Source organism: Catenuloplanes japonicus (assembly GCF_000717135.1).
GTDB classification, from domain to species: Bacteria; Actinomycetota; Actinomycetes; order Mycobacteriales; family Micromonosporaceae; genus Catenuloplanes; species Catenuloplanes japonicus.
This window is the reverse complement of sequence record NZ_JNXY01000016.1, coordinates 57,672-114,560: the sequence shown is the minus strand read 5'-3', so window position 1 is coordinate 114,560 and position 56,889 is coordinate 57,672. Positions and strand designations below refer to the sequence as shown.

Genomic DNA, 56,889 nt, shown 5'->3' with positions numbered 1-56,889 from the left:
TATGCGGACGCGCTCGTGCGGATGGTCTCCTCGCACGCGCATGAGCTGGCCGCCGTGATCGTCGAGCCGGTGGTGCAGGGCGCGGGCGGCATGCGCTTCCACAACCCCGGCTATCTCCGGATTTTGCGGGAGATCACGGCACAGCACGGAATTCTGCTGATTTTTGACGAGATCGCCACCGGGTTCGGGCGTACCGGCGAGTTCTTCGCGGCCGATCACGCGGGCGTCACGCCGGACGTGATGTGCGTGGGCAAGGCGCTGACCGGTGGTTACCTGACGCTGGCGGCCGCGCTGTGCACGACCGAGGTGGCGCGCGTCGTCTCGGACGGTGAGGGCGGCGGCCTGGCGCACGGGCCGACGTTCATGGGCAACCCGCTGGCCTGCGCGGTCGCGAACGCCTCCATCGCGCTGCTGCGCGGCCAGGACTGGTCAGGGGTTGTGTCGGGGCTGGAAAAGGGCCTTCGGGCGGTTCTGGAGCCGCTCAGCGGGTTTGCGGGCGTTCGTGACGTGCGGGTGCTGGGCGGGATCGGCGTGGTGCAGCTGGATCACCCGGTCGACATGCGCGCGGCGACGGACGCGGCGGCGTCCGAGGGCGTGTGGCTGCGCCCGTTCCGCGACCTGATCTACACGATGCCGCCGTACATCACGACGGACGCGCAACTGGTCCGCATCGGACGCGGCATCGCCGCCGCGGCCGCCGCCGGCTGACCGGGCGCCTGCCCGGTCCTCCCCGAGACGTCGACGCTCGTCTGCTTCACAGAAAGTCAAGACCCCCGATCGGGGGTACGACGGCAGAGTTGCCTGTCGGGTATCGGACCAAAAGCTGATTTAGCGGTAGGAACACGACGTGGCCGCCACGCGGCGGCCCGAGAGAGGGGCGTGCCCGATGGAGAGCTTCGGGGCCCGGCTGAACCGGATGACGGCCGCGCGCGGCCCGCTGTGCGTGGGAATTGATCCGCACGCGACTCTGCTGGAGCGATGGGGGCTGACCAACGACATCGAGGGTCTGACGCGGTTCAGCGAGACCGTCGTGGAGGCCCTCGGGGACCGGGTCGCGGTGTTCAAGCCGCAATCGGCCTTTTACGAACAATTCGGATCTAAGGGACTGGCCGTCCTGGAGTCAATTATCCGACAGTTACGGGAGGCCGGATCGCTTGTCCTGCTGGACGTGAAGCGGGGCGACATCGGCTCGACCGTCGCCGCGTACGCGACCGCGTACCTCGATCCATCCAGCCCGCTGTATGTCGACGCGATCACCGCCAGCCCGTTCCTCGGCGTCGGATCGCTGGCTCCGATGTTCGAGCTCGCGACGAAGAATGGCGGCGGCGTTTTTGTTCTCGCGCTCACGTCGAATCCGGAAGGCCGTTCCGTTCAGCACGCGGTCGCCGCGGACGGCCGGACCGTCGCGCAAACCGTGATTGACGAGATTTCGCAGGTCAACGCGGGTGTGGCGCCGATCGGAAGCATGGGTCTCGTCGTGGGCGCCACGGTGGGTGACACCGGACATGATCTTTCTCGGGTGAACGGTCCGCTGCTCGCGCCGGGTCTCGGGGCCCAGGGTGGTACCGCTCGGGACCTACGCACCGTGTTCGGCTCCGCGATCGGCTCGGTGCTTCCGACCTACTCCCGTGAAGTTCTCGGAAAGGGTCCGGAAATTGCCGGGCTGAGGGCCGCCGCGGACCGCGCGCTGGACGACGTCAGGGCGGCATTGTCCGCCGCAAGCTGAGTAATTGCCTAGTCACGCTTAGTCGATCATGGTGTGCCCACGTTGCCGAAAGCCGCTCTGACCGCTAGTTTTCCCGGCGCTGGGAACCACATGCCCCTTTGGTTCCTGGTCACACCACGTTTCACAGAGCGCCGGCAGTGGATGCCGGCGCGTAAGGGACCTGAGGAGAACTGGTGCCGCTCCCGTCACTGAGCCCCGAACAGCGTGCAGCCGCGCTGGAGAAGGCCGCTGAGATCCGCAAGGCTCGTGCCCAGCTCAAGGAGGAGCTCAAGCAGGGTAAGACGACCCTCGCCTCTGTGCTCGACCGTGCTGAGGGCGACGACGTCGTCGGCAAGCTGAAGGTTTCGGCCGTCCTCCAGGCGCTGCCGGGCATCGGCAAGATCCGGGCCACCCAGATCATGGAGAAGCTCAAGATCGCCGAGAGCCGTCGCCTTCGTGGCCTCGGCGAGCAGCAGCGCAAGGCTCTGCTCGCGGAGTTCGCGACCAACTGAACCTCGTCAGAGGTTCGACCCTGACCCTCGTGAGGTGATGAGCCTCCCGAGGGTCGGTCCAAGGACGGAAAACCGCCCCGTGCGGGGCTGCTGGACTCCGGGAATCCGGGGTTCGCTGCAGGCCCGCACGGGGCACCGTGTAGGAATTAGCTTGTGAGCATGAGTGACGACGCCCGCCCGCCAGCACGGCTCACCGTCCTCTCCGGCCCGTCAGGGGTCGGCAAGGACAGCGTGATCGAGCTGATCCGCCTGCGTTCGCCGTGGATCTGGCTGTCCGTTTCGGCCACGACCCGGCGGATGCGTGACTACGAGGTCGAGGGCGAGCACTACTTCTTCGTCGACCGGTCCGAGTTCGAGCGCCTGCGCGCCGGCGACCAGTTGCTGGAGTGGGCCGAGTTCGCCGGCAACCTCTACGGCACGCCCCGCGGCCCGGTCGAGGCCCGGCTGCACGAGGGGGCGCCCGTGCTGCTGAAGATCGACCTTCAGGGCGCCCGGCAGGTCAAGGCCGCGATGCCCGAGGCGCAGCTGGTCTTCCTGGCCCCGCCCTCGGTCGAGGAGCTGCGACGCCGCCTGATCGGCCGCGGCACCGACGACGAGGAGACCATCCGCCGCCGTCTGGCGCACGCGGACGAGGAGCTGGCCGCGCAGTCGCTGTTCGACCACACCATCGTCAACGACTACGTCGAGCGTGCCGCTGACGAGCTGGTAGGGTTGCTCAGTTCGCCGTTATTGACACCGGCGCAGCCGCAGCCTCAAACTTGATCGTTTGTCTCTCGAAGTAGGGGTTTGAACGCATCGTGGGAATCATCGCTGACCCGCAAGGCATCACCAGCCCGCCCATCGACGAGCTGCTGGAGAAGACCACCTCCAAGTACGCGCTCGTGATCTTCGCCGCGAAGCGTGCCCGTCAGGTCAACGCGTACTACAGCCAGCTCGGCGAGGGCCTGCTGGAATACGTCGGCCCGCTGGTCGAGACCACGCCGCAGGAGAAGCCGCTCTCCATCGCCATGCGCGAGATCAACTCCGGCCTGCTCACGGCCGAGCCGACCGACGCGCCGTAGTTCTCCATGAGCCCGCAGGTCGTCCTCGGCGTCGGGGGCGGAATCGCCGCCTACAAGGCGTGTGAGCTCCTGCGGCTGCTCACCGAGTCCGGTCACCGGGTCCGGGTGGTGCCCACCGCCGCCGCGCTGCGGTTCGTGGGCGCCCCGACCTGGGCCGCACTCTCCGGCCAGCCCGTCGCCGACGAGGTCTGGGACGGCGTTCACGAGGTCCCGCACGTGCGGATCGGCAAGTCCGCCGACCTCGTCGTGGTCGCGCCCGCCACCGCCGACCTGCTGGCGCGGGCCGCGCACGGGCTGGCCGACGATCTGCTGACGAACACGCTGCTCACCGCACGCTGTCCGGTGATCTTCGCCCCGGCCATGCACACCGAGATGTGGGAGCACCCGGCCACGGTGGCGAACGTGGCGTTGCTGCGCTCCCGTGGGAATCTCGTCATCGAGCCCGCGTCCGGCCGGCTCACCGGGGCGGACACCGGCAAGGGCCGGCTGCCCGATCCGGCCGCGATCTTCGCGTTCGCCCGGCGGGTGCTCGCGCGCGGCGTACCCACGAATGATCTTGATGGTCGTCATGTCGTCGTCACCGCCGGTGGCACGCGGGAACCGCTCGATCCGGTGCGATTCCTCGGAAACCGGTCGTCCGGCAAGCAGGGCTACGCGTTCGCCACCGCGGCCGCGGCCCGGGGTGCACGGGTGACTCTCGTCTCAGCGAACGTGGCGCTGCCCGACCCGGCCGGCGCCGACGTGATCCGCGTGGGCACCACCGAAGAGCTGCGCAAGGCCGTCGTCGACGCCGCCGACGGCGCGGACGTGGTGGTCATGGCCGCCGCGCCCGCCGACTTCCGGCCCGCCGCCGTGGCCGACCAGAAGATCAAGAAATCGGACGACGGGGCGGCACCCGTCATCGAGCTCCGCACCAATCCGGACATCGCGGCCGAACTCGGCGCGCGCAAAAGGCCGGGTCAGGTGCTGGTCGCGTTCGCCGCGGAGACGCACGACGCGATCGAGAACGCACGCGGCAAACTCGTCCGCAAACGTGCGGACCTGATCGTCGTCAACGAGGTCGGCGTGGACAAGGTCTTCGGCGCCGACTCGAACGCAGCTACGGTTTTAGCAGCTGACGGCACCACGACAGAGTTCGGCGAGCGGCCCAAGGAAGATCTGGCGGACGCTGTGCTCGATCTGGTACTCAGGCAGCTAAGCTCGACCACCGCCTAGGGTTTTCCTTACTACCCCATGGATTCGGTAGACATCTAGGCTGCATTCGGAATTTTCATTCGACTTACCTTGAGGAGCACCGTGGCACGCCGTCTGTTCACCTCCGAATCGGTCACGGAGGGCCACCCAGACAAGATCGCTGACCAGATCAGCGACGGCATTCTGGACGCGCTGCTCGCGCAGGACCCGGCCAGCCGGGTCGCCGTGGAGACGCTCATCACCACCGGCCAGGTTCACGTCGCCGGCGAGGTGACCACGAAGGCGTATGCCGACATCCCCACGATCGTCCGCGAGACGATCCTCGGCATCGGCTACGACTCCTCGAAGAAGGGCTTCGACGGCGCGTCCTGCGGCGTCAGCATCTCGATCGGCGCGCAGTCCCCGGACATCGCGCAGGGCGTCGACACCGCCATCGAGGCCCGCGAGGGCGAGTCCGACCACCTGCTCGACTCGCAGGGCGCCGGCGACCAGGGCATGATGTTCGGCTTCGCCTGCTCGGAGACGCCCGAGCTGATGCCGCTGCCGATCGCGCTGGCCCACCGCCTGGCCCGTCGCCTGTCCCAGGTCCGCAAGGACGGCACCGTGCCGTACCTGCGTCCCGACGGCAAGACCCAGGTCACCATCGAGTACGACGGCCTGCGCCCGGTGCGCCTCGACACCGTCGTGGTCTCCACCCAGCACGCCGCGGACATCTCGCTGGAGTCGCTGCTCACGCCGGACATCCGCGAGCACGTCATCGCGCCGGAGCTCGAGGGCCTCGGCATCGAGACCGAGGGCTACCGCCTGCTGGTGAACCCGACCGGCCGCTTCGAGATCGGCGGCCCGATGGGCGACGCCGGCCTCACCGGTCGCAAGATCATCGTCGACACCTACGGCGGCTACGCCCGCCACGGCGGCGGCGCGTTCTCCGGCAAGGACCCGTCGAAGGTCGACCGCTCCGCCGCGTACGCCACCCGCTGGGTCGCGAAGAACGTCGTCGCCGCGGGCCTGGCCGAGCGCTGCGAGGTCCAGGTCGCCTACGCCATCGGCAAGGCGCACCCGGTCAGCCTGTTCGTCGAGACGTTCGGCACCGAGAACGTGCCGGTCGAGCGCATCGAGAAGGCCATCAACGAGGTCTTCGACCTCCGCCCGGCCGCGATCGTCCGCGACCTCGACCTGAAGCGCCCGATCTACCAGCAGACCGCCGCCTACGGCCACTTCGGCCGCGAGCTGCCGGACCTGCGCTGGGAGTCCACCGACCGCGCCGCCGACCTGAAGTCGGCCGCGGGCGCCTGATCCCGTCTGCGAAGGGCCCGGCAAGCGTGCTTGCCGGGCCCTTTCCATGCGTACGCCAACCGCGGACCGCTAGCGTGACGGCCGTGGATCTGTTCGACCTGACCGGGACGGCCGCCGTCGTCACCGGCTCCAGCCGCGGCATCGGCCTCGCCATTGCCCGCGCCCTGCTCTCGCACGGCGCCCGCGTCCTGATCAACGGATACGACGCGGACGAGACCGAGCGGACGTTCCAGACCCTGCGCGAGCGGTACCCGGACGACCGGGTGGCCCGCCTGCCCGGCGACATCGCCGACCAGCACGTCGCCGGTGATCTCATCACACACGCGCTCGCCGCGTTCGGGCAGCTCGACCATGTGGTCTGCAACGCGGGCATCGACATCATCAAACCCGCGGTCGACTACACCGCCGACGAGTGGGACCGGGTCCTCGCGGTCAACCTGCGCGGCGCCTTCCTGCCCGCCCAGGCCGCGGCCCGGCACTGGATCGCGCAGGGCGGTGCCGGGTCGGTCACCATGACCTCGTCCATCGCGGGGAGCATCGGCATTCCCACGCTCGCGCCGTACGCGGCCAGCAAGGGCGGCATCAACCAACTCGCGCGGACGCTGGCCGCCGAGTGGGCCCCGCACCGGATCCGGGTGAACGCCGTCGCACCCGGCTACGTCGCCAACATCATGGACAGCGTCACCGCCCACGACAACCCCGCCTCCGACCTGCGGATCAACACCTTCACTCCGCTCGGTCGCCGTGCCACCGTCGACGAGATCGCGGCCCCCTACGTCTTCCTGGCCACTCCCGCCGCCTCCTACGTCACCGGCTCGGTCCTGGCCGTCGACGGCGGCTACACCGCAACCTGAGCACCCCTCACACCCGGGCCCGCGCGTCGCCGGCGGCCCCGATCACCACCCAACGCCGTAAACGCGGCCCTCACCGGTGATCGGGGCCGCCCCACGCCGTTGCCGAGCGTTCAGCGCCGGTTTGGCCCGGCCGGCGACGTGCCGGGCGGGAAACGAGTCGAAGTAGGCGCCCCGGCCTGGCTCCCGGCCTCAGCCCGTCTGCCGAACGCTCGTCGCCCGACATTTCGGTAAATAGCCACCGGCAGCCGCTGATCGTCGTGCTCGGCGCGGGCCGATCTCGCCGGCGCGTAGCCGGTGACCTGGTCGCGGCATGGCCGACCGCGCCTCTCCCGCACCCCGAGGAACGCGTCCAATATCCGGGACTCAAGATCCTTACGGCTCTGGTGGCCCTTTCCCGGGCCGCACGAAACCCAGCCACCCGCGGGAATGGGGCTCAGCGCAGCTGAAAGGTGTTCGATCCTGCCCCGAAGCCGGAGCGCTCCCGCCGGAGGCAAGAACCGGCACCAGACCACCCAACGCAACCAATAGACCGAAATTTCGGGCGCGGCAGCGCCCGTGGATTGCCGAGCTTCCGGTGTAAGGACGAGGCCGCCGCGATCGCGATGGCAACTATTTCATGAAATTTCGGGCACGGAGTGCCCGCTACTGCCTTCGGCGTCAGACCAAGGCTGGCCCAGTTGCCTGGGCGACTGTTTCCCAAAATTTCGGGCACAGCGTGCCCGCTCGATCGAAAGGCTCCGGACCCCGAACCGGCCTCGGTAGCCGAGGCGAGCGGAATCCTCGCATCGAAGTCTCAGCTATCGGGGTGGGCCTGGCCCCCATGCTGAAGTCTCAGTTATCGGGGTGGGCCCGGATCCCCGGGCTGAGGTCTTAGCTATCGGGGCGGGCCCGGATCCCCGGGCTGAAGTCTCAGCTATCGGGGCGGGCCATCGGGGACGGCGCGATGCGGCAGAGCACGCGGTAGAGGAAGTGGATCTGCGGCCTGGCCCCCGTGCTGAAGTCTCGGTTATCGGGGTGGGCCTGGCCCCCGTGCTGAAGCCTCAGCTATCGACACGGGCCTGGACCCCCGCGCCGAAGCCATCGACACGAGCCCAGCCCTCGCACCCCAAAACCCCATAAACCGACATCCGCGCCACCCCCTACGCGTCGCGGACCTCCAGGGTCTTGAGGGCGGCGGTGAAGTCCTCCGCGCCGTGGCCGAGCACGACCGTCTCCTCGATGAGGCGGTGCATGGTGTCGGTCATCGGGATGCCGGCGCCGGCCGTCCGGGCCGCGTCGGAGACCAGGCGGATGTTCTTCAGGACGTCTGCGGTGCCGGCCTGGAGGGAGAAGTCGCGTGCGACCAGCTTCGCGGACTTCACCCGGGAGATGCCGCTGGCCATCTGGCTGTTGTCCACGACGGAGCGCAGCGTCTCCAGGTCGAGGCCGTGGCGTGCGGCGAAGTGGAACGACTCGATCAGGCCGGTCACGCTGCTGAGCATGAAGATGTTGGTGGCCAGCTTCATGGTGAGCGCGCCGGGCACCGGGCCGCAGGCGAACGTCTCGCGGCACATCGGCGCCAGCAGTGGGCGCACCGTCTCGACCGCGGCCGGGTCGCCGGCCAGCATGGCGATGAGCTCGCCCTTCTCCGCGGGGACGCGGGAGCCGGAGACCGGCGCCTCCACGTAGGCCCCGCCGCCGGCGTGCACGGCGGCCTCCAGCCGCAGTGAGTCCTCCGGCGCGATGGTGCCCATGTGCACGACGGTGCGGCCGGTGAGTGCGGCGCCGTCGAGCACCTCGTCCGCGGCCGCGGCGTGGGCCAGCATCAGGATGATCACCTCGGCCTCGGCGAAGACCTCGCCGATCGTGGACGCCACCCGCGCGCCGGCCTCGCGCAGCGGCGCGGTGCGCGACACCGTCCGGTTCCACACGACGAGGTCGGCGCCGGCGCGGGCCAGGTTGAGCGCCATGGGCTGGCCGATCGTGCCGAGGCCGATGAAACCAAGGGTTGTCACAGTTGTTCCTCCGGAACCGTCGAAGATGCCCTCAAGACGTCGCGCGACCGGCCGGGTTCGACGTCTATGGCTCACCCCACAAAAATGCAGAACGGGTGGCCGGCGGGGTCCGCATAGACCCGCAGCGGCTCGTCGGGGTCGTCGAGGCGCTCCAGCAGCAGCGTGGCGCCGAGGCCGAGCACGCGCTCGTGCTGGGCGTGCAGCTCCTCGGTGCTGTCGACGGACAGGTCCAGGTGCAGCTGCTGCGGGACGTCGTGACTGCGCGGCCAGGTGGGGCGCGCCAGCTCGGGCACGTGCTGGAACGCGATCTTCGGCGGGCCGCCGGGCTCGCACAGCACCAGCCAGTCGCGGCCGAGCGGGTCGTCGGCGCCGGGCGGGGGCGGCGCGTCGCCGGCGCGATAGTCGAGCGCGAGCAGCTCACGGTAGAACTCGGCGAGGCCGCGCGGATCGGTCGTGTCGAGCACCACCTGGCGCATCTTCGGGACGGTCATGCGGTCCATCCTGACCGAAAACGCCGCCGCCCGTGCGGGGCGGCGGCGCGATCGGTCACGTAGGCCGGCGTCTCTCGATCGGCAGTCGTGAGCGGGTCAGCAGGCCCGCACCGAGCATCGCCACCAGCGGCACAATCAAGATCAACATCAGATTCAGCCATGGTACGGCGAGCGGGTACAGGGTCGGGACGGGCCATTCGACCATCCTGCTCTCGTTCACGGCGGCCAGCGCCGCGAACGCGGACCCGATGCCGGCCGCCACGCCGAGCAGTGACCCGAGCCCGGCGATCACGCCGGACTGACTGAGCGACAGCCACCGGCGCACGCCGGGCGCGGCGCCGATCGCGGCCAGCGTGGTCAGGTCCGCCCGGCCGTCGGCCGCGGCCAGGCCGGTCGCTATCCCGGCCGCACCCAGCGTGATCAGCGCGGACGCGGCGGCCAGGATGAACAGGACCACGTCGTAGCTGCTGTCCGGGCCGGTCTCCACGAACGGGTTCCCGAGCCCGGCCTCGGCCAGGTTCGCGGAGAGCCGGTCGATGGTGGTGATCTCGGGCGTGGCCGGGGTGTGCACGACCAGGCCGCTCGCGGCGATGTTCAGCCCGGCCTGCCGGGCCAGCGCGGGGGAGACCAGGCCGAGGGTGGCGTACCGGCCGGTCTCCAGCAGGTAGCCGGGCGCGGTCATCGTCCGCACGTCGGGCTCGGTGGTCTCGCCGGGACCGGTGCTTTCGCCGCTCGCGGTGCTCCCGGTCTCTCCGGTGCTCCCGGTCTGTCCGGTGGTCTCGCCGCTCCCGGACGGCTGCGGGGCGGCGACGGAGACGTCGAGCGTGACCACGCCGTTGTCGATGAGGAACGGGTCGGTGACGACCACGCCGCCACGGTCCAGCACGGCCACGGCGCGGGCCAGGTCGTCGCCGGACGCGCCGGTCAGCGCGACCAGCGTGTCCCGGTTGCCGACCACGGACATGAACGGCGCGTACGCGTACCCCTGGGTGATGTGTTCCTTGGCGCATCGAGGGTCGGCCAGGAGCGCGTCGATCTCCTTCCGGGAGGTCGGCGGGTTGTCCGTGCCGGGGCAGAGCTGCGCGGGCGGGCGGCGCGGATAGATGCCGCAGCGTCCCGGGTCGGGCCTGTCCGGACAGACCGCCTCCGAGATCTCCGTCATGGTGGCGCCCGGGAACGTGGTGGCGAGCGCGGCCCGCGCCCGGTCCGGCGTCGCCGCGCTGTAGGAGTCGCCGCCGAGGTCGTAGCCGATGCTGACGTACCCGGCCGGCAACGAGGGGGTGTAGCTCTCCCGCTGCTGGGTGGTGACGCTGGCGAAGTAGACGCCGATCGCGACCGTGCCGGCGACCGCGGCCATCACGGCGGAGATCGCGGGCGCGGACGAGGACCGGTTGCGCGCGGTGTCGCGCAGCGCGATGCGGGGTGCCGGGGGCAGTACGCCGCCGGCCCGCGCGATCAGCCCGACCAGCGACGGCGTGCACAGCACCAGGCCGATCTGCGCGACCACCAGGCCGAACATGATCACGTCGGGCCCGATCCGGATCGTGCCCAGCGTCGCGAGCGTGGCGCCGGCCGCGACCAGGATCAGGCCCAGGAACAGCCATCGGCGCTTGGAGCGGACCACGCCGCGGCGGCCGGTCAGCGCGGCCACCACGTTCAGCCGCGCGGACGTGAACGCGGGCACGGCCGCGGCCAGCAGCCCGGTCACCACGGCCAGCAGCACGATGCCGGCCAGCATCGGCGGGTTGAACCGGTAGCCACCGGCCCGCGCGCCGACCAGCATCTCCTCGGCCAGCGGGCGGGCCAGCAGCGCCAGCGGCACGGCCAGCACCAGCCCGATCGCGGCGCCGGCCAGGCCGAGCACCAGACCGTCCGCGAGCACGATGCGCCGCAGGTGGGCGCGCGTGCCGCCGTTCGCGGCGATCAGCGCGAGCGAGCGCTGCCGCCGTCGCGCGCCGACCGCGAACGCGGGGCCGGCCAGCAGCACGATCTCCAGCATGGCCAGGCCGATCACCAGCGGCGCCAGCGACAGGCGGCCGCCGGCGAACGTCTGGTCGTCGTCGAGCCTGATCGGCGTCTCGGACGGGTCGGGCGGGTCGAGCAGCACGGCCCGGGAGGTCACCAGGGCGCCGGACTTGTTGATCTCCTGGACCGCCGCCCAGTCGATCGGCGCCGGCGCGTCGACCAGCCACTCCGCCGCGGTGCCGGCCGGTTCCGCCGTGGCGTCGCGGGGCAGCGTGCCGGGCGCGAAGACCAGCGACTGACCCAGCTCGGCCGGGAACTCGACGGTGCCGACCACGGTCCACGACCGGCTGCCGTCCCGGGTGCGGATGGTGTCGCCCACCCGCTCGCGCGCGGCCTCGGTCATGGCCACCTCGCCGGGCGCGGCGGGCGCCCGGCCGTCCAGCAGCACGGCCCGGCCCCGGTAGATCGGGTCGGCGAGGTCCATCTCGTACGCGGACATGTAGGCCAGGCCCTCGGTCGCGGTCCGGACCTGCAAGCCGCTGGTGTGGACCGGCACCACCCGGCTGCCCTCGGGCGCCACGGACAGCGCCACGGCCTCGGTCATCGGCTCCGCCCAGGCGAACTCCTCGCTCGGCTTCAAGGCGGCCGGCTCCCAGCGGACGCCGTCGGCATCCTGGAGGACCGGCTCGCCCAGGATCGGGCGGATGGACGCGTCGGCGGTGCCGAGCTGCCGGGTGACGGTCTCGGCCGGCGTGAGCGTGAACATGTCGTACGACGCGGCCGCGTACCCGAGTGCGACCACCGGCAACGCGATCATGGCGATGACCAGGGCGGACCGGCCCTTGGCGCGGCGCATCTCGCGGCGGGAGATCCGCAGCGCGGTCAGCCAGGACCTCATGACGTGCGCTCCAGCAGGTCGTCGGCGGAACCGAGCGGGCCGGACGAGTCGATGATGACGCCGTCGCGCAGGAAGATCACCCGGTCCGCCCAGCCCGCGTGCCGGGCCTCGTGCGTGACCAGCAGCCCGGCCGCGCCCGCGTCGACCCGCTCGCGCAGCACGCGCAGCACGGCCTCGCCGGTCTGCGAGTCCAGCGCGCCGGTCGGCTCGTCCGCCAGCACCAGCCGGCGCTCGCCGACCAGCGCACGGGCGATCGCGACGCGCTGCTGCTGCCCGCCGGACATCTCGTCCGGGAAGCGGTGTGCCAGGTCGGCCAGGTCCACCTCGGTGAGCGCGGCCAGTGCGGCACGGCGGGCGGCGCGGATGCTCTTGCCGTCCAGCTCCAGCGGGAGCGCCACGTTCTCCGCCGCGGTGAGGCTGGGGAGCAGGTTGAAGTCCTGGAAGACGTACCCGATGGTGCGGCGGCGCACGGCGGAGAGCCGGCGGTGGCTCAGCGTGCCGAGTGACGCGCCCTCGACCAGCACCTCGCCGCCGGTGGGACGGTCCAGGCCGCCGGCCAGGTTGAGCAGCGTCGACTTGCCGGACCCGGACGGTCCCATGATCGCGACCAGCTCGCCCGGACGCACGGTCAGCGTCACGCCGCGCAGCGCCTGCACCGCGTTCGCGCCGTCGCCGTGGGTGCGGTGGACATCGCGGAGCTCCAGCACGTCCGTCATCTGCGCGCCTCTTTACGTACCGGGTGGGGCTCCGGGGTCTGGGCTTGCTCTGCGGGTCTCGCGGTCCGGGTGCGGCGGAGGATCGTCGCCTCGCAGTGGTCCAGCCAGCGGATCTCCGCCTCGCACTGGAAGATCATCGCGTCCAGCACCAGCAGCCAGGACAGATCGTCCTGTGCCTGTTTGTCCTGGCGGGTCTTGAGCCGCGTGTACTCCTGCAGCGCGCGGACGCCGGCGGTCCGCTGGCTCTGCACGACCGCGGCCACGTCCACGCCGGGCGTGGTCATCGCGAGCGCGAGCTTGATGGCCAGCTCGTCGCGCGGACGGTCGGTGCGCTCGATCGGCGTGGCGAACCAGCGGGCCAGCTCGGCCCGCCCGGTGCCGGTGATCTCGTAGGGTCGCTGGCCCCCGTCGTTCTCCGGGAGCGGAAGCACGAACTCGTCGCGTTCGAGCCGGGACAGCGTGGTGTAGACCTGCCCGATGTTCAGCGACCAGGTGCCGCCCACGCTCTCCTCGAACGCGGCGCGTAACTGGTAGCCGTACATCGGACCGCGCTCCAGGAGCGCGAGCAGGCCGTGGCGAATGGACATACCTACGGAGTATGCATACCGAGTATGTGCCGCGCAAGAAGCCAGGTCAGGGCGTTGCGGGAGATCAGCGCAGTTCGCGTTTGAGTGGCTTTCCCATCGCGTTCAGTGGCAGCGCGTCGGTGAACTCGACGATCCGGGGGTACTTGTAGGAGGCCAGCAGGTCGCGGCTCCAGGCGATGAGGTCACCGGGGGTGAGCGTGGCGCCGGGGCGCAGGACGACGACGGCCTTGACCTCCTCGCCCAGCGCCTCGTCGGGCGCGCCGATGACCGCGGCCAGGGACACGTCGGGGTGGCTCGCCAGCACCTCCTCGACCTCACGGGGGTAGACGCTGTAGCCGCCGCGGATGATCAGGTCCTTCAGGCGGTCGACCACGTAGTACCAGCCGTCGGCGTCGCGGCGGCCCAGATCGCCGGTGTGCAGCCAGCCGCCGCGCAGCACCTCGGCGGTCTCCGCCGGGCGGTTGTGGTAGCCGCGCATGACGTTGTGGCCGCGGACCAGGATCTCGCCGACCCGGTCCGGGCCGACGATCGTCTCGCCGTCCGCGTCGACCAGCTTCACGTCGACACCCCAGATCGGCAGGCCGACCGAACCGGGCCGGGCCGGCGCGCCCGGCTTGCTGAAGCAGATCGTCGGCGAGCTCTCGGTCATGCCGTAGCCCTCCAGGATCGTGACGCCGAAGTGCTTCTCGAACGCCTCGATGACCGCCACCGGCAGCGCCGACGCGGCCGAGATCGCACGCCGGAGATTGGCGCCGATCGTCGCGATGTCGGTGTCGCCGGTCAGCGCGCCGAGCAGCGCCCGGTACACCGTGGGCACGCCGACGAAGTAGGTGATGCGCGTGGTCTCCATGACCCGCAGCGCGGCCCGCGGCTCGAACCGCGGCATCAGGATCAGCGTCGAGACGCCGGCGAACCCGGCGTGCAGGTTCACCGTGGCCGCGAACACGTGCGACAGCGGCAGCACCACCAGGTGCGTGTCGGCGAGCGGCGTGCTGGCCAGCATCCGGTTGGCCGTGGCCGTGTGCATCAGCAGGTTCGAGTGGGTGAGCAGCGCGCCCTTGGCCTGGCCGGTGGTCCCGCTGGTGTAGAGCATCGCCACCGGGTCGGTCTCCTGGCGCAGCACGGTCTCGAAGTCGTCCGAGCGGCCGGCCAGCGCCTCGCCGAGCGTCCGCACGCCGTCGATCGGCGATTCCTGCGCGGGCTCCGCCGTGATGAGGAAGAAGTGCGCGCACTCCGGGGCGTCGGTGAACGCGGCGTAGCCCTCGTCGGCGGAGAAGCTGAAGAACGCCTTGGCGCCGGAGTCGGCCAGGAAGTACTGGATCTCGCGCTGCCGGGAGAGCACGTTCAGCGGTACGACGACCGCGCCGGCCTTGACGATGCCGTAGTAGACGATCGGGAACCACGGCAGGTTCGGGCAGGACAGCGCCACCCGGTCGCCCGGCTCGATGCCGTGCGCGACCAGTAGATCCGCCACCCGCCGGCTCTCCGCGTCGACCTCGGCGTAGGTCCACCGCCGGGTGCCCAGCACCAGCGCGTCGTGGTCCGGATGGTTGCGGGCGCTGTCTTCGAGCAGCATGGCGAGGCTGAGCATGGCGCCGACGGTAGGCCCGCGGTCTTGACAGCGAGTGGACGGCTCCGTCTGGAGGGCATCTCCAGGCCGGAGCGCACCGGAACCGGGCCCGGGAGTGCCGGAAGCGCCGGAACCGGCGCCGGGAGTGCCGGGGCGGGGCGTGAACCACCGGGCGGGTCTTCGGGGACGGGACCGGCCACGGATCCGGCGGCCCGCGGGAGCATGCGGAACGGGACCACGCCGGAAGTGGGTATATAAAGTGATTTAAAGGGCGAAGCCCGATAATTGTCCTTTGTAGGCCTTCGGTATCGGAGGCGCGTACTCGTCGCGTGCGCTGGTGCGGAGGCCGAGGCGGGCCAGGGACTCGGCGAGGGCGACGGCGGCGGCGACGCCGTCGATGACGGGGACGCCGAGTTCGCGGGTGGCGGCGGCGCAGAGGTCGGCCATGCCGGCGCAGCCGAGGACGATCGTGTCGGAGCCGTCGTGGTCGAGCGCGTGCCGGGCCAGGCCGACGACCTCCTTCAACGATGAGGGGGTCAGGTCGAGGACCGGGATGTCGGTGGCGTGCACGCCGCGGCAGGCGCCGGGCGGGCAGTAGCGGGCGGCGAGGTCCCAGGCGCGCCCGCGGGTGCGGGACAGCGTGGTGACCACGCTGAAGCCGCGTCCGAGCAGCATGGCCGCGTGCATGGCGGCCTCGGCGATGCCGATCACCGGGCCGGTGGCCAGCTCGCGCGCGGCGTCCAGGCCGGGGTCGCCGAAGCAGGCGATCACGTAGGCGTCGGCGGGCGGCGTGGACGTGATCGCGTGCAGGATGCCGGGGACGGCGAGCGCCTCGTCGTAATGGCTCTCGATCGAGGCCGGGCCCATGACCGGGGTGACCGCCTCGATGAGCGTGCCCGAGCCGGCGGCGGCTCGGGCACTCGTCTCGATCGTGGCGGTCATCGCGTCCGTGGTGTTGGGGTTGATGACCTGGATGAGCACGCTGGTCAGACCCCCGCGCCGCTGAGCTGCCGCACCCGGAACACCGGCGCCAGCAGCAGGTAGGAGGCGAGGCCGAGGCCCATGCCGATGAACCAGGAGTACTGGGCGACGTCGCTCGCCTTGAGCAGCACCGGGATGACCGCGATGACCGCGCCGATCGCGGTGGCCAGGATCGCGGCGATGTTGTAGCCGCCGGTGTAGTGGTAGCGGCCGTCCGGGGAGAGCGTGAACATGTCGTCCACGTCGACCTTCCGGTTGCGGATCAGGTAGTAGTCCGCGATCAGCACGCCGAACAGCGGTCCGATGAACGCGCCCAGCACCTCGAGCGTGTAGTGGATCACGTCGGGGTTGTTGTAGAGGTTCCACGGCGTGATCAGCACCGAGCCGACCGCCGCGATCATGCCGCCGGCGCGCCAGGAGATGCGCTGCGGGCTGACGTTGGAGAAGTCGAACGCGGGCGAGATGAAGTTCGCGACGATGTTGATGCCGATCGTGGCGATCGTGAACGTGAGCGCGCCGAGCACGATCGCGAAGGTGCTGTCGATTCTGGCCACGGTCGCCACCGGGTCGGTGATCAGCTCGCCGAAGACCGGGATGGTCAGCGACGCCGTGACGACCGTGAGCAGCGAGAACACCAGGAAGTTGACCGGCAGGCCGAGCAGGTTGCCGGTCTTGACCGCCTGGAACGACTTGCCGTACCGCGAGAAATCGCCGAAATTCAGCATCGGTCCGGAGAAGTAGGAGACGACCAGCGCGATCGCGCCGAGCATGATCGGCAGCGCGTCCCAGCCGTGGTACTCCACGTCGCCGAGCGTCAGGTTGATCGCGCTCCAGCCGGCCTCGTGGATCAGGTAGCCGGTGAGCGCGAACATGACCACGTAGACGGCCGGACCGCAGAAGTCGATGAACCGCCGGATCGTCTCCATGCCGGTCCAGAACACCGCGGCCTGCAGCACCCAGAGCAGCGCGTACGTGCACCAGCCGAGCAGCGGCAGGCCCAGGAAGCCGTATTGGTTCACGTCCGCGTAGGGGGCCAGGCCCGGCCACAGCTTCAGCACCACGACGTCGAGCGCGGCGCTGGCCAGATAGGTCTGGATGCCGTACCAGGCGACCGCGATCAGGCCTCGGATGATCGCCGGCACGTTCGCGCCGAGCACGCCGAAGACACTGCGACAGATGACGGGGTACGGCACGCCGGTGACCTGCGACGGCCGGGCCACCAGGTTGCAGAAGAAGTAGACGATCGTGATGCCGACCAGCAGCGACACCAGCACCTGCCAGGACGACAGGCCCAGCGCGAACAGGCTGCCCGCGGTGACGTACCCGCCGACGCTGTGCACGTCGGACATCCAGAACGCGAAGATGTTGTACGCGCCCCACTTCTGTTCCTTCAGGGGCGCGAGATCCTCGTTCGTCAGCGCGGGGTCGTAGCCCGGCTTGATGAGGCCGCTGCCGACCGGCATGCCGGCCGCCTCGACGAGATCCTGCGGTGGGTGCAATGTGTCGGCCATGGATGCGCTCCTCAGGTCATACGCCTGGTCATCGGGTCCTCGCGGCCCGTGGAGCACACGCTATGAACGTTTGGTTTCGCAGCGATGAGCGGGAATATATATCTTCCGGCGGCGCATGGTGCCTAGGCGCTTCCGCCGGCCAGGCTAGGCATCGGGGACCGACGCGGTGGTGACCGGTTCCCGGCACGCTGACCGGATGAAGAAGATCGTTATCGCCGCGCTCGGAGTCGCCGTCCTCGTCGCTGTTCCGGCGCCGGCACAGGCCTCGGAGCCCGCCTTCCAGAAGTGCGGACGGGTGACCGTCGACCGGGATGCGCCGGTGATCGGCCGGGCCAGCAGGTTCGTCAGCGCGCCGGTGCCGACGGTCTGGCGGATGCACACGGACATCGACCGGTGGGACACCTGGATCCCCGAGATCACGCCGGCCGTGACGAAGACGCCGGGACCGCTGCGCCGTGGCTCCGTCTTCGAGTGGAATCCGCAGGGCATGCACGTCACGTCCACGGTCCTGACGGTCGAGCAGCGGCGGTGCACGGCCTGGGGCGCGCCGGTCGGCGGCATCGACGGCGTGCACCTGTTCACCTTCCGGAAGGTGCGGGGCGGCGTGCTCGTCACGACGGAGGAGTCCTGGTCGGGTGCGGTCGTCGAGGCCGACGTCCCCGGCTTCCAGGCTCTTCTCGACACCGGGCTCCAGGACTGGGTCCAGCGGATCGAGGACGTGGCCGAGAGCCGCTGAGCACCCGTGTGGTGACCGGCGCAGGGGCCGGTCACCACACGGGCGAAGGTCAGCTCAGGTGGAAGCGGGCGTCCGTGGCCAGCGTGGCCAGGGCCTCGGCGGTGAGCGGGAGCGTGGTGAGCGGGGTGGCGCCGCTGCCGCCGGCCTGGGTGGCGGTGCGGTCCTGGGCGATGATGACGACGGTGCCGTCCGGGTGGCGGTAGGCGGCCCACTGATCGGCGCGGGCTTCCTGCGCGAAGGTCTCGGTGCCGGTCGGGGTGACCACCGCGACCTGCTTGCCGTCCACCGTGGTCACCTGGCAGGTCTCGGCGACGCCGCCGAACCGGGCGATGGCGAGCGTGCACAGGTCGTCCGGCAGGCCGTTGCCGGGCGTGTGGACCTCGGCCTCGATCCGTCCGGTACGCCCGTCCTTGGTGATCGGGATGCTGGTGGAGTACTGCCAGGTGGAGCCGGCCTCCTTGCCCTGGCCCTCGGCCGTGGCCTGGTGGTACTGCTCACCGGCGGTGAAGCCGTCCGGGATCACGGCGAGGAGTTCGTCGCGGACCTTGACGCCCTGCTCGAACCGGTGGCCGGAGCGGGAGGTGGCGTCCGTCTGGGGCTTACCGTCGCCGTCCAGCGGCCAGACCGGCTCGGTGCCGGTCGGGGCCGGCGATCCGTTGCCCGGTGCGGGCTCGCCTGCGGGGATCCCCGGCTGCGGTTGCCTGCTCGGTGCGGCGGCGACTGGCGCGAGCGGGTCCGTGCCGGGCCCCGCGGCCTGGGTGGAGCCTTGGAACAGCGCGGTGCCGGGGCCGAGCCCCCAGCCGACCGTGACGGCCAGCGCGGCGGCGGTCCCGGCCGTGGCCACGGCGAACCGCTGACGCACGGCACGGCGGCCGGCGGCGAGCGCGGTGGAGGACTCCATGGGCGGTGGTGCGTCGAGCGTCATCGTGCTGCGCAGAGCGTCGCGAAGGGTGTTCTCGTCCACGAAGATCTCCTATCCGGTGGTGACGGGGCGGGTGAGCAGGGTCCGGAGCGTGTCCAGGCCGCGGGAGGCCTGGCTCTTCACGGTCCCGGGTGAGCAGCGCAGGATCGACGCGGTCTCCTCGACGGACAGGTCCTCCCAGTAGCGGAGGATCAGCACCGCGCGTTGCCGCCGGGGCACGTCCGCCAGGGCCTGGAGCAGCATCAGCCGGTCGTCGGGCGTCGCCGCCGTGTGGTCCGGCCGGTCGAACGGGACCGGTGCGGTCCGCTCCCGCCGCCACCAGCCGCGGCGCCCGTCGTCGATGTAGGTGCGGATGAGCACCTGGCGGACGTACGGGTCCAGCGCCTCGTACCGGGACACGCGGTGCCAGTGCCGGTACAGCTTGGTGAAGGCGGTCTGCACCAGGTCCTCGGCCCGGTGCCAGTCGCCGCAGAGCAGGAACGCCGTCCCGCGCATGGCGTCCGACCGGGCGGCGAAGTACTCGGTGAACGCCTCGTCGCGATCACTCATGCCGCCTCCGCGCTTCGCTTTCCCAGCGACATGAGTTCAGGCGCTGAGCCCTTGATTCGCTCGCAAGCTCGCTCATACCTACCCCCTTCCGTTCTGTCGGCGATAATCACGAGACCGGATCGCCGGAAGGTTGCACGCTCAGGATGCCAGGGCCTCGGTCGGCGGGAGGTTCGCGGCGCGTACCGCGGGATAGACGCCGGCGGCCACGCCGACCAGCACCGCGCCGCCGAGACCGCCGGCCGCTGCCCAGACCGGGATGACCACGGGCCAGGACTGCCAGGTGGCGTACGCGAGCACGGCCAGCACGCCGAGCGCGGTCCCGGTGAGGCCGCCGAGCCCGGACAGGACCACGGACTCGGCCAGGAACTGGAGGCGAATCTGGCCGCGATGGGCGCCGAGCGCGCGGCGCAGGCCGATCTCGGAGCGGCGCTCCAGCACCGAGATGACCATGGTGTTGGCCACGCCGACGCCGCCGACCAGCAGCGACACCGCGGCCAGGCCGAGCACCAGCGAGCCGAACGCGCTCTGCGTGGCCCGCCGGGCGGCCAGCGCGTCGGACGGGCGGCTGACCATCACCATGCCGGGCAGCTGCGGGTTCGCGGTGGCGGGCAGGATCGCGCGCACGTCCTCGAGTGCGGCGTCGTCCGCGCGGACGTAGAGCACGGTCGGGTGCCCGTCGAAGCCGAGCGTGTCCCGGGCCGCGTCCCAGCCGATCAGCACGGACTGGTCCAGGTCGGCCGCGAGCGGGACCGGGGCCAGGATGCCGGAGACGCTGAACCAGCGGTTGCCGACGCTGATCTGCGGCGGTGGCGCGCCGGTCCTGATCGGGCCGACGCCGAGCCGGTGCGCGGCCTCCGCGCCGAGCACCGCGACCGGGAACCGGGACGTGACCTCGGTCAGGAACGTGCCGGAGACCAGCCGGGCCCCGACCGCGGGCAGCAGGTCGGTGCGTGCGGCCAGCACGGTCAGCCCGCAGCCGTCGTGGACGGAGACCAGGTCGGAGCGGCGCGCGACCGAGTGGACGTTCGCGACCGCGCTGGCCACCTCGACCGGCGCGATCCGGGCGACCATGTCCATCGACTCGGCCGGCAGCGGCACCGGTTTGTCGCCCTTGGACACCGGCTGGACGCGCAGCAGGTTGGTGCCGAGCGCGGCCAGCTCCGCGTCGAGCGCGCGCCCGCTGGACGCGGGGATGCCGGTGACGACCAGCATGGTGGCGATGCCGATGGCGATGCCGAGCGCGGAGAGCGCGGCGCGGGCCTTGCGGATGCGCGGCCCGAGCAGCCCGAGCCGCACCACGTCGCCGGGGGAGAGCCTCACGGCGTGGTCACCACCGTGGTGCCGGTGTCCACGCCGGCGCCGCTGACCTCGACCAGGCCGCCGGCGAACACGCCGGTGGTGACCGCGATCAGCGTGCCGTCCGGCGTCTGCAGCGCGTAGCCGCCCTCACGCAGCGCGACCAGCGCACCGACCGGCACGGCCAGCACCTGCTCACGCGCGGCCATGGTGAAGCGCACCTGGACCGGCGCGGCGTCGAAGGGCGGGGGCTCGTCCGGCGTCACCGTGACGGTGATCTTCGGGGGCTCGGTCGAGTCCGGGGCCTGCAGCACCGTACGGCTGATGTCGGTGACCGTGCCCTTGACCTCGCGCCCGTCCGGGAGCGCGATCGTCACGGCCTCTTTCAGGCTCACGCTGCCCGCCTCGGCCGCGCTCATCGGGAGCGTGACGACCTTGGTGGTGGAGGTGACCTCGACGACCGGGCCGCTCGCGGGCGCGCCCGGTTCCGCGGCCAGGTTGCTGACCCGGCCGGGGCCGCCGACCACGATCACCTGACCGGGCTTGAGCGTGCCGGGCTCGGCCAGGCCGCGCTTCTGCTGCCAGCGTTTCAGCGCGTTCATCAGCGGTTTGTCGCTGAGCGACTCGTCGGCCGCCCAGGTCTCGTAGCCGAGCGCGTCGAGGTTGCGACGCAGCTGGAACACGTCGCTGCCCTGGATGCCGGGCTTGTCGATCGGCCGGAAGAACGGCGTGTCGCCGTAGAACACCACCACCGGCTTGTCGTCGACCCGGTACAGCTCCGTGCCGCGGGCCACCTCCGTGCCGATCTGCGGCAGCTTGGTGATCACGCCCTCGCCGGTGCCCTTCAGCACGCGGGCGGTGCCGAAGCCGATGGTGCCGGCGTAGAGCCGCTTGTCGACCAGGTCCGTCCGGACGACCGCGACCGTGGTCAGCGACGGCATCACGAGCGGGGCCTCGGCCGGGGGCCGGTCCCGCAGCGCCACGAAGACGCCGCCGCCGGCCAGCACGGTCAGCAGCGCCAGCACCGCGAGCCGCTCAGCCACCGAACGCCTCGATCATGCACGCGCTCTCCAGCTCCTCGATGTTCTCCGGGACGACCGTGTCCGCGGTGTCCCAGGTCCAGCTGCCCGGCTCGGTGGAGTGCACCATCACGCCCTTGCCCCGCAGGCAGCGCACGTTGTCCTCCCACTGCGCCGCGAAGTCCGGGTTGTAGTTCGGGTCGAGTTCCCTCGGGCCCCACGGGCGCCGGTTCTTGCAGGCGTCGTAGGCGGCCCTGGTGGCCGGGTCCTCCTCGTCGAAACCGGCGCCGGCCGGGGCGGCCACGGTGTCGTTCTGCCGCTGCACGGCGCCGTTCTTGATCAGGCAGTCGTGGTACCGCTCCCAGAGCGCTTCCTTCTCAGCTTCGGTCGAGTCGAGCCGGATCTCGACGCTCTTGTCCTCGGTCACCGGTGCGCCGGCGACGGTGGTCGGTGCGGGCGTGCCGGTGCTGAGCGTGGGTACCTGCGGCGCGGCCGTGGGGGACGCGCCGCAGGCGCTCGCCAGCAGCAGCACGCCGGTCACGACGCCGAGTCGAATCGTTCGCATGGCGCGGACTCTCCCGGCGGATTGTCAGGAACCTGTGGTCATCCGGTAGTGCTTCGGTCCGGAGCCTGTGAGCGGGCCGCCCGCGCGCCTAGACTCGCCGCCGTGTGCGCATATGTGCTGGTGGCGGAGGACGACCCGAAGCAGGCCGAGCTGGTCCGCCGCTACCTGGAGCACGAGGGGCACGCGGTCGTGGTGGTCGGTGACGGCCGGGCCGCGCTGGATCAGGCCCGGCAGAACCCGCCGGACCTGCTGGTCCTGGACGTGATGATGCCGCGCGTCGACGGCCTGGACGTGTGCCGGATCCTGCGCCGCGAGTCCGAGGTCCCGATGCTGATGCTGACCGCGCGCAGCACCGAGGACGACCTGCTGCTCGGCCTGGACCTGGGCGCGGACGACTACATGACGAAGCCGTACAGCCCGCGGGAGCTGGCGGCCCGGGTCCGCACGTTGCTGAGGCGCTCCCGGCCCCCGCAGCGGCGCGCCGATCCGGGGCTGAGGATCGGAAACCTGCACGTCGATCCGGTACGCCACGAGGTGCGCGCGGACAACGCCCTGATCGCCTGCACGCCGGGCGAGTTCGCGCTGCTGGAGACGATGGCGCGCGAGCCCGGCCGGGTCTTCACGCGCGACCAGCTGCTGCGGCACCTGCACGGCTTCGACTCCTACGTCACCGCGCGCACGGTCGACGTGCACGTGATGAACCTCCGCCGCAAGATCGAGCCGGATCCGCGGCACCCGGTCCGGCTGCTCACGGTCTACGGCGTCGGCTACAAGCTGGCCGATGCGTAGCCTGCTCATCCGGCTGCTGGCCGTGACCGTGAGCGTCTCCGTGCTGTCCGTCGTCGCGACCGCGTACCTGGCGGTGCGCGCCACCACGCGCGCGATCGCGCAGGAGCAGGGCCAGGCGCGGACCGAGGACGCGGAGATCTACGACGCGCTCGCCGGGTACGCGGCCACCCATCCGGACTGGAACGACGCCGGGCCGCTGGTCCGCGAGCTGGCGGAGCGCACCGGGCACCGGATCGCCGTGACGGACCGGGACCGGGTGCCGCTGGCCGAGTCCGCGGCCGGGCTGCTTCCGGAGCGTGCGTCCGCGACCGTGGACCCGCTCACGCTGGACGGGAACCTGGCCCGTGAGCTGCCGGAGGACCGGATCGACCCGCGCGCGATCGGCCCGTTCCGGATCACGGACGTGGAGCACACGCGTCTCACCAGCCTCGCCCGGACCGTGGTGGAGTGCCTGGCGGAGCCGTACCCGCAGGACGCGGTGGCGGTGCCGATGCCGGCGGTGGCGGAGGAGCCACGGCAGGTGCAGGGCCCGATCGAGGCGCGGATCGTGGACGGGCCGACCGGGCGCCCGGTCGTGGAGATCGTCCGCGGTGACCTCGGCGCGGACACGATGTGCCGCACCTACCGCGCCGACCTGGCCGCACCGGTCGCGTCCGAGACCGCGGCGCTGAGCACGCTCGGCGACCTGACCAACGCCTGCCTGGACCGGCAGGGCCTGCCGCACGTGCGGCTCGCGCCGGACCGGACCTGGCAGCCCCGGGAGAACGACGCCGCGACCGGCATCTGCCTGGCCGGCGCGCGCCGGGAGCAGCTGGCCGCGCACGTGGCGCCGGCCGTGCTGCTGTTCGTCACCACGCCGGGCGACCCGGCACCGGGCCGGGTCGGGCTCGACCTGTCGCCGGCGAACCGGGCCCGGATCATCGGCGTCACCGCGCTGGTCCTGCTGGTCACGATCGGCGTGACCGTGCTGGCCGGGCTGCGGCTGGTCCGGCCGCTGCACGCGCTCACCGCGGCGGCCGGGCGGATGCGCGACGGCGACGCCGGGACGCGGGTACGCGTCCGCGGCCGCGACGAGATCGCCCGGCTGGGCGCCGCCTTCAACGCGATGTCGGAACAACGACAGCGGGTGGAGGAGCTGCGCAAGGCCATGGTCGGCGACATCGCGCACGAGATGCGGACGCCGGTGACGAACATCCGCGGCTGGCTGGAGGCGGTCGAGGACGGCGTCGTGCCGCTGGACGCGGAGCTGGTGACGTCGCTGCTGGAGGAGGCGGTGCTGCTGCAGCACGTCATCGCGGATCTGCAGGACCTGTCCGCGGCCGACGCCGGTGAGCTGCGCCTGCACCCGCGGCCGGTGGACGCGGCGGAGCTGCTGCGCGGCGTCGCGGACGCGTTCGGCGCGGCCGCGGAGCGGGCCGGCGTGACGTTGAGCGTGCACGCGGAGCCGATCACCGTGAGTGCGGACCCGATCCGGCTCCGGCAGGCGGTCGGCAACCTGGTCTCGAACGCGATCCGGCACACGCCGTCCGGTGGCACGGTCACCGTGACCGCGCGGACCGACGTCACGGAGCTGGCCGTGGACGTGGCCGACACCGGGCCCGGGATCGCGGCCGAGCAGCGCGACCTCGTGTTCGAGCGATTCTGGCGGGCGGACGGGTCGCGCAGCCGGCAGACCGGTGGCAGCGGATTGGGGCTGTCGATCGTCCGGAAGCTCGCGGAGGCGCACGGCGGATCGGTGTCCGTCGACAGCCCGCCCGGCTCCGGCGCCACGTTCACACTGCGTATACCGCTGCGCTGACGCGCTAGAGTTTCCCTCGCATTACCCGAGCATTGCGGCTAATTGGGACAGAGAGGCACTCGGGTCTATCGGAGAGATCACCGGGAGATCTTGCGTACAATCCGCCTCTGCGGATCGATCACCCGCTTCGACAAGGTCGGCCCGCCGGATTTCGCCCGTAACGTCCCGGCTCAGGGTCTTTGATCCTGCGCCGGACCCCTTACCTTCGCGGTTTTGCCGCCGACCGTAGGGGCGACCGGAAGTCGAGCACCACCACAGATCGGGAGGACACGCTGGTGACCAGTGACCGCCTGCCGGTGGCCGTGTCGCCCTACGGTCCGTACCCCGATCTTGCTCTCCGCGTTCATGACCTGACTATCCGCGGTCACCACACCGAGGGTCTCGCCGCCGCCGACGAGGGCGAGGCGGTGCTGCTGCTCCTCGGCGACCAGCGCACCTGGCGCGTGGCCCGGCTCGGCCGGATGTACGCGCTGGCCGCGCTCGGCCGGCACGACGAGGCGCTGACCATCGGCGAGGCGCTGATCGCGGACGCCTACTACGGTGGCCCGCGCGCCACCGACGCCAAGATCATGGCGGACACCGCGCGGGCCCACCTCAGCCTCGCCCACGTGGACGAGGGCCTGCACTGGATCGCGCGCGCGATGTCGCTGCTGGACATCACGCCGACCGGCGGCCCCCGCTTCTTCTCCGCCATGGCGTCGCTCTGCGAGGCCGCGAAGAACGCGGAGCTGTTCGAGCTGGCCGACAGCCTCATGCGGCGGGCGCTGGACGCCTACGAGGCGCCGGAGCTGTGGCGCACCTCCGCCGAGCTCCAGCACGCGGAGCTGCTGCTGGAGTGGGCGGTCCGCCTGGAGCAGGTCGACCGGGCCGAGGAGGCCGCGGTCGCGGTCGGCCGGAGCCTCGCGCTGGTCCGCAAGTGGACCGACCAGGACGTCGACTCGCCGCTGGCGTTCGCGCTGCTCGCGCTGGGCGCGGCCAAGCAGGGCCTGCACGAGGAGGCGCTCGGCCCGATCAACCGCTTCCTGATCCGCATGCGCGACACCGGGCAGAGCCACGAGGCACGGCTGCTGCACCTCGCCCACGGCATCGTGCTGCGCGACCGCGGTGACCTGCGCGGCGCCCGCCGCGAGTTCCAGGCCGGCCTGGAACTGGCCGTGCTCGCCTCGCAGCGGCTGCTCTACCGGTACGAGCTGGCCCGCCTCGCGCTGCAGGAGTCGCCGGGCGAGGCCACCCAGACCGTGTTCGCGGCGCTCCGCGGGCACGTCGAGTCGCTGTGGCGCCTGCGGATGGACCGCCGCACCATGCTCCGGCAGGCCCACCGCCGCGTCGAGCTGGAGGCGGCCCGCTCCCGCGCGGACCACGCGGCCAGCTCGGACGCGCTCACCGGCCTGGGCAACCGCCGCATGTTCGACCGGCGGATGGAGACGTTGCAGGACGTCGGCTCGCTGCTGCTCATCGACGTGGACGAGTTCAAGGGCATCAACGACCGTTACTCGCACGGCGTCGGCGACCGCGTGCTGGGCGAGATCGCGGCCGTCCTGCGTGCGCACTGCCGGCACGACGAGGTGGCGATCCGGTTCGGCGGCGACGAGTTCGCCATGTTCCTCGCGGTCGGCGAGCGCGAGGCCCGGGTGGTCGCGGAACGTATCCGCCAGGTGATCCTCACCCGCGACTGGCACCAGATCGCGGCCGGCCTGCGCGTCACGCTCAGCATGGGCCTGGCGCAGTGCGTGGCCGGCGAGACCGCGCGCGAGCTCTACGACCGGGCCGACGCGCGGCTCTACCTGGCCAAGCGCGGCGGCCGCAACCAGCTCGCGGCCGCCTGACCCCGCATCAGCCCACGTGGATGCCGGGGCGTTGTGACGCGTCCTTCTCGCACTGGCGGAGGATCTCCCGGACCACCGGCGCGGTGTCGCCGCGGCCGAACAGCAGGTAGCGCAGCAGGTGCACGACCGGGCTGCCCTCGGCCCACTCGAAATAGCAGTGCGGGCGTACCCCGGTGGCATCCCGCAGCGCCAGCAGCACGGCCGCGATCGCGTTCGGCGCGGCCGGGGACTGGGTGAGGAGCACCCGGTGCGGGCCGACCTCGACGCCGCGTACCCGCAGCACGCCGCTGAACTCGGACGGGTCGGCCACGTCGACCTCAAGGAAGAGCACGTCGGCGCGGCCCGGGACCGGGTTCATGCCGCGCTGCTCGCCCTCCTTCTCCGCGTACTCGGCCGCGTCGCGGGTCTGCGGCCGGTGCGCGATCAGGTTCAGCGCGCCGTCGTGCGCGATCGAGTCCGCGATGAACCGGCGCGCCGCGTCGTCGAACTCGATGCGGTCCGCGCGCAGCTCCGTGGTGCGCGTGACGCGGGAGACCAGCGAGACCACGATGATCCCGGCGATGAACAGCGCGGAGATCGCGATGCCGTCCGGCTTGGCGATGATGTTCTCCGTCATCGCGTACAGCAGCACCAGCGTCAGCGCGGCGAAGCCGATGCTCGCCCCGCGCTTGCGGTGCCGGATCGCGAACACGGTCACCGCGACCGCGCCGGAGACCATCATCGCGAGGATGCCGGTGGCGTACGCGCCGGCCTGCGCGTTCACGTCCGCGCCGAACGCGATGGTCAGCACCACGCTGATCAGCGTGTAGACCAGCACCACCGGCCGGACCGCGCGCGCCCACTCCGGCGCCATGCCGTAACTCGGCAGGTAGCGCGGCACGATGTTGATCAGGCCGGCCATCGCGGACGCGCCGGCGAACCACAAGATCAAGATCGTGCTGATGTCGTACGCCGTGCCGAACGCCTCGCCGAGCCGCTCGTGCGCCAGGTAGGCCAGCGCCCGCCCGTTCGCCGGACCGCCCTCCTCGAACGCGGCCTCCGGAATCAGCACGCTGGTCACGAAGCTGGTCGCGATCAGGTAGAAGCTCATGATCACGGCGGCCGCGGTGAGCAGCCGCCGCGTGTTCCGGACCCGGTTCTCCAGCCGCTGCGCCGCGTTCTCGCCCTTCGCCGCGACCAGCGGCATCATGCTCACGCCGGTCTCGAAGCCGGACAACCCCAGCACCAGCAGCGGGAACGCGATCACGGCGGTGGTCAGCACGCCGAAGAACCCGCCCTGCCCCGTGGTCAGCGCCGCGGTCCAGCCGGCCAGCGCGCCCGGTGTGCCGAACACATCGGACAGTCCGGCGCCGACCACCACCAGGTTCAGGCCCAGGAACACGGCCACCAGCGGGATCGCGACGCCGACCGCCTCGCTGAAGCCGAGCAGGAACACGCCGCCCAGGATCAGCAGCATGATCACGGTGATCGGCACGGCCAGGCCGTGGAACGCGGTCGGCACGTACGGGTTCTCCAGCAGGTGCACGGACGCGTCCGCGGCGGAGAGCGTGATCGTCACGATCCACGACGTGGCGACGAAGCCCAGCAGGATCAGCACGAACAGCTTGCCCCACCAGAACGGCAGCAGGTTCTCCAGCATCGCCACCGAACCCTGGCCGCGCGGGCTCTCCCGGGCCACCCTGCGGTACATCGGCAGCATGCCGAGCAGCGTCAGCGCCACGATCAGCAGCGTGGCCAGCGGCGACAGCACGCCGGCGGCCAGCGCGGCGATGCCGGGCAGGTAGGCGAGCGTGGAGAAGTAGTCCACGCCGGTCAGGCACATCACCTTCCACCAGGCCTGCGGGGCGGCGTGCGACTCCGTGCTCTCCGGGCCGACCGGCTGCACCCGGTCCTTGAGCAGCCACCGCCCCAGCGGAGTGCCCGGCGGACGTTCCCGCACCGGGCTGTCCACGTACGCCGGAATCGCCGGCTCAGGGCTGCCGCCCATAGTCTCCCCCTCGATCGGAATCGCCGTGGGCACGCTACCCGCCCCTGTCACGTCAACAGCGCGTATACCCCGGCCGTGTGCAATGGCAGCGTGACAAGACCTCCCTATGACGCGGACGTCGAGGCCGTGCTCGCCGCCGCGGGCCTGGACCGCGACGTGCCCGCGCCGGCCGCCGAAGACCTGATCACCGGGCTGCGCGCGGGCAACGCCGAGGACCTGAGCGGGTACGACGTGGTCCGCCGGGACATCACGGCCGACGGCTACCGCGACGCGCGGCTGACCGCGTCCGTCTACAGCCGGCCAGGCCACGTCGGCGCCGGCCCGGGACTGTTCGTGCTGCACGGCGGCGGCATGGTCGGCGGGACCCGGCACACCGGCCTGTCGCTGATCCTGCCGCTGCTGGCCGCGCACGACGTCTCGGTGGTCACGGTGGACTACCGGCTGGCGCCGGAGCACCCGGATCCGTACCCCGTGGAGGATGCCTATGCGTCCTTGATCTGGACCGCACGCAACGCCGGTGACCTGGGCATCGATCCGGGACGCCTGATCCTGGCCGGCATCAGCTCGGGCGGCGGGCTCGCGGCCGGGACCGCGCTGCTGGCCCGCGACCGCGGCGGCCCCGCGCTGCGCGGCCAGATGCTGATCTGCCCGATGCTGGACGACCGGGACCGGACCGCGTCGGCCCGTCAGTTCGACCGAAGCGGCACCTGGACCGGCGGTCACAACCGGGCGGGCTGGTCCGCGTTGCTCGGCGCGCGCGCCGGGACGTCGGACGTGTCCGCCTACGCCGCACCGGCCCGCGCGACCGACCTGTCCGGACTGCCGCCCGCGTTCGTCGACGTGGGCTCCGCCGAGGTCTTCCGGGACGAGTCCGTCGCCTACGCGAGCCGGATCTGGGCCGACGGCGGCGCCTGCGAGCTGCACGTCTGGCCCGGCGGCACGCACGCGTGGGACGCGCTGGTCCCGGACGGCGCGATGGCCCGGCAGGCGTTCGCGGCCCGATCCGGCTGGCTCGGCCGGATCCTCGCGGCCGCCCCGGTGCCCGCGTTGTGACCTGTGACGCAGCTGCTTGATGACGTACCCTCACACACTGTTAGGTAAGGCAACCCTTCCCCGACACGTGGAGTCATCCCGCATGCGTTTCGTCCCGAACCGGGGCCGCCGGCTGTTGTTCGCCGCGGTTGCCGCTGCCATCACCCTGAGCGCCTGTACCACCACCGGCACCGAGGACACCGCGGCGCCCTCCACGTCCACCGGAGCCGGCGCGGACACGTTCCCGGTCACGGTCACCACCGCGTTCGGCGACATCACCGTGCCGAAGCAGCCGGCCCGCGTGATCACGCTCGGCTGGAGCGACGCCGAGGTCGCGCTCGCGCTCGGCGTGCAGCCGGTCGGCGACGCCGACTGGATGGCGTTCGGCGGCGACGGCCAGGGCCCGTGGAACCAGGGCAAGTACACCACCGCGCCGGAGAAGGTCGGCACGCTCGAGCTGGACATGGAGAAGATCGCCGCGCTGCGGCCCGACCTGATCCTGGACACCCGGTCCAGCGGCGACCAGGCCCGCTACGACCAGCTCAAGGCGCTCGGCGTCCCGGTCGTCGGCGTCCCGGCCGGCGCGGCGGCGTACGCGACCACCTGGGACCAGCAGCTCGACCTGGTCAGCAAGGCGCTCGGCAAGACCGCCGAGGCCGCGAAGCTCAAGACCGACCTCGAGGCGAAGTTCGCCGCCGCCGCGGCCGCGAACCCGTCGTTCGCCGGCAAGTCCGTCACCGCCGGCGTGAAGACCAGCCAGGGCTGGGGCGCCTACGTCAGCAGCGACATCCGCGTCGGCCTGATGGAGAAGCTCGGCTTCAAGAACGCCACCGCCATCGAGGAGAAGAAGGGCGAGTCGTTCTTCGTCTCGCTCTCGAACGAGCAGCTCAACCTGCTCGACGCGGACCTCACCGTGATCTTCATGATCGGCGTCGAGCCGGCCGAGATCAAGGCGGACAAGCTGCTCCAGGCCGTGCCGTCCGTGCAGGCCGGCCACGTCGTCTACATGGAGGACGCCGGCATCTCGTCCGCGTTCTCCAGCGGCTCCGTCCTCGGCCTCGGCTACGCGCTGGACAAGGTGCCGCCGATGCTCGCCGCCGCGCTGGGCTGACCACCGATGCCGGACACTCGCGTCCGGCGGGCTGCCGCGCTCACCACCGGACTCGTGGTGGGCGCGGCCGCGCTCGTCGGCGTGGCGCTGCTCAGCCTGCTGGTCGGCGCCCAGCCGCTGCCGCTCGGCACGGTGCTGGACGCCCTCCTCCACCCGGACCCGGCGCTCCAGCAGCACCTGATCATCACGGAGTCGCGGCTGCCGCGTACCGAGGTCGGCATCCTGGCCGGCATCGCGCTCGGCCTGTCCGGCGCGATCATCCAGGCCGTCACCCGCAACCCGCTCGCCGAGCCCGGCATCCTTGGCGTCAACGCCGGCGCCGGGTTCTTCGTGGTCATCGGCATCAGCGTGTTCGGGCTGAAGAGCCTCACCGGGTACGTCTGGTTCGGCTTCGCCGGCGCCGCCGTCGCGGCCGTGGTCGTCTACACCATCGGCTCGTTCGGCCGCGGCGGCGCCACCCCGGTCAAGCTCGCGCTGGCCGGCACCGCGCTCACCGCCGTCTTCCTCTCCTTCACCACCGCGGTGCTGGTCACCGACGCGGCCACCTACGACCAGTTCCGCTTCTGGCAGGTCGGGTCGCTCACCGCGCGCTCCACCGACGTCGCCGCGAAAGCGCTGCCGTTCATGGCCGTCGGCGTGCTCATCGCGCTCGCCTCGACACGCGTGCTCAACGCGCTCGCGCTCGGCGACGACGTGGCCTCCTCGCTCGGCCAGCACGTCGGCCGCGCACGCCTGATCGCCGCGGTCGCGGTCGTGCTGCTCTGCGGCACCGCCACCGCCATGGCCGGGCCGATCGTCTTCGTCGGGCTCATCGTGCCGCACGCGGCCCGGATCCTCACCGGGCCGGACCACCGCTGGCTGCTGCCGTACGCCATGCTCCTCGCGCCGATCCTGCTGCTGCTCGCGGACGTGCTCGGCCGCGTCATCACCGAGACCGGCGAGGTGCAGGTCGGCATCGTCACCGCGGTCATCGGCGCGCCGTTCTTCGTGGCCATGGCCCGCCGGCGCCGGCTGGCCGAGCTGTGACCGGCATCGTCGCGGCCACCCGCCGCAGGGAGGCGCGCCGCGCGGGTACCGTCGCCATCGCCCTTGGGCTCGTGGTCCTGGTGCTCTTCGCGCTCTCGCTGTCCTACGGATCGTTCCAGGTCTCGCTGCCCGACATCGTCCGATCGCTGCTGGGGCAGCCGACGCCGCCACAGGTCGACTACATCGTCCGGACGCTGCGGCTGCCCCGCGCGATCCTCGCGGTCCTCACCGGACTCGCGTTCGGCATCGGCGGCGCCATCTTCCAGAACCTGGTCCGCAACCCGCTGGCCAGCCCGGACGTCATCGGCGTCACCGCGGGCGCGAGCTGCTCCGCCGTGCTCGCGATCGTGCTCTTCGGCGCGAGCGGCGGCCTGATCACGGTGATCGCGCTGACCGGCGCGCTCGTCACCGGCGCGCTCATCTACGTGCTGGCCTGGCGCGGCGGCGGCATGGGCACCTACCGGTTCGTGCTGGTCGGCATCGGCATCGGCGCCGCGCTGGCCGGCGTCATGTCGTTCCTGCTGACCCGCACGGACATCCGCGTCGCCCAGGACGCGCTGATCTGGCTCACCGGCAGCCTCAACGCGCGCGACTGGGACGACGTCCGGCCGCTCGCGCTCGCCGGCCTGGTGCTGATCCCGGCCGCGCTGCTGCTCGGCCGGCTGCTCGGCGGGCTCCAGCTCGGCGACGACATGGCCAAGGGCCTCGGCATCGGCGTCGAACGCGGCCGGCTCGGCCTGCTGCTCACCGGCGTGCTGCTGGTCGCGACCGCGACCGCGGCCGCCGGCCCGATCGCCTACGTCTCGTTCATGTCCGGCCCGATCGCGGCCCGCCTGGTCCGCGGCGGACGCCCCGCACTGCTGCCCGCCGGCCTGGTCGGCGCCGCCGTGGTGCTGGCCGCGGACTTCATCGGCGCGCACGCGATCCCCGGCATCATCTTCCCGGTCGGTGTGATCACCGGCGTGATCGGCGCGCCCTACCTGCTCTGGCTGCTCGCCACGGCCAACCGCACCGGACGAGGAGAATGACCGCTGTGCAGGCCTCCACATTGCAGGCCCAGGGCCTGTCGCTCGGCTACGGTGACCGGCGCATCGTCGACGACCTGACGTTGACCGTGCCGACCGGCAAGGTCACCGTCATCGTCGGCCCGAACGCGTGCGGCAAGTCCACGTTCCTGCGCGGACTCGCCCGGCTGCTGCCACCCTCCTCCGGAAGCGTGCTGCTCGACGGGAAGTCCATCCACTCCATCCCGAGCCGCGAGGTCGCGCTGCGGCTCAACATCCTGCCGCAGGGCCCGATCGCGCCGGACGGGATCACCGTCACCGACCTGGTCAGCCGCGGCCGGCACCCGCACCAGGGCTACTTCCGTCGCTGGACCGCCGAGGACGACGCCGCCGTCACGGCCGCACTCACCGCGACGGACACGCTGGCGCTCGCGGGCCGCGCCGTCGACGAGCTCTCCGGCGGGCAGCGGCAGCGCGTGTGGATCGCCATGGCGCTCGCGCAGCGCACCGGCGTGCTGCTGCTCGACGAACCCACCACGTACCTGGACGTGAGCCACCAGGTGGAGGTGCTCGACCTGCTCACCGACCTCAACGAGACCGAAGGCGCGACCGTGGTCATGGTGCTGCACGAGCTCAACCTCGCCTGCCGCTACGCCGATCACCTGGTCGTCATGAAGGACGGTGCGGTCGTCACCGCCGGCCCGCCCGGGTCGGTGCTGACCGAGACCGTGGTGGAGCAGGTCTTCGGCATGCGCTGCCGGGTCGTGCCGGACCCGGTCTCCGCCACCCCGATGATCGTCCCGATCGGGCGGCACCGGATCGCCGCGTGAGGATCACGACCGTCTCCCGCTGACAGATCAAGATCCAATTCATCTTCCCGCTGTCGCGGTGGTCGCCTTCCGCATGCTCCCGCGGGCACCGGTCGTCGCTGGCGCTCCTCCCTGCCGGATCCGTGGCCACACGGTCAAGAGCAGGGCCCTGCACCCGGTACCGGCGCCGGCCGTCCCGCCGCGTGTGGTCAGTCGCCGCCGCCTCCGCCGTCACCACCGCCGTCACTGTCGCCGAAGTCCCAGCCGTCGTCGGAGCCGCGGGAGAAGCGGAGGCGGCCGGTGAACAGGATGAGCGGGGCGACGAGGACGAAGAGCAGCGGTACACAGTAGAGCGCCAGCGTGCCGGCCGGCGGGACGACGAGCGCCCGGTCGCCGTCCACATGGGCGGAGACGCTGGTGCCGGTGCGCAGGTCGACGCCGCGGACCTCGCCGCTGGTCTCGGCGCCGCTCAGCGTCCAGGAGCCGCCACAGAGGCGCTCGGACTCGTTGACGCCGCTCCGGCACGGCCCGTCGATGGTGACCGCGGCCTCCGGCTGGGTGAGGGAGATCAGGTAGGGCCAGCCGAGCTGCGAGAACACGAAGATCCCGACGACAGCGAAAATCAGGCTCAGCAGCAGCCGCATCAGGGCCGAGAGAAGTCTGGACATGGCCCGTGACGTTAGCGACGAATGTCGCTATCAATCCGATTCGATGCGGTGGATGGCACGATGTCGCGACTGAGCCGCGCTGTCGTCCTCAGAGCAACTGCTGCTCCGTGATTTCCAGCCGCTCGCCGTACCAGGATTCCAGCACCGCCCACAGCCCCGCCTCGCCCTGATCGAGGACCGCCGCCGCGCGTTCCCCCTGCGCCGCGGGAAGGTATTCCCACAGGTGATTGCCGTCGTTGGCCTGCACCGACCCCTTCCCCAGCAGCGGCTCGAACCGCGCACTCCCGGCCGGCCCCGACACCGTGTAAACCCCGTTCTGCTCCCGCCGGTCCACAGCTCTTCTCCCGTTGTCCGTCGCCATTCCCCCTCACGTACCCCCAGGATCTCCCCACTCACCACGCTCCCGGGTGATTGCACATTCCGGCTCCACGGCACCGCCCGCGACTCTGATCCCACCCCGACCGGCGCCGTCCACGCCGACCGCCGGCGGCCGGCCGGCTGAGGCCGCGGATCGTGGTCCCGGGCGGGCCCTCGGGCCGCGCGTGGCGACTAGGGTCGGACCATGTACATCGCACGGGTCCGAGTGGAGAACGTTCGGGGCTTCCATGACGCGCGCTCGGTGGATCTCGGCCTCGAGCGCCCGGACGGCACGTATGCGGGTTGGACTGTCATCGCGGGTCGGAACGGCTCCGGTAAGACGTCGCTCTTGCGGGCGATCGCATTGGCGATCAGTGGTCACTCGTCGGCCGGTGTTCTGATGCCTGATTCTTCGAACTGGATCACTGTCGGCCGAGACGCAGGATCGGTAGGTCTCGACTTAGTTGCCGACCCGGTGCTGGATCTCTCCGGAGAGGGCGATGTTTCTGAGGAGCCGTTGAGTCTCTCCATGTCGTGGAGACTCGCTCGTCCGCTGAGGGCGACAGGACGTGACCCTCAACCGCTCCTGTCGAGCGGGAATTCGCCCTCGGCATGGGGTCCTTGGCAGCCGAATGCGGCAGGCTGGTTCTGTGCGGCATACGGACCGTTTCGCCGGCTGACCGGCGGCTCGATCGATGCGCAGCGACTTACGCAAGGGCCTGCGGTGATTTCGCGGCTTGCCAGCCTCTTCCATGAGGACGCATCGCTCGCTGAGGGCGTCTCCTGGCTCATCGATCAGCACCTTCGTTCGTTTGAACGGCGGTCCGGCGCAGCGGAGCTCAAGGAGGCGGCCCTCGCTGTGCTGGCGGACGGGCTGCTCCCCGATGGGTATGTGGTACGCGGCGTCGACGCGGACGGTCTGTGGGTCGACAACAACGACCGTCGTTTTCCTCTTCGAGAGATGAGCGACGGCTATCGTGCGGTGACTGCCCTGGTTGTCGATCTTCTCAAACAGATTCACGACTGCTATGGCGAAATCGCCCTCGACGAGACCGAGGGTTCTGTGAGAGTCGTCGCACCCGGAGTTGTGGTCATCGACGAGGTTGATGCCCACCTGCACGTCACCTGGCAGAAGCGCATCGGCACGTGGCTGAAGAGTCACTTTCCGAACATGCAGTTCATCGTCACGACCCACAGTCCGTACGTCTGCCAGTCGGCGGATCCCGGTGGCCTCATCCGGCTGCCTGGTCCTGACCAGGACGAGTCGCCTCGGGTGGTGAGTGAGGATCTTTACGAGCGGGTCGTCTACGGGAGCGGTGACGATGCGGCTCTCTCGGGCCTGTTCGGTCTCGAGTCCTCGTATTCGGATGCCGCGCAGCGGCTTCGGCGTGAGCTGGTCGAGTTGGAGTACGCGGTCGTGGTCGGATCCGCCTCGCCGCCTGACATCGAACGGTACAGGCACATCTCCGGTCTGCTCACCAGTTCACCCAAGGCCCGCGTCGATGAGGTGGCGGCTCGCCTGGCGATGAGGCCTGCCGATCAATGATCAGATTGTTCAGGACCGAGCTCTCGGCGGAGACGTCATCTCGCATGGCGGACCTCGGTCGCCAGACGGTGCGGTGTCCGCAGATGAGCGGTATGCGCTGGCCCGGAGGCTATGGTTTGACAGGTCGGTGCGGAGCGGAGTGCACGGCCCCGTCAAGATCGCGCTCTGCGAGATGGCGCCCGGCCATGAGCGTTGTATGTACTGCGGGGACAACCAGGGTACAGATGTCGACCATTTCGAGCCGATGCGTCGTAGCCCGTTGCGCACCTTCGACTGGCTCAATCACCTGCTGGCCTGCTCTCTTTGTAACAGTCACAAGAAGCGAGACCGGTTTCCGGTCGACGCGGCCGGCAGCCCGATGCTGATTGATCCCACAACTGACGATCCGGACGAACATCTCTTCCTGTCTCTGGCGACCGGGGTGTACCGAGCACGGACGGACAAAGGACGACACGCCATTGATGTCTACGATTTGAATCGTGACGTTCTGGTGGACGGCCGAGCATCGGCGCGATGGGTCCTGGCGTCGCTGTTCCGCGAGTGGGAGTCTGCGCGCAGCCGCGAGTACTGGACAAGAATGGACCGGATAGCGGACACCGTGCGCGGTCAGCCATTCGCCGATGGCTGTCAGGCGATGCTGCGTCAGGCGGTTCTGCAGGGCGCCTCTGTGATCTTCGAGGACGACCCGGATCTGGCGGCGTTACTTCTGTCGGAACCACTTCGCGCGGTCTTTCTGCGCTGAGCGGCGCGCAGGCACGCTAGCGGCTGTAGACCGTGACGTCGATGGTGTAGTGGTCGGCGCGGTAGAGGTGGTCGGCGTATTCGATGGGGGAGCCGGCGGCGTCGAAGGCGGTGCGTTGCATGGAGATGAGCGGGGCGCCGGGGCTGATGTCGAGGAGGCGGGCCTGGGTGGCGGTGGCGGCGCGGGCGGTGATGCGTTGTTTGGCGACGGCGGGGCGGGCGCCCCGGGTGGCCAGCAGGTGGTAGAGGCCGTGGTGCTCCAGGTCGGCGGCGGTCAGCGAGGCGAAGCGGGGCGGGAGCCAGTTGCGGAGGATCGCCAGCGGGGAGTCGTCGGCGAGGCGGAGGCGTTCGCAGTGGACGAGGCGGCCGCCGTCGGGGAGGCCGAGCAGGCGGCAGGCGTGGCGGTCGGTGGCGGCGGGGTCGAGGGCCAGGACGCGGGTGGCGGGGTGGCGGCCGGCGGCGGTCAGGTCGGCGTGCAGGCTGGTGAGGGCGACGCGGCGGCGGACCTGGATGTCGTTGACGCGGGTGCCGGCGCCGCGTTTGCGGGTGAGCAGGCCGTCCGCGACCAGCTCTTCGATCGCGCGGCGCATGGTGGGGCGGGAGACGCCGAGTGAGGCGGCGAACGAGATCTCGTCGGGGAGGCGTTCGCCGGGGGCGAGCAGGCCTGACTCGATGGCCCCCTCCAAAGCGTTGCTGACCTGCAAATATAGGGGTTGAGAGCGGTCGCGGTCGACGGTGATGGACGGCAGTGGCATGCGGTCGCCCCCCAAAGAAACCTGAGACCGGACAAGCGGGCGTGTTTGTCAGGACAAAGTATTGACCTCGACGCCGGGTGAGCGGAAGCTCGCGGGACGGAAACACGCCGGAAACCGGGGAGGCTCCACCTTATGGAGGTCGTCACGATGGGGCGCGTCGGCGTCGACATCTATCCGCTGCAGACCGGGGTCGGGCTGGAGGATGTCGAGACGTTCGGCAAGTTCCTGGGCGGCAGCGCGACGAACGTGGCGGTCGCGGCCGCGCGGCACGGGCGCAGCACCGCGGTGATCACGCGTGTCGGCCCGGACCCGTTCGGTAGATATGTCCGGCGCACGCTGACCGAGCTGGGCGTCGACAACCGGTTCGTGACCGAGGTCGAGGGCCTGGCCACGCCGGTCACGTTCTGCGAGATCTTCCCGCCCGACGACTTCCCGCTGTATTTCTACCGGCAGCCGATCGCTCCGGACCTGGTGATTCGCCCGGAAGAACTAGACCTTGAAACCATAAAAGCGACAAACCTCTTCTGGTGTACGGTGACCGGCCTCTCCCAGGAGCCCAGCCGCGCGGCCCATCATGCGGCGTGGAGCGCCAGGGACCGGCGGACGCACACCGTCCTCGACCTCGACTACCGCCCCATGTTCTGGGACTCGCCGGACGACGCCCGCAAGCAGATCCAGGAAGCGCTGCCGCGGGTCACGGTCGCGGTCGGCAACCTCACCGAGTGCACGGTCGCGGTCGGCGAGAGCGATCCGGACCGGGCCGCGGACGCCCTGCTGGCCACCGGCGTCGAGCTGGCGATCGTGAAGCTCGGCCCCGAGGGTGTGCTCGCGAAGACCAGGGAAGAGGAGGTCCGCGTCCCGCCCACCCCGGTCGACGTGGTCAACGGCCTCGGCGCCGGCGACGGGTTCGGCGGCGCGCTCTGCCACGGGCTGCTGGCCGGCTGGGGCCTGGAGCGGCTGATCCGCTTCGCGAACGCGGCCGGCGCGATCGTGGCCGGACGACTGGAGTGTTCCACCGCCATGCCCACCACCGACGAGGTCGAGAGCGCGCTGGAGCGGAACCATGCCTGACTTCGCGAGACTGCGCGAGCTGCGCGCCACGAACCCCGGCGCGGTCGCGGAGGCGGCCGCCGCCAGAATCACCCGCCCGCTGCTCAACGACGGCCGCCTGATGCTGATCGCGGCCGACCATCCGGCGCGTGGCGCGCTCGGCGTGCGTGGTGACCACCTCGCCATGGCCGACCGATACGAGCTGCTCACCCGCCTGGTCACGGCGCTGGACCGGCCGGGCGTGGACGGCGTGCTCGGCACCGCGGACGTGCTGGAGGACCTGCTGCTGCTCGGCGCGCTGGACGGGAAGGTCGCGATCGGCTCGATGAACCGTGGCGGCCTGCAGGGCTCCGCGTTCGAGATCGACGACCGGTTCACCGGCTACGACGCCGCGTCCGTGGGCCGGATGGGCTTCGACGGCGGCAAGATGCTGCTCCGCATCGACCTGAAGGACCCGGCCACGGTCCGCACGCTGGAGTCCGCCGCCACCGCCGTGGACGACCTGGCCGCGCTGCGGAAGATCGCGATGGTCGAGCCGTTCCTGTCCGCCCGCCGGCCGGACGGCAAGATCGGCAACGACCTGAGCACCGAGGCCGTGGCCCGCTCGGTGGCGATCGCGTCCGGGCTCGGCGGCACCAGCGCGTACACCTGGCTGAAACTGCCGGTCGTGGCGGACATGGAGACCGTGATGGCCGCGACCACGCTGCCCACGCTGCTGCTCGGCGGCGACCCGTCCGGCAGCCCGGAGGAGACCTACGCGAGCTGGGGCCGGGCACTGTCCGTGCCGGGCGTGCGCGGTCTGGTGGTCGGGCGCGCTTTGCTCTACCCGCCGGACGGGGACGTGGCGGCCGCGGTCGACACGGCGGTGTCCCTGGTGCGCGGCGCGGGGGTGGCCGCATGACCGAGCGTCGCGAGGGCATCACACCGGCACGGTCGAACAAGGTCGTGACACCGGGGGAGAGCGAAGCGGAGGAGGTGGCATGACCGCGACCGTGATCACCGATCTGACGCCGGAGTCGGCCGGCTGGACCTATTCCGGTCTGCGGATCGTCGCGCTGGACGCCGGCGACACCTACGTGGTGGACACGGCCGATACGGAGCTGATTGCCGTACCGCTGAACGGCTCTTGTTCTTTGTCCACGTCGGACGGTGACAGGGCTGATCTCCAGGGCCGCGCGAGCGTCTTCGACGGTCCGACCGATGTCGCGTATGTCCCGCTCGGCACCACGCTCACCATCACCGCGGCCGGAAGCGCAAAGATCGCTCTGACGAGCGCAAAAGCCACGATCAAGAAGCCTTTCCGGTACGTCCCGCGCGCCGACGTCCCGGTCGAGCTGCGCGGCGCGGGCAGTTGTTCCCGGCAGGTGCACAACTTCGGCGTGCCCGGCGTGGTCGACGCGGACCGGATCATCGCCTGCGAGGTGCTGACGCCCGGCGGGAACTGGTCGTCCTACCCGCCGCACAAGCACGACGAGGAGCGCGACGGCGAGTCCGTCCTGGAAGAGGTCTACTACTTCGAGGTGGCGAACGGCGGGCCCGGCTACCAGCGGGTCTACGGCACGCCGGAGCGCCCGATCGACGTGCTGAGCGAGGTGCGCAGCGGCGAGATCGTGCTGGTCCCGCACGGGTGGCACGGGCCGTCGATGGCCGCGCCGGGCTACGACCTCTACTACCTGAACGTGATGGCCGGGCCGGGCGCCCGCGCCTGGCTGATCCGCGACGACCCCGAGCACGCGTGGGTCCGGGACACGTGGGCGGACCAGAAAATTGACCCCAGACTGCCGTTCACCAGGGGAGACGCGTCATGAGGCTGACCGTGGGACAGGCGACCGTGCGGTTCCTGGCCGCGCAGCGCACCGAGCGGGACGGCGTCGAGCACCGGCTGATCGACGGCTGGTTCGGCATCTTCGGGCACGGGAACGTGGCCGGCCTCGGGCAGGCGCTGCTGGAGGCGGAGCTGACCGATCCGGGCGCGGCGCCGTACCGGCAGGCCCGCAACGAGCAGGGCATGGTGCACGCCGCGGCCGGCTTCGCCCGCATGCGGAACCGGATGTCCACGCTGGCCTGCACGTCCTCGATCGGGCCGGGCGCGACGAACATGGTGACCGGCGCCGCGCTGGCGACCGTTAACCGGCTGCCGGTGCTGCTGTTCCCGGGCGACGTGTTCGCCACCCGGGTCGCGGACCCGGTGCTGCAGCAGCTGGAGGACCCGCGGGCCGGCGACGTGTCCGTGAACGACGTGTTCCGGCCGGTGAGCCGGTACTTCGACCGGGTGTGGCGGCCGGAGCAGCTGCCGTCCGCGCTGCTCGGGGCCGCGCGCGTGCTGGCCGACCCGGTGGAGACCGGCGCGGTCACGATCGCGCTGCCGCAGGACGTGCAGGCGGAGGCGTGGGACTGGCCGGACGAGCTGTTCGCGCCGCGGGTGTGGCACGTGCCGCGCCCGGTGCCGGAGCCGGCCGCTCTGGCGCGGGCGCTGGAGATCCTCAGAACCGCGCAGAGGCCGCTGATCGTGGCCGGCGGCGGCGTCGTCTACTCGGAGGCGACCGAGGCGCTGAAGGCGTTCGCGGAGGCGACCGGCATCCCGGTGGCGGAGACGCAGGCCGGTAAGGGCTCGCTCTCCTACGATCACCCGCTCAGCCTGGGCGCGGTCGGTGCGACCGGCACCACGGCCGCGAACGAGATCGCCCGCGAGGCGGACGTGGTGATCGGCATCGGCACCCGGTACAGCGACTTCACCACCGCGTCCCGGACCGCGTTCGCGGCGCCGGGCGTGCGGTTCGTCAACATCAACGTGGCCGCGTTCGACGCGGCCAAGCACGCGGGCGTCTCCGTGGTCGCGGACGCGCGGGTGGCGCTGGAGCAGCTGACCGCGGCGCTGGCGGACTACCGGACGGACGACGCGTACCGGGAGAGGGCGGGCCGGCTGGCGGCCGAGTGGGACGCGACCGTGGAACGCGCGTACCACCTGGACCACAAACCGCTGCCCGCGCAGACCGAGGTGATCGGCGCGGTCAACGACGCGGCCGAGCCGCGCGACGTGGTGGTCTGCGCCGCCGGTTCGATGCCCGGTGACCTGCACAAACTGTGGCGCACCCGGGACCCGAAGGGCTACCACGTCGAGTACGGCTTCTCCTGCATGGGCTACGAGATCGCGGGCGGGCTCGGCGTGAAGCTGGCCGCGCCGGACCGGGAGGTCTTCGTCCTGGTCGGCGACGGGTCGTACCTGATGATGGCGCAGGAGCTGGTCACGGCCGTGCAGGAGCGCGTGAAGCTGATCGTGGTGCTGGTCCAGAACCACGGCTACGCCTCGATCGGCCGGCTGTCCGAGTCCGTGGGCGCGCAGCGGTTCGGCACCGCCTACCGGTTCCGGGACGGCGACGGCCGGCTGGCCGGGAACACGCTGCCGGTCGACCTGGCAGCGAACGCGCGCAGTCTCGGCGCCGAGGTGATCCGCGCCACCTCGATCGAGGAGCTGACCGACGCGCTGGCCGAGGCACGCAAGGCCGAAGGCGTCATCGTGGTGCATGTCGACGCAGATCCGTACCTGGATTCGCCAGGAAGTGGATCGTGGTGGGACGTGCCGGTCGCGGCCTCATCTACCTTGAACACCGTGCGCGACGCGCACGCACGGTACCGGGAGGGCAAACGCGCCCAACGTCACTACATGTAACCGTGCGTACGCGGAGGGCACACCGCGTATCGCGCGCTGTATTCCTGAAAGGACTACGAGTAATGAAGGCTCTTTACCGGGTCGGGGCGTCCGTGGCAGCCCTGGCCCTCCTTGTGACGGCCGCCGCCTGTTCCAGCGAGAACGCGGTGAACCGTGATGACGATGACACCTCCGGCGGCAAGGGCGGTGGCACCTACGGTCTGAAGATCGCGGTCGTCACGCACGGCGCGGCCGGCGACGCGTTCTGGAGCATCGTCAAGAACGGTGTCGAGAAGGCCGGCACCGACCTCGGCGACACCATCCAGTACAGCAGCGACGGCGACCCGCAGAAGCAGGCGCAGCTGATCGACGCGGCCGTGAACCAGAAGGTCGACGGCCTGGTCGTCTCGATGGCCAACCCGGACGCGCTCAAGGCGTCCGTGGAGAAGGCGGTGGCGGCCGGCATCCCGGTCATCACCATCAACTCCGGCGCGTCCCGTTCGGCGGAGTTCGGCGCCCTGACCCACATCGGCCAGGACGAGAAGGTCGCGGGCGAGGCGGTCGGCACCGAACTGAAGAAGCAGGGCATCAAGAACGTGGTCTGCGTGATCCACGAGGCCGGCAACGTGGGCCTCGAGGAGCGCTGCGCCGCGGTCGGCGCCACGCTCGGCGGCCAGATCCAGAACCTGCAGGTCGACATCAACAACCTGCAGTCCTCGCAGTCCACGATCAAGGCGAAGCTGCAGGCGGACACCGCGATCGACGGCGTCGTCACGCTCGGCGGCCCGGTCGCGAACGTGGCCGCCGCCGGCATCGCCGAGGCCGCCTCGACCGCGAAGCTGGCCACGTTCGACCTGAACGCCGAGGTCGCGAAGGGCGTGCAGGACGGCAAGATCCTGTTCGCGGTGGACCAGCAGCCGTACCTGCAGGGCTACATGGCCGTCACCATGCTCACCCAGTACAAGGCGAACCTGAACGTGCTCGGCGGCGGCCAGCAGGTGCTCACCGGCCCCGCGCTGGTGACCAAGGAGAACGCGGCCCAGGTCGCCGAGCTCGCGGCCGCCGGAACCCGCTGATGACCAGCGCCACACTGACCGGCGCGGGCGACGAACGTGTCGCCCGCGTCGGGCTGGTCAAGCGACTGCTCCTCAAGCCGGAGCTGGGCTCGCTGATCGGCGCCGTGCTGGTCTTCGGGTTCTTCGCGGCGCTCTCCGACGTGTTCCGGTCGGCGCGCGGCGTGGCGAACTGGCTCGACCCCGCGTCCTCGCTCGGCATCATGGCCGTCGCGGTGGCGCTGCTGATGATCGGCGGGCACTTCGACCTGTCCGCCGGCGTGCAGACCGGCACGGCCGCGATCACCAGCGGGCTGCTGACCACCTACTACGGCGTCAACACGTGGGTCGCGCTGCTGCTGTCGCTGCTGCTCTGCCTGGCGATCGGCTTCATCAACGGATATCTCGTGGTGCGCACGAAGCTGCCCAGCTTCATCATCACGCTCGGCACGTTCCTCATGCTCCAGGGCCTGAACCTGGGCGTGACGAAGCTGGTGACCAACACCGTGGTGGTCAGCAACTTCAACCAGATCGTCGGGTACGACGTGCTGAAGGCGATCTTCGCGAGCGAGGTCACCATCGCCGGTGCGTCGTTCCAGATCGCCATCCTCTGGTGGATCGTGGCCACGGTCCTCGGGTCGTGGGTGCTGCTGCGCACCCGGTTCGGCAACTGGATCTTCGCGGTCGGCGGCGACCTCACCGCGGCCCGCAACGTCGGCGTGCCGGTGCAGCGCACCACGATCGCGCTGTTCATGACCACGTCGTTCGCGGCCTGGTTCATCGGCACCACGCAGATCGTGCGGCTCACCTCGATCCAGGCGCAGGCCGGCTTCGGCCAGGAGCTGATCTACATCGTGGCGGCCGTGATCGGCGGCTGCCTGCTGACCGGCGGCTTCGGCTCCGTGGTCGGCGCGTCGATCGGCGCGCTGATCTTCGGCATGACGTCGCAGGGCATCGTCTACGCCGGCTGGGACGCGGACTGGTTCAAGTTCTTCCTCGGCGCGATGCTGCTGCTCGCCGTGCTGGCGAATCAGTACATCCGCCGCTTCGCGGAACAGTCGAGGAGGTAGCCATGTCTTCCGAAAAGCCTCCGCTGCTGGAGATTCGCGAGCTGACCAAGACGTTCGGCAGCGTGATCTCGCTGTCCGGCGTCTCCACCACGGTCCGGGCCGGCGAGGTCACCTGCGTGCTCGGCGACAACGGCGCCGGCAAGTCCACGCTCATCAAGATCCTGTCGGGCGTGCACCGGCCGGACGGCGGCGAGCTGCTGATGGACGGCAAGCCGGTGCAGCTCGGCAACCCGCGCGCGGCGCTGGACGCCGGCATCGCCACGGTCTACCAGGACCTGGCGATGGTCCCGCTGATGGCGATCTGGCGGAACTTCTTCCTCGGCTCCGAGCCGACGAAGGGGTGGGGACCGTTCCGGCGGTTCGACCGGCAGCGCGCGCTCGAGACCACCCGGCGCGAGCTGGGCGACATGGGCATCGACATCCGCGACCCGGACCAGCCGGTCGGCACGCTCTCCGGCGGCGAGCGGCAGTCCGTGGCCATCGCACGCGCGGTGCACTTCGGCGCGCGCCTGCTCATCCTGGACGAGCCCACCTCGGCGCTCGGCGTGAAGCAGGCGGGCGTGGTGCTGCGCTACATCGCGGCCGCGCGGGACAAGGGGCTGGGGGTCATCTTCATCACCCACAACCCGCACCACGCGTACCCCATCGGTGATCGTTTTCTGCTCTTGAACCGCGGAAAGAGCCTGGGCGACCTGGCGAAGTCCGAGATCTCGCTGGCGGAGCTGACCCGGCTGATGGCCGGTGGCGCCGAGCTGGAGGAGCTGGCCCACGAGCTGGAACGTGACCCGTCCACCGGTGAGAAGACGGCGACGCCGTAATTGCAGGAGGAGGCAACGTCATGAGCGGTTTGGCGGGGCGGATCGGTGGAGCGCCGATCTCCTGGGGTGTGTGCGAGGCCCCGGGCTGGGGCCTGGAGCTGCCCGCGGACCGGGTGCTGAGCGAGATGAGCGGCCTCGGCCTGGAGGCCACCGAGCTCGGGCCGACCGGCTATCTCGGCAAGGAGCCCACGGAGGTGCGGGAGCTGTTGTCCCGCAACGGACTGCGGCTGATCGGCGGGTTCCTGCCGGTGCCGATGCACGTCGCCACCGCCGCCGACCTGGACGAGGCCGTGGCCGCGATGGACACGCTGGCCGCGGCCGGCGCCACCGTGGTCGTCCTCGCCGCCCGCTCGACCGACGGCAGCTACGACCACGCGGTCTCCCTCACGGAGGCCGAGTGGGCCACGCTGTTCACCACGCTCGCGACGCTGCAGGACCTGGCGCGCGAGCGTGGCCTCCTGCCGACGCTGCACCCGCACGTCGGCACCGCGATCGAGAGCCGCGAGGCCGTGCTGCGGCTGCTCGACGGCAGCGACGTCCCGATCTGTCTGGACACCGGCCACCTGCTGCTCGGCGGCATGCGGCCGGAGGAGCTGATCGCGCTGGCCGGCGACCGGATCGCGCACGTCCACCTCAAGGACGTGGACACCTCGGTCGCGGGCCGGGGCCTGGCCTACATCGACGCGGTGCGCGCCGGGCTCTACCGGCCGCTCGGCGACGGTGACCTCGACATCCCCGGCATAATCCGGAGCCTGGAGGCCGCCGGGTACCGCGGCTGGTACGTCATGGAACAGGACTGCGCGCTGCACGACGCGCCGCCGCCGGGCGAGGGCCCGGTCGGTGACGTACGCCGCAGCGTGAGCTATCTGAAGGAGAACGTGTGACCGCGCCCGACCCGATCGGCGTCGGTGTTGTCGGCTTCGGCTGGATGGGCGAGGTTCACGCCCGCTCCTACCAGCGCGTCCGCCACCACTACCCGCACCTTCCGCTGATCCCCACGCTCGTGTCGGTCGCCGACCCGGCACCGGGCCGGGCCTCGGCCGCCGCCGCGCAGTACGGCTTCGCCGGCTCGTCCGAGGACTGGCGCGAGCTGGTCGCGGACGAGCGGATCGGCGCGATCAGCGTCACCGCGCCGAACTTCCTGCACCGGGAGATCGGCGAGGCCGTGGTCCGGGCCGGCAAGCACCTGTGGATCGAGAAGCCGGTCGGCGTGGGCGCGGCCGACACCCGCGCGGTCTTCGAGGCCGCCGAGGCCGCGGGCGTGCAGAGCACGGTCGGCTTCAACTACCGGGCCGCGCCCGCGGTCGCGCACGCCCGAGAGCTGATCGCGTCCGGCGCGATCGGCACCGTGACGAACGCGCGCATCCGGTTCTTCAGCGACTACGCCGCCCACCCGGACGGCGGGCTGTCCTGGCGCTTCACCCGCGAGGCCGGCGGCAACGGCGTGCTCGGCGACCTCGGCTCGCACGCGGTCGACCTCGGCCGCTACCTGCTCGGCCCGATTGCGGCGCTGGTCGCGGACACCTCCGTGATCATCCCGGCGCGACCGACGGTCACCGGCGCGGGCAGCCACTTCTCCCGCGCGGACGGCCCGCCCGGCGACGTGGAGAACGAGGACTACCTCTCCGCGCTGCTGCGGTTCTCCTCCGGCGCCCGCGCGGTGCTGGAGGCCAGCCGCGTCGCGGTCGGCGAGCAGAACACCTACGGCGTCGAGATCCACGGCACCACCGGCGCGCTGTCCTGGGACCTCCGGCGCATGGGCGAGCTGCGGGTCAGCACCGGCGCGGACTACCAGGACCAGAGCTACCGCACGGTGTACGCCACCGGCGGCCACGGCGACCTGCGCGCGTTCCAGCCCGGCGCCGGCATCCCGATGGGGTACGACGACCTGAAGGTCATCGAGGCGGCCGGTTTCCTCACCTCCATCGCGACCGGGAAGCCGCACGGCCCCACGCTCGCGGACGCGGTCGCCGCCGCGGACGCGCTGGACGCGATGTCGGAGTCCGTTCGTACCGGAAAGTGGGTCTCGCTGTGAAGCGCGTCGGCATCATCGGCACCGGCATCATGGGGGCCGACCACGCGCGGCTGCTCACCACCTCGGTCTCCGGTGCGGTCGTGGCCGGCGTCTTCGACCTCGACCCGGTCCGCGCCGCCGAGGTGGCGATGGCCAGCGGCGGCGCGCGCGTGTTCGGCAACCCGTACGAGCTGATCGTCGACGACGACATCGACGCCGTGCTGGTCGCGTCCTCGGACGACACGCACGAGGAGTACGTGCAGGCCGCCATCACGGCCGGCAAGCCGGTGCTCTGCGAGAAGCCGCTGGCCCCGACCGTGGAGGCGTGCACGCGCATCCTCGACGCCGAGTCCGCCGCGGGCGTCCGGCTGGTCTCGGTCGGGTTCATGCGCCGCTTCGACCCCGGATACGCGCAGATGAAGCGCGTGCTGCAGCTCGGCGAGATCGGCGCGCCGCTGATCCTGCACTGCGTGCACCGCAACCCGGCCGCCGTGCCCGGTCTGCCCGGTCCGGCCGTGATCACCAACTCCGCCGTGCACGAGCTGGACATCACCCGCTGGCTCTTCGACGAGGAGATCGTCGAGGTCTCCGTGCACGCGCCGCGCGCCACCAGCCTCGGCGGGGGTACGCCCGACCCGCAGATCCTGCTGCTGCGCACCGCGTCCGGCATGGTCGCGGACGTCGAGGTGTTCGTCAACGCCCGCTACGGCTACGACGTGCGCGCGGAGCTGGTCGGGGAGGTCGGCACCGTCACGCTGGACGGGCCGCCGCCCACGGTGCTGCGCCGCGCCGGCGTCGACGGGCGGGCGCTGCCGTCCGACTGGCGTCCGCGCTTCGCGGAGGCGTACCGGCTGGAGCTGCAGGACTGGGTGGACGGTGCCGGCAACGCCGCGAGTGCGTGGGACGGGTTCGCCGCCACGTTCGTGGCCCAGGCCTGCGTGCGCGCGCTGGAGACCGGCACGTCGCAGCAGGTCTCGCTGCCGCCGGTGCCGAAGCTCTACCACTGAGCCTTTTTTGAGGCGTCGCTCACGGCCGTCCCGGTCCTTCCGATCGGGGCGGCCGTGATCCGTTAGGGTCGCGCCATGCCGATCGTCCGCCCCGCCCTCGCCGCCGACCTGGACGCGATCGCCGCGATCTACGCGCACTACGTCACGGACAGCGTCGCCACGTTCGAGGAGACCGTGCCGGGCGCGGGCTTCTGGGCGGACAAGCACGCGGACCTGACCGGGCGCGGCCTGCCGTTCCTGGTGGTGGAGGACGAGGGCCGGGTCGCCGGCTACGCCTATGCGGGTCCGTGGCGGTCCAAGTCCGCGTACCGGTTCACGGTCGAGGACACGATCTACCTGGACCCGGCCGCGGCCGGCCGCGGGCTCGGCTCGCTGCTGCTCGGCGGGCTGCTCGACGCGTGCGCCACGGCCGGGATCCGGCAGGTGATCGCCGTGATCTCCGACCCCGGCGGCGACGCGTCGGTCGCGCTGCACCGTCGGCACGGCTTCACCGACGCGGGCCGGCTCGCGGACGTCGGCTTCAAGCACGACCGCTGGCTCGGCACGCTCTTCATGCAACGCACCTTGTCCTGACAGGACGACAACCTCCTCGGCGGTACGACCGTCGATCGTCGACGCGACCCACCCGGACCTGGCCGGCCGCGTCACCGAGCGCGTCTTCACGGGCGGGCCGGGCGGCGACCGGGCCGGGCACGGCACGCACGTCGCCTCCACGATCGCCGGCACCGGCGCGGCCTCGGCCGGGCGGTACCGCGGCGTGGCTCCGGGCGCGACCGTGCTGTCCGGCAAGGTCTGCGCGCAGATGGGCTGTCCCGACTCGGTGATCCTCGCGGGCATGGAGTGGGCCGCCGTCGAGCAGGGGGCGGCGCCAACGGCGCCGAGACCACGCAGACGGTGATCCGCGCGTACCGCTACCGGTAGTGAGGACGGAAGGGCTCTTCCCGGCGGGAAGGGCCCTTCCCGATCCGCGGGTCCGAGGGGTGGCGCCTTGACAAAAGGGGAGGGGTACGAGGGCGAACGGGTTACAGAAGGGGAGGGGGCGGGGCGAGGCGGGACTCGATGAGCGGGGCGAGGGTGCGCAGCGCGTGGGCGGCGCGGGGGATGTGGAAGGCGGGGGTGGGGGCGGCGAGCGTCAGGGCGGCGACGAGGCGGCCGGCGGGGCGCAGGGGGACGGCGACGCCGGTCATGCCGGGCTGGAACTCCTCGCGGTCGACGGCGTAGCCGCGGCGGCGGGTGGCGCGGAGGTCGGCCTGCAGTGCGGCGGGCGCGGTGATCGTGGCGGGCGTCCGCGAGGTCAGGGGCAGGCGGGCGAGCAGCGGGTCGGCCAGCTCGGGCGGGGTGAACGCGAGCAGGGCCTTGCCGGCGCCGGTGCAGTGCGGCGGGAACCGGCCGGCCACCCGGGTGGCGAGGCGCGGGCGGGCGTGACCGTCGACCTTCAGCAGGTAGATGACGTCGTCGCCGTCGAGCGTGGCGAGCTGCGCGGTCCAGCCGAACGTGGTGTGCAGATCGCGCAGGTACGGCGCGGCCGCGTCCAGCAGCGGGCGGGCGGCCTGGGTGCCGAGCTCGAAGAGGCGCAGCCCGAGCCGCAGGCCGTCGTCGTCGGTGAGCAGGCGTGCGGTGAGCAGCCGGGTGACGATGCGGTTGCAGGTGGCCTGTGGCAGGCCGGTGGTGTCGGCCAGCTCCCGGCGGGTGAGGCGCGGGTGGGCGGCGACCGCGTCGAGGATCGCGGTCACCCGGCCGATCATGGTTTGCGGCTGACTCACTCAGTGATTTTCGCATCGTGAATCCGCAGCTCCGGCCGTACGGTCGCGGGGTGGCAGAGGTATGCGTGATCACCGGTGGGACGCGGGGGATCGGGGCGGCGGTGGCGCGGGAGCTGGCGGGGGCGCCGGGGCGCGCGCTGGTGCTGGGGTATCGGGGTGATCATGAGCGGGCGCGGGCGATCGTGGCGGAGCTGGACCGGCCGGAGAGCCCGGTGCGCGCGGTGGCCTGCGACGTGGTGGAGCCGGCGGCGCTGTTCGAGGCCGCGGACGAGCTGGGTGAGCTGACCGGGCTGGTGAACAACGCGGCGGTCCTGGAGCGGCAGGGCGGGTTCGCCGGGATCGACGCGGCGCGGTGGGCGCGGGTGCTCGGCGTCAACGTGATCGGGCTGGCGGAGTGCTGCCGGGCCGGGATCGCGCGGATGGGCGAGGGCGGCGTGATCGTCAACCTGTCGTCGCGTGCCGCGGTGCTGGGCGCACCGGGGGAGTACGTGGACTACGCGGCCAGCAAGGCGGCGGTCGACGCGATCACGCGCGGGCTCGGGCTGGAGCTGGCGCCGCGCGGGATTCGCGTGGTGGGCGTGCGGCCGGGCGTCATCGACACGGAGATCCACGCGTCCGGCGGCGACCCGGACCGGGCGAGACGCGTGGGTCCGGGTCTGCCGCTGGGGCGCGCGGGCACGCCGGAGGACGTGGCCCGCGCGATCGCCTGGCTGCTGTCGCCGGCCGCCGCCTACATCACGGCGACCACGATCGACGTGTCCGGCGGCCGCTGACGAGCAGGCCGCCGCCCCGCGGGTCAGCCTGCGATGCCCACGCGCGGGAGCGTGCTCCACTCGCTCTCCTGCGCCGCGCTCATGGCCGGCCACACCGTTCCCCCGGCCCTGGGCGCGATCCGTGACTCGAGCGGCCCCGGCGTGAACGCCGGGTCGAACGGGCACTCCGGGCAGGAGTCCGCCACCGTCTGCGGCGTCGGTGTGACCCCGGTCCGCACCCAGCCGTCCAGCGCGGCGATCGCCGCCGCGTACCCGGCGCTGTTCAGCTCGTTGTGCTCCTCCTCGGTGGTGAACGTCTGCACCAGGTTGCCGCCGTGCCCGGCCGCGGTCAGCGTGGCCTTGAACGCGTGCTGGCTCTCCACGAAGACCGACGGGTCGCCGATCGCGTGCAGCGTGAGGACCGGGATCGCGATCCGCCCGGTCAGGTCGCTGTCGTAGGACAGGTCCCGCACCGCGGTCGGGTCGGCCGTGTACCGCTCCACCCCGGCGTTGAGTGCGGCGTCGTCGTGCGAGCCGTGGTACTCGACGCCCTCGTTGCTGAACGGGCTGCGGCCGTCCAGCCGGTTCCACACGATGTCCTGGAAGAGGAACGCGGCGTACGCCAGGTGCGTGGGCAGCGACTCCGCGGAGAGCCCGGTCACCGCGAGGATGTCGTCGAGGTTGCGCTGCTGGCCGGGCGTGCGGGTGGAGGAGTCGATGCCGGTGCACGCCTGCAGCCCGGCGTTCAGCTCCTCGAGCGTGAGCGGGACCTGCCACTGCGGGGTCCGCGGCAGGGCGTTGCAGTAGTACTGGTAGACCGCGCGCAGGTCCACCCGGTGGTTGTAGGCGCGCGTGCCGCCGGCCACGTTCCCGCTGGTCAGCAGCAGGCCGTCGAAGGAGTCGGGGTAGGTCTCGGCGGCCTTGGCGGCGACGTTGCCACCCCAGGACTGGCCGTGCAGGTAGGTCCGGTCCGGCTGGCCGAACCGGTCGGTGAAGCGCTTCCGCACCGACTCGGTGTCCTCCGCGGCCATCCGCACGCCGTAGCCGCCGCGCCGGTAGGAGGAGCCGGCCCAGGCGTAGCCCTGCTCGACCATGACCGACCACTCGGCCAGGTCCTCGGCGACGCTCTCCTCGTCGAGCTCGGCGTCCGGGCCGCCGTGGCTGTAGACGACCAGCGACCGGTTCCAGTTCTCGGGCACGGCCATCATGTAGTAGCCGCCGGCGTCGTGGCCGGTGTAGCAGGTGACCTTCCCCGCGAGGTCAGGGGGGCAGGCCGCGGAGGGCACGACGACGTTCCTGAGGCCGAGCGCGCCGGCCAGCACCGCGACGGACAGGCCCACGGCGATGGCCGGCATCCAGAGGTTTCTCTTCATGGCCCGGACGTTATGGACAACCTTCCGGCGGAAGCGTCCCTCCGCAGAGGTAGCCGGCCTAGTACCCGATGCGGAACGTGGCGTCCTGTTTGTCCGCCGTGGACGAGCTCGACGTGATCGGGTCGATCCGCAGCACGTACCCGCTGTGCCGGATGTACCGGTCCGGATTGTTGTAGGAGCGGAACGACGTCCACGACGAGTCCGCGAATCCGGCCGCCCGGTAGAACGTGGCGTCCGCGTCGAACGTGCCGGTGCCGTCGTCGGTCGCCAGCACCAGCGCGTAGTTGTAGTGCCGCAGATACATCGACGGGAAGTTGACCGACCGGAACGACACGCCCGCGGAGTCGGCCAGGCCGGCGACCAGCGTCCACTGCTGATCCTGATAGGGGTCGAACGGATACACGTCGATCCGGGCCACGTTGTTCGCGTGCCGGACGTACCGGTCGGGGTAGTTGTAGCTCTTGATCCGGTTCCACGCCGGAACACCATAAGTCGCGATTAATCCGGACATCTCAGCTGCGGTGATCGGCGTGATGCCCAGGTGCTTCGAGTTGAGCGGCTGCGTGTAGAGACGGTCGTTGAGCAGCGACCACGCGCCGCCCGCCACGTCCGAGGTCTGCCAGGCGAAGAAGCGCCCGTTCGGGCTCCAGGTGTCGCCCCACATGTGCCAGGTGTTCGCCGTGTTCGACTTGACGATCTGCGGCGCCTCCACGCCCCGGCCCGGCGTGATCGCGCCGGTGTAGACGCCGAAGCTGCCCGGGTTGAAGCTGCTGGACCGCGTGCCGAGCAGCGTGCTGTTGGTGTTGTTCTTGTAGTACATGTAGTTCACGCCGTTGACGGTCACGAAGTTGCCGTCGATCGCGTCGTAGCCCGGGTCGTAGAAGACGACGCCGCTGGTCGCGGTGCGGAAGTCCGTGGTGTGGCTGACCATCAGTACGTTGTGGCCGGACGAGTTCACCGCGGAGTAGACGATCGCGTACTGCCCGCGCGCCGGGTCCCACACCGCTTCCGGCGCCCACGCGTGCGTGGCCAGCGAGTGCACCTTGAGCAGCCGGTACCCGGTGAAGCTGCGCAGGTCGGCCGAGTCCCAGACGTGCAGGTACTGGCTCTGGTACGCCCAGTCCGTGCCCTTCAGGTCCGTCGCCAGCACCGTGAACGTGCCGTCCTGTTTGCGCAGGATGAACGGGTCGCGCAGCCCGGTGCTGCCCAGCGTCGGCGTGGCCACCGGCCGGTTCTGGTTCAGCGGCGTCCAGTTGAGCCCGTCCGCGCTGACCGCCAGGTGCACGTGGTAGCTGGCCGCGGTCATGTTCGGCGACTCGGTGAAGTACGCCATCGCGTACCCGGTGTAGGTGGCCGCGGCGGCCGGTCCGGGCTGTATCAGGGCGCCGGCGGCTGCGGCGCCTCCGGCTGTCAGCAGGGTGCGGCGTTTCATGTGCGAACCTCTCCATGTGAGCGCTCACAAAATGGGGCCGTGCATGTTTCCGTCGAGTTTCGGACCATCCTGGGCGACATACCCAATAAAGTCAAGGTCATCAATGCCTTCATGGGTACGATGCGCCCGCTGATCAACGGCGGTAGCGTGTGGATCATGCGGGATGGATATCGGGGCGGGGCCGTGCTGGCCGAGGTCGTACGGTCCGGCTTCGCCGAGAGCGTGCACCGTGGATCGGTCGTCGTGCTCGACGCCGGCGGCGCCCCGGTGGCGGTCCGCGGCGACGGCCGGGGCCCGGTCTTCCCGCGCTCGTCGAACAAGCCGCTGCAGGGCGTCGGCATGCTGCGCTCCGGCCTGCGGCTCGACGACGCCGACCTCGCGCTGGTCTGCGCCAGCCACTGGGGCGAGGACGTGCACGTCAACCGCGTCGAGGAACTGCTCGACGCGCACGGCTTCGGCGGCGCGGACCTGCACTGCCCGCCGGACCTGCCGCTCGGCCCGACCCCGCGCGAGGAGGCGCTGCGGGCCGGGCAGGCGCCGACGCGTACCCGGATGAACTGCTCCGGCAAGCACACCGGCATGCTGCTCACCTGCCAGGCCGCCGGCTGGACCACGGACGGCTACTGGGAGCCGGCCCATCCGCTGCAACGCCAGCTGCGTGCCACCGCGGAGGAGCTGACCGGCGAGCCGGTCGCCGCGGTCGGTGTGGACGGCTGCGGCGCGCCCGTGCTCGCGTTCTCGCTGACCGGCGTCGCGCAGGCGTTCCTGCGGCTGGTGCACGCCGCGCCCGGCTCGTTCGAGCGCCAGGTGGCGGACGCGATGCGCGCCCACCCCGGCATGGTCGCGGGCGCGGGCGCGCCGGACACGCTGCTCATGACGCAGGTCCCGGGGCTGCTGGCCAAGGGCGGCGCGGAGGGCTTCGCCGCGGTCGCGGTGCCGGGCGCCGGCGCGATCGCGCTGAAGATCGACGACGGGAACCACCGCGCGATCCCGGCGGTCCTCTCCGCCGCGCTCGGCACGCTGGGCGTCTCCTGGACCGCGCCGCCGTCGCCCGTGCTGGGCGCCGGTGAAACGGTCGGTGAATTGCGAGCGACCTGGTAGTAACAACCGGGCACTAGGATTCCGGCGTGGACACTCTGATCGCCGTACCCGCCGGGCAGGTGACGCTCTCCGACCGCCGCACGCGGACCAGCTGGCCGGTCGAGGTGGCATCGTTCCGGCTCGCCGCGCTGCCGGTCACCCGTGGCCTCTACGAGGAGATCATCGGCCGGTGCCCGGTCGGCGGCGGCGACGACCTCCAGCCGGTCACGGACGTGACCTGGTGGGACACGGTGCTGTTCTGCAACGCGCTCTCCGCCCGCGACGGCCTCGACCCGGTCTACGCCGTCGCGGACCAGGCCGTCACCTGGGACCGTGCCGCCTCCGGCTACCGGCTGCCGTCCGAGGCCGAGTGGGAGTACGCGTGCCGCGCCGGCACCAGCGGCCCGCGCTACGGCCCGCTCGACGAGGTCGCCTGGTACCGCGACAACTCCGGCGAGCGGCTGCGGGTGGCCGGCCGCAAGGCGCCGAACGCCTGGGGCTTCCACGACATGCTCGGCAACGCCTGGGACTGGTGCTGGGACATCTACGACGCCACCGTCTACGGCGGCTACCGCGTGCTGCGCGGCGGCGGCTGGTTCGACGAGCACTGGAGCTGCCGCGCCTCCGTCCGCCGCCGCTCCCACCCCAGCCTCACGCTCGACGACGTCGGCTTCCGCGTGGCCCGCAACGCCCGACCGGGTCTGCCCGGCCACCCACGGATCCGAGGCCGCGGGAGCGCGCGGAACGGGACCACGCTGGAAGCGGGACATGCAGCTCCCGAGACGCCGAAGGCGTCGCTGCCTGACCGTTCAGTCAGCGGCCAGATCGAGCACGTTCTCGGTCTCGGCACGGGCCGTCGCCGCCTCGTAGGTCGCCAGCGGGACCCGCAGGCGCGCCGCCTGGGTGCGTTGATCGGCGGGGCGGAGCGCGTCGAGGCGAGCGCGCATGCGCTCCACCCCGTCCTCGGTCACGGCGTAGCCGGCCCTGGTGACCACACCGTGCGTGGCGAGCCGGACCCGGTGGGCGCGGACCGCCTCCGCGACGAACGCGGACGCGTTCGGCTGGGTCGCGAGCGTCTCCGCGACATCGTCGGGGACGCTGATGCTCAGCTTCTTGGTCATACCGCGAACGCTATTCCGGTAGCACCGGACCGGCAATGCGCTTCCGGGTGACCGGTATTCCGGCGCGGGTCCCGGCCGGCCGCGGCCACGGCCGGCCGGACCCCGGTTCACAGTGCGGTGCGGCCGACCACCGGGAGCTGGATGGTGCTGCTGACCGGGCGGACCGAGATCTCGGTGCCGGGCAGCGGGCGGAGCGTGTAGTCGTAGTCGGTGGAGATGATCACGACGTCGAGACGGTGGCCGGCGGGGAGGGTGCGGTCGACCGGCTCGAAGTTCCAGCGGAGGCGGTAGGTCCGGTCCGGCGTGAGCGGCTCGGAGTGCGACAGCGATCGGCGGTTCTGCGGGTCGGTCCAGCCGCGGGTGAGGATGGTCGCGGTGCCGTCCGGCGCGTGGTCGACCAGCAGCGCGGTCAGGTTCGCGGCGGTGCGGTCGGCGCTGACGTCCGCGGTGATCCACGCGGTGCCGCTGAGCCGGGTGTCACGGGTCAACGGCGGCAGCGGGTACGCGAGGCGGTTGGCCGGCGCGTTCAGCAGCTGGGCCGCGGTCTGGGTGCGGCCGTTGTCGGTGAACGTGTCCGTGCGCGGCTTCCCGGTGGCCAGCGGCAGTGTGACCTGACGCGTGCCCGGCACCGGCCAGGCCGTGGTGTTCTCCGTGACGGTGCAGGCCGAGTTCTCCAGCGTGACCGGCGCCTCGTCCTCGATGCCGCTGTCCACGCGGTAGAGGTAGTGATCGACCCAGCGGTGCATGGCGGGCGCGAACTCCGGCGCGCACGAGGAGCCGTGGCCGCGGTTGTAGAGCCAGAGTTTCTTCTCCACGCCGAGCGCGTCCCAGAGCTGC

The 56,889-nt window shown here is 71.5% G+C and carries 53 protein-coding genes and 2 pseudogenes (2 of these 55 running past the window's edge); 34 read left to right on the top strand and 21 right to left on the bottom strand.

Annotated elements, in window-relative coordinates:
- The 8 genes from OP04_RS22465 to OP04_RS22430 form a co-directional block, all read left to right on the top strand.
- Positions 1–708: the 3' portion of an adenosylmethionine--8-amino-7-oxononanoate transaminase gene (locus tag OP04_RS22465; RefSeq protein ID WP_033341760.1), read on the top strand. The gene continues 576 nt to the left of window position 1, outside the view; 708 of the gene's 1,284 nt are visible here — the last part of the coding sequence; its start codon lies off the left edge, out of view; it ends in the stop codon at positions 706–708.
- Between the two features lie 178 nt (positions 709–886).
- Positions 887–1,726, top strand: a complete 840-nt coding sequence (gene pyrF / locus OP04_RS22460) for an orotidine-5'-phosphate decarboxylase (RefSeq protein WP_033341927.1) — start codon at positions 887–889, stop codon at positions 1,724–1,726.
- A 173-nt stretch (positions 1,727–1,899) separates the two neighbouring features.
- Positions 1,900–2,217 (top strand): integration host factor, actinobacterial type, encoded by a 318-nt coding sequence (gene mihF / locus OP04_RS22455; RefSeq protein ID WP_033341759.1) that lies wholly within the window; start codon positions 1,900–1,902, stop codon positions 2,215–2,217.
- A 159-nt stretch (positions 2,218–2,376) separates the two neighbouring features.
- The gene (gene gmk / locus OP04_RS22450; protein WP_033341758.1) at positions 2,377–2,979 is read left to right on the top strand and encodes a guanylate kinase; all 603 of its coding nucleotides are present in this window, start codon (positions 2,377–2,379) and stop codon (positions 2,977–2,979) included.
- Between the two features lie 35 nt (positions 2,980–3,014).
- The gene (gene rpoZ, locus OP04_RS22445) at positions 3,015–3,278 is read left to right on the top strand and encodes a DNA-directed RNA polymerase subunit omega (RefSeq protein WP_033341757.1); all 264 of its coding nucleotides are present in this window, start codon (positions 3,015–3,017) and stop codon (positions 3,276–3,278) included.
- A gap of 6 nt (positions 3,279–3,284) precedes the next feature.
- Positions 3,285–4,493: a bifunctional phosphopantothenoylcysteine decarboxylase/phosphopantothenate--cysteine ligase CoaBC gene (gene coaBC / locus OP04_RS22440; protein WP_033341756.1), complete on the top strand. Its 1,209-nt coding sequence runs from the start codon at positions 3,285–3,287 to the stop codon at positions 4,491–4,493.
- 81 nt (positions 4,494–4,574) lie between these two features.
- Positions 4,575–5,768, top strand: coding sequence for a methionine adenosyltransferase (gene metK / locus OP04_RS22435; protein WP_033341755.1), 1,194 nt, complete (start codon positions 4,575–4,577; stop codon positions 5,766–5,768).
- A gap of 83 nt (positions 5,769–5,851) precedes the next feature.
- A complete protein-coding gene (locus tag OP04_RS22430) occupies positions 5,852–6,622 on the top strand; it encodes an SDR family NAD(P)-dependent oxidoreductase (protein WP_033341926.1) in 771 nt (256 codons plus the stop codon).
- Positions 6,623–7,761: 1,139 nt separating this feature from the next.
- Here the strand turns inward: OP04_RS22430 and OP04_RS22425 are convergent.
- The 8 genes from OP04_RS22425 to OP04_RS22390 all read right to left on the bottom strand — a co-directional run bounded on the left by OP04_RS22425 (position 7,762) and on the right by OP04_RS22390 (position 17,335).
- The gene (locus OP04_RS22425) at positions 7,762–8,616 is read right to left on the bottom strand and encodes an NAD(P)-dependent oxidoreductase (protein ID WP_033341754.1); all 855 of its coding nucleotides are present in this window, start codon (positions 8,614–8,616) and stop codon (positions 7,762–7,764) included.
- 71 nt (positions 8,617–8,687) lie between these two features.
- Positions 8,688–9,107 carry a VOC family protein gene (locus tag OP04_RS22420; RefSeq protein WP_051798662.1) on the bottom strand — a complete coding sequence of 140 codons (420 nt, stop codon included), beginning with the start codon at positions 9,105–9,107 and terminating at the stop codon, positions 8,688–8,690.
- Positions 9,108–9,162: 55 nt separating this feature from the next.
- Complete coding sequence (locus OP04_RS22415; RefSeq protein ID WP_033341752.1) at positions 9,163–11,970, bottom strand: FtsX-like permease family protein; 2,808 nt, start codon at positions 11,968–11,970, stop codon at positions 9,163–9,165.
- Positions 11,967–12,686 (bottom strand): ABC transporter ATP-binding protein, encoded by a 720-nt coding sequence (locus OP04_RS22410; protein ID WP_033341751.1) that lies wholly within the window; start codon positions 12,684–12,686, stop codon positions 11,967–11,969. Before OP04_RS22410 ends, OP04_RS22415 begins: the two co-directional genes overlap by 4 nt.
- Positions 12,683–13,273 (bottom strand): PadR family transcriptional regulator, encoded by a 591-nt coding sequence (locus tag OP04_RS22405; protein WP_033341750.1) that lies wholly within the window; start codon positions 13,271–13,273, stop codon positions 12,683–12,685. The genes OP04_RS22410 and OP04_RS22405 overlap by 4 nt, the downstream gene beginning before the upstream one ends.
- A 64-nt stretch (positions 13,274–13,337) precedes the next feature.
- Entirely contained in the window at positions 13,338–14,864 is a 1,527-nt protein-coding gene (locus OP04_RS22400) for a long-chain-fatty-acid--CoA ligase (protein WP_033341749.1), read from the bottom strand.
- 243 nt (positions 14,865–15,107) lie between these two features.
- Positions 15,108–15,824, bottom strand: coding sequence for an aspartate/glutamate racemase family protein (locus OP04_RS22395; RefSeq protein WP_033341748.1), 717 nt, complete (start codon positions 15,822–15,824; stop codon positions 15,108–15,110).
- 5 nt (positions 15,825–15,829) lie between these two features.
- Positions 15,830–17,335 carry an NCS1 family nucleobase:cation symporter-1 gene (locus OP04_RS22390; protein ID WP_033341747.1) on the bottom strand — a complete coding sequence of 502 codons (1,506 nt, stop codon included), beginning with the start codon at positions 17,333–17,335 and terminating at the stop codon, positions 15,830–15,832.
- A 196-nt stretch (positions 17,336–17,531) separates the two neighbouring features.
- Between OP04_RS22390 and OP04_RS22385 the strand changes: the two genes are divergently transcribed.
- Positions 17,532–18,071: an SRPBCC family protein gene (locus OP04_RS22385; protein WP_063746666.1), complete on the top strand. Its 540-nt coding sequence runs from the start codon at positions 17,532–17,534 to the stop codon at positions 18,069–18,071.
- A 49-nt stretch (positions 18,072–18,120) separates the two neighbouring features.
- Here OP04_RS22385 and OP04_RS22380 read toward each other — a convergent pair whose 3' ends face one another.
- The 5 genes from OP04_RS22380 to OP04_RS22360 form a co-directional block, all read right to left on the bottom strand.
- Complete coding sequence (locus tag OP04_RS22380) at positions 18,121–19,035, bottom strand: hypothetical protein (protein ID WP_033341746.1); 915 nt, start codon at positions 19,033–19,035, stop codon at positions 18,121–18,123.
- Between the two features lie 9 nt (positions 19,036–19,044).
- Positions 19,045–19,542 (bottom strand): SigE family RNA polymerase sigma factor, encoded by a 498-nt coding sequence (locus OP04_RS22375; protein ID WP_033341745.1) that lies wholly within the window; start codon positions 19,540–19,542, stop codon positions 19,045–19,047.
- 138 nt (positions 19,543–19,680) lie between these two features.
- Positions 19,681–20,862 (bottom strand): ABC transporter permease, encoded by a 1,182-nt coding sequence (locus OP04_RS22370; protein ID WP_033341744.1) that lies wholly within the window; start codon positions 20,860–20,862, stop codon positions 19,681–19,683.
- On the bottom strand, positions 20,859–21,881 hold the full coding sequence (locus tag OP04_RS22365) for an efflux RND transporter periplasmic adaptor subunit (RefSeq protein WP_051798658.1): 1,023 nt from the start codon (positions 21,879–21,881) through the stop codon (positions 20,859–20,861). The genes OP04_RS22370 and OP04_RS22365 overlap by 4 nt, the downstream gene beginning before the upstream one ends.
- The gene (locus OP04_RS22360) at positions 21,874–22,422 is read right to left on the bottom strand and encodes a hypothetical protein (protein ID WP_157240180.1); all 549 of its coding nucleotides are present in this window, start codon (positions 22,420–22,422) and stop codon (positions 21,874–21,876) included. The genes OP04_RS22365 and OP04_RS22360 overlap by 8 nt, the downstream gene beginning before the upstream one ends.
- 102 nt (positions 22,423–22,524) lie before the next feature.
- On the opposite strand from OP04_RS22360, the gene OP04_RS22355 reads away from it, so the two are divergent.
- The 3 genes from OP04_RS22355 (at position 22,525) to OP04_RS22345 (ending at position 26,835) form a co-directional block, all read left to right on the top strand.
- Positions 22,525–23,211 (top strand): response regulator transcription factor, encoded by a 687-nt coding sequence (locus OP04_RS22355; RefSeq protein WP_232323693.1) that lies wholly within the window; start codon positions 22,525–22,527, stop codon positions 23,209–23,211.
- Entirely contained in the window at positions 23,204–25,009 is a 1,806-nt protein-coding gene (locus OP04_RS22350) for a sensor histidine kinase (protein WP_033341741.1), read from the top strand. Before OP04_RS22355 ends, OP04_RS22350 begins: the two co-directional genes overlap by 8 nt.
- A 275-nt stretch (positions 25,010–25,284) precedes the next feature.
- A complete protein-coding gene (locus OP04_RS22345) occupies positions 25,285–26,835 on the top strand; it encodes a tetratricopeptide repeat-containing diguanylate cyclase (protein WP_033341740.1) in 1,551 nt (516 codons plus the stop codon).
- Positions 26,836–26,842: 7 nt separating this feature from the next.
- Here the strand turns inward: OP04_RS22345 and OP04_RS22340 are convergent, their stop codons facing one another.
- Complete coding sequence (locus OP04_RS22340) at positions 26,843–28,822, bottom strand: APC family permease (RefSeq protein WP_033341739.1); 1,980 nt, start codon at positions 28,820–28,822, stop codon at positions 26,843–26,845.
- 90 nt (positions 28,823–28,912) lie between these two features.
- Between OP04_RS22340 and OP04_RS22335 the strand changes: the two genes are divergently transcribed.
- The 5 genes from OP04_RS22335 (at position 28,913) to OP04_RS22315 (ending at position 33,825) form a co-directional block, all read left to right on the top strand.
- A complete protein-coding gene (locus OP04_RS22335) occupies positions 28,913–29,875 on the top strand; it encodes an alpha/beta hydrolase (protein ID WP_198153935.1) in 963 nt (320 codons plus the stop codon).
- Positions 29,876–29,957: 82 nt separating this feature from the next.
- Positions 29,958–30,965: an iron-siderophore ABC transporter substrate-binding protein gene (locus OP04_RS22330; RefSeq protein ID WP_033341737.1), complete on the top strand. Its 1,008-nt coding sequence runs from the start codon at positions 29,958–29,960 to the stop codon at positions 30,963–30,965.
- A 6-nt stretch (positions 30,966–30,971) separates the two neighbouring features.
- Complete coding sequence (locus OP04_RS22325; RefSeq protein WP_033341736.1) at positions 30,972–31,991, top strand: FecCD family ABC transporter permease; 1,020 nt, start codon at positions 30,972–30,974, stop codon at positions 31,989–31,991.
- Positions 31,988–33,019 carry a FecCD family ABC transporter permease gene (locus tag OP04_RS22320; RefSeq protein WP_033341735.1) on the top strand — a complete coding sequence of 344 codons (1,032 nt, stop codon included), beginning with the start codon at positions 31,988–31,990 and terminating at the stop codon, positions 33,017–33,019. Before OP04_RS22325 ends, OP04_RS22320 begins: the two co-directional genes overlap by 4 nt.
- Complete coding sequence (locus OP04_RS22315) at positions 33,016–33,825, top strand: ABC transporter ATP-binding protein (protein WP_033341734.1); 810 nt, start codon at positions 33,016–33,018, stop codon at positions 33,823–33,825. Before OP04_RS22320 ends, OP04_RS22315 begins: the two co-directional genes overlap by 4 nt.
- Positions 33,826–34,013: 188 nt before the next feature.
- Here the strand turns inward: OP04_RS22315 and OP04_RS22310 are convergent, their stop codons facing one another.
- Together OP04_RS22310 and OP04_RS22305 are read right to left on the bottom strand one after the other, a co-directional pair.
- Complete coding sequence (locus tag OP04_RS22310; protein ID WP_033341733.1) at positions 34,014–34,472, bottom strand: hypothetical protein; 459 nt, start codon at positions 34,470–34,472, stop codon at positions 34,014–34,016.
- An 88-nt stretch (positions 34,473–34,560) separates the two neighbouring features.
- Entirely contained in the window at positions 34,561–34,806 is a 246-nt protein-coding gene (locus OP04_RS22305; RefSeq protein ID WP_033341732.1) for a hypothetical protein, read from the bottom strand.
- Positions 34,807–35,034: 228 nt separating this feature from the next.
- Here OP04_RS22305 and OP04_RS22300 point away from each other — a divergent pair, with 228 nt between their 5' ends.
- Positions 35,035–36,375, top strand: a complete 1,341-nt coding sequence (locus tag OP04_RS22300; protein WP_033341731.1) for an AAA family ATPase — start codon at positions 35,035–35,037, stop codon at positions 36,373–36,375.
- A 139-nt stretch (positions 36,376–36,514) separates the two neighbouring features.
- Entirely contained in the window at positions 36,515–37,117 is a 603-nt protein-coding gene (locus tag OP04_RS22295) for an HNH endonuclease (RefSeq protein ID WP_198153934.1), read from the top strand.
- Positions 37,118–37,133: 16 nt separating this feature from the next.
- Here the strand turns inward: OP04_RS22295 and OP04_RS22290 are convergent, their stop codons facing one another.
- Positions 37,134–37,871, bottom strand: a complete 738-nt coding sequence (locus OP04_RS22290) for a GntR family transcriptional regulator (RefSeq protein ID WP_033341730.1) — start codon at positions 37,869–37,871, stop codon at positions 37,134–37,136.
- Between the two features lie 132 nt (positions 37,872–38,003).
- On the opposite strand from OP04_RS22290, the gene iolC reads away from it, so the two are divergent.
- The 12 genes and pseudogenes from iolC to OP04_RS51920 form a co-directional block, all read left to right on the top strand.
- Complete coding sequence (iolC, locus tag OP04_RS22285) at positions 38,004–38,942, top strand: 5-dehydro-2-deoxygluconokinase (protein ID WP_033341729.1); 939 nt, start codon at positions 38,004–38,006, stop codon at positions 38,940–38,942.
- Positions 38,935–39,822 carry a Cgl0159 family (beta/alpha)8-fold protein gene (locus OP04_RS22280; RefSeq protein ID WP_033341728.1) on the top strand — a complete coding sequence of 296 codons (888 nt, stop codon included), beginning with the start codon at positions 38,935–38,937 and terminating at the stop codon, positions 39,820–39,822. Before iolC ends, OP04_RS22280 begins: the two co-directional genes overlap by 8 nt.
- A gap of 79 nt (positions 39,823–39,901) precedes the next feature.
- Positions 39,902–40,729 (top strand): 5-deoxy-glucuronate isomerase, encoded by an 828-nt coding sequence (iolB, locus tag OP04_RS22275; protein ID WP_033341727.1) that lies wholly within the window; start codon positions 39,902–39,904, stop codon positions 40,727–40,729.
- Positions 40,726–42,591 (top strand): 3D-(3,5/4)-trihydroxycyclohexane-1,2-dione acylhydrolase (decyclizing), encoded by a 1,866-nt coding sequence (gene iolD / locus OP04_RS22270; protein WP_033341726.1) that lies wholly within the window; start codon positions 40,726–40,728, stop codon positions 42,589–42,591. The genes iolB and iolD overlap by 4 nt, the downstream gene beginning before the upstream one ends.
- Positions 42,592–42,653: 62 nt before the next feature.
- A complete protein-coding gene (locus OP04_RS22265; RefSeq protein ID WP_033341725.1) occupies positions 42,654–43,646 on the top strand; it encodes a sugar ABC transporter substrate-binding protein in 993 nt (330 codons plus the stop codon).
- On the top strand, positions 43,646–44,692 hold the full coding sequence (locus tag OP04_RS22260) for an ABC transporter permease (RefSeq protein WP_033341724.1): 1,047 nt from the start codon (positions 43,646–43,648) through the stop codon (positions 44,690–44,692). Before OP04_RS22265 ends, OP04_RS22260 begins: the two co-directional genes overlap by 1 nt.
- A gap of 2 nt (positions 44,693–44,694) precedes the next feature.
- Positions 44,695–45,510, top strand: coding sequence for an ATP-binding cassette domain-containing protein (locus tag OP04_RS22255; RefSeq protein ID WP_033341723.1), 816 nt, complete (start codon positions 44,695–44,697; stop codon positions 45,508–45,510).
- A gap of 20 nt (positions 45,511–45,530) precedes the next feature.
- A complete protein-coding gene (locus tag OP04_RS22250) occupies positions 45,531–46,394 on the top strand; it encodes a TIM barrel protein (RefSeq protein ID WP_033341722.1) in 864 nt (287 codons plus the stop codon).
- Positions 46,391–47,545 carry a Gfo/Idh/MocA family protein gene (locus tag OP04_RS22245; protein ID WP_033341721.1) on the top strand — a complete coding sequence of 385 codons (1,155 nt, stop codon included), beginning with the start codon at positions 46,391–46,393 and terminating at the stop codon, positions 47,543–47,545. The genes OP04_RS22250 and OP04_RS22245 overlap by 4 nt, the downstream gene beginning before the upstream one ends.
- Positions 47,542–48,531, top strand: coding sequence for a Gfo/Idh/MocA family oxidoreductase (locus tag OP04_RS22240; protein ID WP_033341720.1), 990 nt, complete (start codon positions 47,542–47,544; stop codon positions 48,529–48,531). Before OP04_RS22245 ends, OP04_RS22240 begins: the two co-directional genes overlap by 4 nt.
- A 75-nt stretch (positions 48,532–48,606) precedes the next feature.
- Positions 48,607–49,104 carry a GNAT family N-acetyltransferase gene (locus tag OP04_RS22235; RefSeq protein ID WP_033341719.1) on the top strand — a complete coding sequence of 166 codons (498 nt, stop codon included), beginning with the start codon at positions 48,607–48,609 and terminating at the stop codon, positions 49,102–49,104.
- 4 nt (positions 49,105–49,108) lie between these two features.
- Positions 49,109–49,396 (top strand): annotated as a pseudogene (locus OP04_RS51920) (S8 family serine peptidase); the annotation flags it as partial.
- A 157-nt stretch (positions 49,397–49,553) separates the two neighbouring features.
- On the opposite strand, the gene OP04_RS22230 reads toward OP04_RS51920, so the two are convergent.
- Positions 49,554–50,294 carry an IclR family transcriptional regulator gene (locus OP04_RS22230; RefSeq protein ID WP_157240178.1) on the bottom strand — a complete coding sequence of 247 codons (741 nt, stop codon included), beginning with the start codon at positions 50,292–50,294 and terminating at the stop codon, positions 49,554–49,556.
- A 50-nt stretch (positions 50,295–50,344) separates the two neighbouring features.
- Between OP04_RS22230 and OP04_RS22225 the strand changes: the two genes are divergently transcribed.
- Positions 50,345–51,067 carry an SDR family oxidoreductase gene (locus tag OP04_RS22225; protein ID WP_033341921.1) on the top strand — a complete coding sequence of 241 codons (723 nt, stop codon included), beginning with the start codon at positions 50,345–50,347 and terminating at the stop codon, positions 51,065–51,067.
- Positions 51,068–51,090: 23 nt separating this feature from the next.
- Here the strand turns inward: OP04_RS22225 and OP04_RS22220 are convergent, their stop codons facing one another.
- Positions 51,091–52,419 carry a DUF6351 family protein gene (locus OP04_RS22220; RefSeq protein WP_033341718.1) on the bottom strand — a complete coding sequence of 443 codons (1,329 nt, stop codon included), beginning with the start codon at positions 52,417–52,419 and terminating at the stop codon, positions 51,091–51,093.
- Positions 52,420–52,477: 58 nt separating this feature from the next.
- Positions 52,478–53,851 (bottom strand): glycoside hydrolase family 43 protein, encoded by a 1,374-nt coding sequence (locus tag OP04_RS22215; RefSeq protein WP_033341717.1) that lies wholly within the window; start codon positions 53,849–53,851, stop codon positions 52,478–52,480.
- Positions 53,852–54,007: 156 nt separating this feature from the next.
- On the opposite strand from OP04_RS22215, the gene OP04_RS22210 reads away from it, so the two are divergent.
- Together OP04_RS22210 and OP04_RS56700 are read left to right on the top strand one after the other, a co-directional pair.
- Entirely contained in the window at positions 54,008–54,952 is a 945-nt protein-coding gene (locus tag OP04_RS22210) for an asparaginase (protein ID WP_033341920.1), read from the top strand.
- A gap of 26 nt (positions 54,953–54,978) precedes the next feature.
- A pseudogene (locus OP04_RS56700) lies at positions 54,979–55,629 on the top strand (formylglycine-generating enzyme family protein); the annotation flags it as partial.
- Positions 55,630–56,159: 530 nt separating this feature from the next.
- On the opposite strand, the gene OP04_RS22200 reads toward OP04_RS56700, so the two are convergent.
- Positions 56,160–56,889, bottom strand: the 3' portion of a protein-coding gene (locus OP04_RS22200) for a CocE/NonD family hydrolase (RefSeq protein WP_085066671.1). The gene runs 1,010 nt beyond the window's last position; only the last 730 of its 1,740 coding nucleotides appear in the window; the start codon falls outside the window, past its right edge; it ends in the stop codon at positions 56,160–56,162.

What these genes read in the sequence shown, in the direction of transcription:
- pyrF (WP_033341927.1), top strand. Translation starts at nt 887, where the DNA reads ATGGAGAGCTTCGGGGCCCGGCTGAACCGGATGACGGCCGCGCGCGGC.
- gmk (WP_033341758.1), top strand. Translation starts at nt 2,377, where the DNA reads ATGAGTGACGACGCCCGCCCGCCAGCACGGCTCACCGTCCTCTCCGGC.
- coaBC (WP_033341756.1), top strand. Translation starts at nt 3,285, where the DNA reads ATGAGCCCGCAGGTCGTCCTCGGCGTCGGGGGCGGAATCGCCGCCTAC.
- OP04_RS22420 (WP_051798662.1), bottom strand. Translation starts at nt 9,107, where the DNA reads ATGACCGTCCCGAAGATGCGCCAGGTGGTGCTCGACACGACCGATCCG.
- OP04_RS22415 (WP_033341752.1), bottom strand. Translation starts at nt 11,970, where the DNA reads ATGAGGTCCTGGCTGACCGCGCTGCGGATCTCCCGCCGCGAGATGCGC.
- OP04_RS22410 (WP_033341751.1), bottom strand. Translation starts at nt 12,686, where the DNA reads ATGACGGACGTGCTGGAGCTCCGCGATGTCCACCGCACCCACGGCGAC.
- OP04_RS22405 (WP_033341750.1), bottom strand. Translation starts at nt 13,273, where the DNA reads ATGTCCATTCGCCACGGCCTGCTCGCGCTCCTGGAGCGCGGTCCGATG.
- OP04_RS22400 (WP_033341749.1), bottom strand. Translation starts at nt 14,864, where the DNA reads ATGCTCAGCCTCGCCATGCTGCTCGAAGACAGCGCCCGCAACCATCCG.
- OP04_RS22390 (WP_033341747.1), bottom strand. Translation starts at nt 17,335, where the DNA reads ATGGCCGACACATTGCACCCACCGCAGGATCTCGTCGAGGCGGCCGGC.
- OP04_RS22385 (WP_063746666.1), top strand. Translation starts at nt 17,532, where the DNA reads ATGAAGAAGATCGTTATCGCCGCGCTCGGAGTCGCCGTCCTCGTCGCT.
- OP04_RS22375 (WP_033341745.1), bottom strand. Translation starts at nt 19,542, where the DNA reads ATGAGTGATCGCGACGAGGCGTTCACCGAGTACTTCGCCGCCCGGTCG.
- OP04_RS22360 (WP_157240180.1), bottom strand. Translation starts at nt 22,422, where the DNA reads ATGCGAACGATTCGACTCGGCGTCGTGACCGGCGTGCTGCTGCTGGCG.
- OP04_RS22350 (WP_033341741.1), top strand. Translation starts at nt 23,204, where the DNA reads ATGCGTAGCCTGCTCATCCGGCTGCTGGCCGTGACCGTGAGCGTCTCC.
- OP04_RS22340 (WP_033341739.1), bottom strand. Translation starts at nt 28,822, where the DNA reads ATGGGCGGCAGCCCTGAGCCGGCGATTCCGGCGTACGTGGACAGCCCG.
- OP04_RS22330 (WP_033341737.1), top strand. Translation starts at nt 29,958, where the DNA reads ATGCGTTTCGTCCCGAACCGGGGCCGCCGGCTGTTGTTCGCCGCGGTT.
- OP04_RS22325 (WP_033341736.1), top strand. Translation starts at nt 30,972, where the DNA reads ATGCCGGACACTCGCGTCCGGCGGGCTGCCGCGCTCACCACCGGACTC.
- OP04_RS22315 (WP_033341734.1), top strand. Translation starts at nt 33,016, where the DNA reads ATGACCGCTGTGCAGGCCTCCACATTGCAGGCCCAGGGCCTGTCGCTC.
- OP04_RS22310 (WP_033341733.1), bottom strand. Translation starts at nt 34,472, where the DNA reads ATGTCCAGACTTCTCTCGGCCCTGATGCGGCTGCTGCTGAGCCTGATT.
- OP04_RS22300 (WP_033341731.1), top strand. Translation starts at nt 35,035, where the DNA reads ATGTACATCGCACGGGTCCGAGTGGAGAACGTTCGGGGCTTCCATGAC.
- OP04_RS22290 (WP_033341730.1), bottom strand. Translation starts at nt 37,871, where the DNA reads ATGCCACTGCCGTCCATCACCGTCGACCGCGACCGCTCTCAACCCCTA.
- iolC (WP_033341729.1), top strand. Translation starts at nt 38,004, where the DNA reads ATGGAGGTCGTCACGATGGGGCGCGTCGGCGTCGACATCTATCCGCTG.
- OP04_RS22280 (WP_033341728.1), top strand. Translation starts at nt 38,935, where the DNA reads ATGCCTGACTTCGCGAGACTGCGCGAGCTGCGCGCCACGAACCCCGGC.
- iolB (WP_033341727.1), top strand. Translation starts at nt 39,902, where the DNA reads ATGACCGCGACCGTGATCACCGATCTGACGCCGGAGTCGGCCGGCTGG.
- iolD (WP_033341726.1), top strand. Translation starts at nt 40,726, where the DNA reads ATGAGGCTGACCGTGGGACAGGCGACCGTGCGGTTCCTGGCCGCGCAG.
- OP04_RS22265 (WP_033341725.1), top strand. Translation starts at nt 42,654, where the DNA reads ATGAAGGCTCTTTACCGGGTCGGGGCGTCCGTGGCAGCCCTGGCCCTC.
- OP04_RS22260 (WP_033341724.1), top strand. Translation starts at nt 43,646, where the DNA reads ATGACCAGCGCCACACTGACCGGCGCGGGCGACGAACGTGTCGCCCGC.
- OP04_RS22255 (WP_033341723.1), top strand. Translation starts at nt 44,695, where the DNA reads ATGTCTTCCGAAAAGCCTCCGCTGCTGGAGATTCGCGAGCTGACCAAG.
- OP04_RS22250 (WP_033341722.1), top strand. Translation starts at nt 45,531, where the DNA reads ATGAGCGGTTTGGCGGGGCGGATCGGTGGAGCGCCGATCTCCTGGGGT.
- OP04_RS22235 (WP_033341719.1), top strand. Translation starts at nt 48,607, where the DNA reads ATGCCGATCGTCCGCCCCGCCCTCGCCGCCGACCTGGACGCGATCGCC.
- OP04_RS22220 (WP_033341718.1), bottom strand. Translation starts at nt 52,419, where the DNA reads ATGAAGAGAAACCTCTGGATGCCGGCCATCGCCGTGGGCCTGTCCGTC.
- OP04_RS22215 (WP_033341717.1), bottom strand. Translation starts at nt 53,851, where the DNA reads ATGAAACGCCGCACCCTGCTGACAGCCGGAGGCGCCGCAGCCGCCGGC.
- OP04_RS22210 (WP_033341920.1), top strand. Translation starts at nt 54,008, where the DNA reads ATGCGGGATGGATATCGGGGCGGGGCCGTGCTGGCCGAGGTCGTACGG.